Raw genomic sequence first — 52,785 nt, 5'->3', positions numbered from 1 at the left:
GGACGATGGCTGGTTCGGGCAAATCGTGGCCACGGCCGAAGGCGGTGACCGCGCATCCCAGTGAATTGAGCTCAAGAATAATGAAGGATGGGAACATGCATAAATTGATCTTGCCTCTACTTGCATCAGCGGCCTTGGCAATCGCCGCACCCGCTCTTGGCCAGGACGCCAAGCCGCTTGCCGGTCAGTCGATCACGGTGCTCATGCCATCGCCGCAGGGACCGAACATCGCCTCTGACTTCGAGGCCGAAACCGGCATTCACGTCGACCTGCAGACCCTGTCTTGGGACGACATCCGCCCGAAGCTGGTGACAGCCTTGGTTGCCGGGACAGCGCCAGCTGACGTGACCGAGTTCGATTGGTCCTGGACCGGTCAGTTCAGCGCGGCCGGCTGGTATATGCCGCTTGACGACGTCATCGACGCCGACACGGTGAAAGATATCGGCGTTGCCAAGATCTTCACGGTCGACGGCAAGTTATTGGGAATTCCCTACACCAACGACTTCCGGGTGATGCTCGTCAACAAGAAGCATTTCGCGGATGCAGGCATCACCGAGATGCCGAAAACATTGGACGGCCTGGTCGCTGCCGCCAAGAAAATCAAGGAAAAGGGCATTGTCGAGTATCCGATCGGCCTGCCGGTTTCGGCAACCGAAGGCGCGTCAACGAGCTGGTATTTGCTKACCAAGGCGTTTGGTGGCGAACTCTTCGACAAGGACTTCAATCCGCTGTTCACCTCGCCGGATTCGGCTGGTTACAAGGCGCTTGCTTTCGAGCTGATGCTCCTCAAGGAAGGGCTGGTCGATCCGGCGTCTACCGGCCTGAAAGACAGCCAGATCAATGAGAGCATGTTCGGGCAGGGCATCACCAGCATCATGATCTCCGGAGAGCCCGGTCGTCTCGGCCAGATGAACGACCCCAAGCAGTCGAAAGTCGCCGGCCAGGTAGAAGCGATCCTTGTGCCGACGGCGAGCGGTGAAACGCGCAGCTTCGGCCTTCCGGAAGCGCTGGCTATTCCAAATGTCTCTCCCAACAAGGAGGCGGCGATCGCTTTCGTCAAATGGTTCACCAGCAAGGACTTCCAGAAGAAGAATGCCGTGAACGGCTTCCTGCCGACACGCACGTCGGCGCTTTCCGAACTCAACGAGTCCGGAAAGCTGAACAGCGGCGACGCTCTGGTGGCGCAGTCCAAAACCGTTGAGCCGCTGTTCCCGCAAGGCACGCCGCCTTGGTATCCGCAATTTTCCAGCGGCGTAAACACAGCAATCAATAGCGCTGCCAAGGGACAGATGAGCGTCGACCAGGCGATGGAGGCTATCGCTGCCGCCGCCAAGCAGGCAATGGCGCAATGACTGCTTTGGTGTCCGAAGGGGCCAGGAGCAAGCGTGGGGTCGGCTTCAACGCCGACGCTACGCTCGGCTTGCTGTTGGTGTCGCCCATCGTTATCACGATGGCAGCTTTGGTCTTCTACCCGATGGGAAGAACCGTCTGGGACAGCCTGCACAGGGTCAACCCCATGCAGGCCGGCACTCCATTCGTCGGTCTGGAGAACTACAGCCGAATGCTATCGGATGGCCAGCTCGCGACGACCTGGAGCAACACGCTCATGTATGTTGTTCTGGCCGTCGTCGCCGAAACCGTGTTCGGCGTTCTTGCCGCCGCTCTCATCAATCAGATCAAGGTCGGGCGGCAGTGGGTCCTCGCAGCAGTGATCTTGCCCTGGGCGCTGCCCGGCGTTGTGAACTCGGTCATTTGGCTTTGGATTTATCAACCTGGCGCGGGTCTGTTGAACGGCATTCTTTCGGCGCTCGGGCTGCCCTTCGAAAATCACGTCTGGTTCAACGATCGCACCAGCGCCATCGTCGCCGTAACAATTGTCCACGTCTGGCGCATGATGCCTTTGACGATCGTCATCGTCCTTGCCGCGATGCAGAGTATCCCTGCCCATCTCTATGAGGCTGCGCGGATCGATGGAGCCACGCGCGTTCAGATGTTCACATTGGTAACCCTTCCGCTGGTTCGCAGTGCGATCGCTGTCGCCATGACCAACGCAACCGTGAATGCTTTCAATCTTTTCGACGAGGCCTGGGTTCTGGCGGGTGCCAGCCTCGAGACCCGACCGGTGCTCGTCCAGATCTACCTCGAAACTTTCCAGAATCTCCGCTTCTCGTATGGCATGGCGCTGTCGGTCGTGATCACTCTCGTGTCTTTGCTGATTTCGCTGGTCTACGTCCTTCGTGTCTACCGCAACACACGGTTCGACTGATGAAATCCACTATTGCCTATCGAATGATGATTTGGGCCGGTGTCGTCGTCCTGTTGATCTGGTCTTTAGGGCCGATCTACTGGACCATCGCGAGTTCGGTTACTCCAAGCGACGACTTCTCGACCCGACCGATCAACTTCTTCCCGCAGCACTTTACGCTGGACCACTACTCGCGGCTGCTTGGCATCAATATTGCGCGGATCGGAGGTGTGGAGGTGTTCAAACAGTTCCGGGCCGCGTTGCTCAACAGCGTGGTGACATCGATCGCTGCCACGCTGCTTTGCGTCGCGATATCGTCTCTTGGAGCTTACGCGTTCACCAGGCTTCAATTCCCTGGCCGGAAAGTGCTTTTTATCGCCGTTGTCGCGACCCTGGCCATTCCTGCCTACGCAGTCTTGATCCCGCTCTATCAGATCATGATCAAGCTGCATCTCGTCGACACCTATGTGGGCGTCTCGCTGATCTATGTCTCGGCCTTCCTGCCTCTGTCGCTATGGCTGCTGCGGAGCGTGTTCGAAGCTCTTCCGATCGCACTGGAAGAGGCAGCGCAACTCGACGGAGCGGGCCGGCTCTACATCTTCTTCAATATCGTCCTGCCGCTGGCCGGACCCGGTCTGACGGCAGCGGCGATCCTCACCTTCCTTGGCGCCTGGGGACAGTATCTCGTGCCGCTCATTTTTTCGCCGCAGGCGACGAAGCCCCTAACGGTTCTGATCCCGGAATTCGTAACGAAGAACTTCATCGACTACGGGCTCATCACCGCGAGCGGCTCGATCGCCATCGTCATCCCCGCTCTCGTCGTCATTTTCCTCAACCGTTACCTCGTCAGCGGCCTGTTGGCTGGTTCAGTCAAATAATCGGAGACTTCATGAACACGACCGAAAAAGTCATTTTCGAGCAATTTCCCTACTGGGAGAAGGCGATCGGCTCGAATTCAGCTATCGATAGCGCGGAGCTGCTCGTCTTCGTCGGCTGCGGCACCTCCTTCAATCTGGCGCTTGCGCTAGCATCCTATTCGAATATGGCCGGTCGCAAGGCAATCGCGGTTCCCGGTGCCGAATGGCAAAACCGGCCGTCGGCCTTCTGGCCGGAGTGGCGTAACACGCACGTCGTCGCGCTTTCCCGCAGCGGCGAGACGACGGAGACAGTTGCCGCGGCAAAGGCAAGCCGGGCCGCCGGCGCTTTCGTGACGGCGATAACCGTCGAACCGGAAAGCTCTCTCGCGAAAAATTGCGATCGGATGATCGCTGCCGAAACCCATCCGGACGAAGGTATCGTCATGACGGTATCGGCGAGCCTCATGGTCCTTCTCGGTTTGCAGATGATCGGGCAGAAGGTTCCTGCCTCGGTCGTGAATTCGGCCCGCAAGCTCGCGAGCGCTCTTGATGCCGCGCTTCCTGGAATTATCGCGGACCGGTCGCACTTCGTCTTCCTCGGTGGCGGGCCGCTCTTCGGCGTTGCCCTGGAGGGAGCGCTGAAGCTCATGGAAATGAGCCAGATCATGACCCAGGCCTTCCACCCGCTGGAATACCGGCATGGGCCGATCAGCCTCGTTGACGGGAAGACGGTTGCGGTCATGCTGTACAGCTCCGACCAGAGGGAAGCGGAGACGAAACTGGTGGGAGAACTGAGAGAAAAAGGCGCGGTCGTCATCGGTGTAGGTGGTCCAGGCGATCTCGAACTCGCCGTCGATGTCGATCTGTCGCTTGCGGGTCTCGTTGTCCTTCCGGCGCTGCAGGTCCTCGGCGAACGGGCCGCGCAGGCTCGGCAAATCGATACGGTCTCTCCCCGTCACCTGACGAAGGTTGTGACGCTCGCATGACGAGGATCGAAGAGAACCGGCAGATCGCGCTGCGAAAGCTTTTCGGTGCCCGAAACCTGCCTTTTCCCCATGGCGTCACTTCGGTCTGCTCGGCTCATCCGCTGGTCATTGAGGCAGCCCTTCTGCGTGCCGGCATGGAGCACCGGGCGGTTTTCATCGAAGCCACCTGCAATCAGGTCAATCAGGAGGGCGGCTATACCGCGATGACGCCGGTCGACTTTCGCCGGTTTATCGAGGACGTCGCCGCAGCGACTGGTTTTCCAGCCGAACGCATCATCCTGGGAGGCGATCACCTCGGCCCCAACCCATGGAGGACGTTGGCGGCCGAGGAGGCAATGCTGCGCGCCATGGCTATGGTGACGGCCTATGTCGAGGCAGGGTTCGAAAAGATTCACCTGGACACGTCGATGGGCTGTGCCGGTGAACCAATGGCGCTCGATGACGAATTGACCGCGTCGCGGGCCGCTCGATTGGCAAAGGCCGCGGAAGAGGCCGCTCTTCGTTCAGGCCGTCGTCCGCCGGTCTATATCATCGGAACCGAGGTGCCGCCTCCGGGTGGCGCAACGCACGCACTCGAAGAAATCGAAATCACCCGGGCCGATGCGGCGATGAAAACCCTGGCGGTTCACCGGGCGTCGTTTGCCAAAGCAGGTTTGGCGTCGGCGATGGAGCGGGTCATTGGAATCGTGGTTCAGCCGGGTGTGGAATTTGGCAACACGGACGTGGCGCTTTACAAGCCTGAACGGGCCAAGAGCCTTATTCGTTCGCTGGACGACATGCCGGGTTTGGTTTTCGAAGCACATTCTACCGACTACCAACCGGCCGAAGCCTTGTCTGCTCTCGTTGACGACGGCTTTGCAATCCTCAAGGTCGGACCAGGACTGACTTTCGCGCTGCGCGAAGCGCTGTACGGTCTCGATGCGATCGCTGATGTGCTTGCAGGCAGGACACCGCGAACCGGACTGGTGACGACCATGGAAAAGATCATGGTCGAGCAACCGGCAAGCTGGGCGGCCCACTATGGCGGCAGTCCGGATGAGGAGCGACTGCAACGGCATTTCAGCTATAGTGATCGAATTCGCTATTACTGGCCGGATCCTCGCGCATCCGCCGCGGTCGGCGAATTGTTCCGCCGGCTTCCCGATGAAATTCCCGAAACTCTGATCAGCCAATATCTCGGCCGACTATATTCTGACGTGGTGTCAAAGCGGGTCGCTCCGAAGGCCCGCGAGCTCTGCCTTGCTGCGATCGACACGGCATTGGCACCTTATTCAGGCGCCACGGCAAACCGATGAGCAATCGACAGCCGTGTCAGACGAGCGGCTGCATCCCGAAGATATCAACATTCAGCCGGAGAAAGTTATGGCGTCAGTAAGTGTGGCGAATGCCCGCAAGAGCTACGGTCACTTCGAGGTTCTGCATGGGGTGGATATTGATATCCAAGACGGCGAATTCGTGATCCTGGTCGGTCCGTCCGGCTGCGGGAAGTCGACATTGTTGCGGATGATCGCCGGCCTCGAAGAGATTTCAGCTGGCCGGATATCGATCGGCAGCAAGGTCGTGAACAATGTCGCGCCAAAAGAACGCGATATCGCGATGGTTTTCCAGTCCTATGCGCTCTACCCCCATCTGACCGTCGAGGCGAATATGGGTTTTTCGCTGAAGCTGGCGAAAGCACCCAAAGCACAGACCAAGCAGCGTGTTCGAGAGGCCGCTGAAATTCTGGGGCTCGAGCATCTGCTCGACAGATATCCGAGAAATCTGTCCGGTGGCCAACGGCAACGCGTGGCGATGGGCCGTGCCATCGTCAGAAATCCGCAGGTCTTCCTGTTTGACGAACCATTGTCGAACCTGGACGCGAAGCTGCGTGTCCAGATGCGTTCGGAAATCAAGCAACTGCATCAGCGACTGAAGACAACGACCATTTACGTCACCCACGATCAGATCGAGGCCATGACGATGGCCGATCGGATTGTTGTGATGCGGGATGGCTTCGTCGAGCAGATAGGCTCGCCGCTCGATCTCTACGACCGGCCGGCAAACCTTTTCGTGGCGGGCTTCATCGGTTCGCCGGCGATGAACCTTATTCGAGGGCAGGTCAGCACGTCGGGACCGCTGGAGTTGATCACGGACGGCGGAGATAGATTACCGCTGCCCGAAGTAGCGTCATTGGACCGCGGCGCACGGCTCATTTACGGCATTCGCCCTGAGCATCTTACAATCGGACAAGGACCTGTTGCCGCTGAGGTCGTCCTCGTCGAGCCTACTGGTGCCGAGATCTGCAGGTCAGCGTCCAAGGCTGCCAGCAGCGGCGATGATCTCCGCCGCGGTCGGGAAGATGGAGAGGCTGTTCGGTCCGTCGAGCGCCTCGATTTGTGCCCAGCCGATGGTGCCGTTCGCATTGACCAGGAAGTGCCCGACGAGCTGGGTAGCGTGGTTCGCGAAGATCGCATTATCGGCTTCGTCAAGCTCGAAGCCGTCCTTGGCGTTGAGGACCGTGTTGGCTTCCATGGGGTGCAGCGGTTCCGGCAGCTCGCCAGTGGGGTTGATACGTGCCGCCTGAAACTGCGCCATCGTTGCACCATAGGGCCATTCGGGCTGCTCGCAGCTCCCTTCGGGCAGGAACTCGCCATGCGGCACACCGTAAGCCTGATGCGTGCGGCAGTCCGGGTCACACAGAAGCGTTATCGGCGTCGGCCGGTGGCGGAAATACAGGCGCGCACGTTCCACCGGCGTGTTGATAACAGCCACGGTCTCCACCCCGGCGGCACGCAGGGTCGGCTGTACGCTGGCAAGCTGTTCTAACTGGCGCCGGCAGAACGGACAGTGCAGCCCGCGAAAGAACCCGATCACGAACGGGCGACCGCTCAAGTCGGCGAAAGAGACCGTTCCCTCGAAGTTGGCCGTGGGTAGTGCGAATGCGKGGGCGGTTTCTCCTGGTTGCAGCGGGCGTTTCTGGTCTCCCATGGAATAATTCCTTTGTCGTATCGTCTAGGGGGACGACCGAAATTTAACTATAACACTTGTCGCAAGAAGGCCCAGCGTTGGATGTTGAGATCGCCGAACGTGGTTCGGCATGCCACTTGCCGCTCTGACCGGCGTCGAAGTGACCCTTTCATTGAACCGCCTGACGTCGTCGAGAGCTTGCCGGTATCGATCGCCGCTCCTATCTTATTTAGAACAGACTAATGGAGCAGCGAGATGGCGGAACTTGTGGCCGACACTCTATTCGACAAGACGATCGAAATCATTCCACCGGAAGACACAAAAGAACAGCCCGACAGTCGTGCTTGCCTTTGCTGCAAGCGCCGGCGGCGGTGGATGGACGATGACGGCTGCGGCATCTGTGAGGAATGCCTGGCCTCGTGATCGACGCAAGAAGGGCACAATGCGATGGTAGTCCGTAGCGCCGGACTTCTGATATATCGGCGCCTTTGCAAGGACATCGAAGTCCTTCTCGTCCATCCGGGCGGTCCTTTCTGGGCTAGGAAAGACGAGGCTGCCTGGTCGATCCCGAAGGGGTTGATCGAGCCTGGAGAAGATGAGCTCGCGGCGGCAATCAGGGAGACTGCCGAAGAGCTGGGTGTAGCGGTCGATGGCAGGTTCACCCCGTTGGGCGAATACGGGCAACCTGGCGGAAAGATAGTTGTCGCGTGGTCGATCGAAGCTGATCCGGTACTGGACGTGAATGTGATACAGAGTTCCGAATTTCAAATGGAATGGCCGCCACGGTCCGGCCAAGTAAAAAGCTTTCCGGAGGTCGATCGCGCCGGGTGGTTTTCCCTAGCCGACGCAGCCATAAAGCTCTTGAAAGGCCAGCGACCAATACTTGCCGGTCTCCTGAAGCATCTGGAATGATCGGCCGAAGTTCGTTGAGCCGTCCCCATCTCGCTGCACTTATGCATGAGGTGCGCGGCAGCCATGAGTTGCTTCTGAAGACAGCAATCCTATCTGACAGTCACCGCCATGTGACTGAAATGGAGAAATTGGCGCAGCGATCCGCCTTGGGCACGCGCGAGGAGATAATCATGAACGGCATTTCCAAAACCCTGAACGACATGACGCTTATCGAACGCTCGAGCCTGCTCGACACCGTCGCCGACGCTTTGGAAGCAACGGCCGAGGAAGCAGAAGGTGAGGGCGATACCCGCTTCGTCGCCAACTCCATCTGCGTCGCAAATACGATTCGCGGACTATCCGGCGATCTCACGCCGCGCGATCTGCAGGCGGCCGAGTTGCTGCTTGAGCAGGGCATCATGCTCGTCCACCAGTTCTCGAACAGGACGAAGCCAAGGGAAGTGATCCACTAAAGCGCGCCGCAATCTTCCGAATTCGCTCCTCGCACTTTAGGTCTTCATTTCCAACACATGTCATTATCGCAAGACGGCTGCGCAGTTTGTGCGGCATGCTTCAGCTTGGCAGTCGTCCTTTCCGCGTGAAAGCGTTTTCAGTCTTGCGAATTGACGCCAGTGGGCAAGGGCGGTCCGGCAAGCAATTCGCTCCGTCAGTGTGGACGGTGACTGATGGATTGAGATAAAGCCGTTATTCGCGTCACGGATAATGGATGCTGCCGGCCCTTAGTGGGACGCGGTCTACGGCGCGGCAAACGCTGGGCGCCCGGAGATTGGCAAACACGCCAGGAAGGCTCTTGTTTCTCATGGATTGCCGGTTCAACGCGCAGCTGTATCGAATGGCCGATATAGCAGGGTTTGCGTTTGTTCGATCGGGAGAAGCGTGATGCAGCCCGGTCGCACAGGCCTTGCCGTATGCATGATGGTGGCCGCCGCCTTTTTAAATAGTCTCGACGCAGTCATCGTACGTTTGCTGGCTGGCGACGTGCATCCATTGATGATCGGCTTTTTCCGGTCGTTTTTCGGACTTCTTGTCGTCACGCCCTGGATCGTGTCACGGGTCGACCTGAAAGCCTCACCCTATCGTGTTCTGCATGTCCTGCGTGCGGGGCTTAAGCTTGCCTCATTGGTTGCTTTGTTCGTCGCCTTTGCACACGCGCCACTCGCCGATGCCACGGCGATCAATTTCACCATGCCCATGTTTCTCGTTCTCGGTGCGTGGCTTGTGCTCAAGGAACGTGTCGGCCTGTCCAGCGTAATTGGCATTGTCGCGGGCTTCGTCGGCGTCATGATCATCATTCGCCCCGGAGCGTCCGGTTTCGATCAGTGGCTGCTTTTTGCACTGGCAGGGGCGGTCCTGACGGCGGCCAGCCAATTGATGCTGCGGCKGATGGCATTGAGGGATAGTGCCGACCGGCTGGTTGCATGGAATCTGATAACGACGGTGCCGCTTGGCGTGATCGTCATGCTGCCGGTCTGGTCAATGCCGACCTGGAGCCAACTTGGGCTGCTTGCTGTGCAAGGAGCCCTCGGCGCACTCAACATGACGCTGATCACACGTGCCTTCGGTATGGCGCCTGCGAGCGTTCTGGCGCCGCTCGATTTTCTCCGGCTGCCTGTGGTGGCCCTCATGGCCCTCTCATTTTTCTCGGAAGTTCCTGCTGCACAAATGTGGATCGGTGCGGCGATCATCATTGGCGCAGCCATTATTGGAACCCGCGGCATGACATGGCGACACAAGCCACCCGTCGATAAACCTTGATCATTTTCGGGGTTCACAAAAATTTTAGATACACTAATATTTCAGTTATAGCGACTGGTCGTCGCGCTATGCCTGCTRCCGGAGGGGTATGACAGGCGGCTGCGGCACGAGCGAAGACGAAACCGGACATCAGGGCCCGTAAGGGTTTCACGCGGGAGGAGTGGCATGAAGAGTTTCATCGGTAAACGCGCGATCGCCAGTGGCGTGTCGCTCGTGGTGCTTATCGTCATCGTGTTCTTCCTCTCCCGACTGACGGGCGATCCGACCGACCTCTATCTGCCGATTGATGCGACCACGGAAATGCGCCAGCAATTCCGTGAGATGAACGGTTTCAACGATCCGCTGATCATGCAGTTCGGCCGTTATGTCTCGGATCTTGCCCAAGGCAATTTCGGTCAGTCACTGCGACAGGCCCGTCCTGCCATGGATGTCGTGCTGGAGGCATTCGTCTGGACCTTCTGGCTGGCTGTCATCACCATGGTGCTGGTCACGATCGCCGCGATCGTCATCGGTTCGCTCGCGGCGTTTCGCGTCGGCGGCGTCTTCGACCGGCTTGCCACCTTCTTCTCGCTGATCGGCGCTGCGGCGCCGGATTTCTGGCTGGCCATCGTGGCAATCGTCATTTTCGCCGTCAAACTGCATGTCCTGCCGACATCGGGAACGGGAACGTTCTGGCACTGGATCCTGCCGGTCAGCGTGCTGTTCATCCGGCCCTTCGGCCTGATCCTGCAGGTGGTCCGCGGCTCGATGATCAGTGTTCTCTCTTCCGCCTATGTGAAGACGGCCCGCGCCAAGGGGGTCGGCTCGAACTCAATCATCTTCATTCATGGACTGCGCAGTGCCATGCTGCCGGTCATCACCGTCATCGGCGACCAGGCTGCCGCCATCTTGAACGGTGCGGTTGTCGTCGAGACGGTGTTTGGCTTTCCGGGCATCGGCAAGCTGATGATCGATTCCATCCTGCTTCGCGATTTTGCCGTCGTACTGGCCGTCATCATGGTCTCGGCGCTGGCGATCTTCATCATGAACCTGTTGATCGACCTCGCTTATGCGCTGCTCGATCCGCGTATCCGGTATTGAGCGATGACGATGACCGACACACAAATCCTCGCCGAGAAAAAACCGAGCGGCCCGACCGGGCGTTGGCTGACGATGCTGTGGGCGGACAAGCTCGCTTTCTTCGCGGCTCTGTTCTTGTTGATCGTTCTTCTCTGTGCGCTGTTTGGCCCGTTCCTGMTGGAGGGCATAGCCACCAAGCAGAACCTGCGGGGCCGAAATGCGCCACCGTTCGATATCACCCGCGGATTGCTTTATGTCCTCGGCGCCGATGCGCTGGGCAGGCCGCTTCTTGCCCGCGTCGTCGTGGCGGCGCAAAACACCATCCTGGTCGCCGCGGCAGCCGTGTTCGCATCATCTTTCGTCGGTACGGCGCTCGGTCTGGTCGCAGGTTACAGCCGCTCTTCCGCAGCTCAATGGATCATGCGCCTTGGCGATGTCATCATGTCCTTTCCGTCGCTGCTTCTGGCGGTGATCGTGCTCTACATGCTCGAACCCTCGGTCACCAATATCGTCCTCGTCCTGGCGATCACCCGCATTCCCATCTATCTGCGCACCACACGTGCCGAAGTGCTGGAAGTGCGCGAGCGGATGTTCGTGCAGGCGGCGAAGGTCATGGGAGCATCGTATTGGCGCATTGTCTTCCATCATATCCTGCCAGTGATCTTCCCCACGCTGGTGACCATCGCGACGCTGGATTTCGCCTTCGTCATGCTGGCGGAATCCTCGCTGTCGTTCCTTGGCATCGGCATTCAGGCGCCGGAGATCACCTGGGGTCTCATGGTTGCACAAGGACGACCCTATCTCACCAATGCCTGGTGGCTTTCCTTCTGGCCGGGCCTTGCAATCATTCTGACGACGCTGTCGCTGAACCTTCTGTCGAATTGGCTGCGCATCGCGCTCGATCCGACACAACGCTGGCGCCTTGAAATGAGGGGCAGGAAAAATGGCTGAACATCTTTTGGAAGTGCGTGACCTCTCGGTCGAGTTCCACACCGCCAGCGGGACCCTCAAGGCGGTGCAGGATGTCAGCTGGCATCTCGATCGCGGCGAGACACTGGCGATCCTCGGGGAAAGCGGTTCGGGCAAGTCCGTGTCGGCCTCGGCGATCATGAACCTGATCGACATGCCACCCGGCAAGATCACCAGCGGTACCATTCTCCTCAATGGGCGCGACATGCTGAAAATGACGCCCGAGGAGCGGCGCTCGATCAACGGCGCCAAGATCGCCATGATCTTTCAGGACCCGCTCGCCCATCTCAATCCGGTCTATCCGGTCGGCTGGCAAATCACCGAAATGATGACGACGCATGGTCAGTCGGCGGAGCGTGCCGGTGCGAGGGCGCTCGAATTGATCGGCCGTGTCGGCATAACCGATCCGCAGGCGGCGATGCGAAAATATCCGTTCCAGTTCTCCGGCGGACAGCGGCAGCGACTGATGATCGCCATGGCGATCGCCTGCAAGCCCGATATCCTGATTGCCGATGAACCCACCACCGCTCTTGATGTTACGGTGCAGGCGCAGGTGCTCGAACTTCTGCAGGAGCTGCAGCAGGAAACCGGAATGGGCCTGTTGCTGATCACCCACGATTTGGGCGTCGTTGCCGAGATCGCCGACCGGGTCGTGGTGATGAATTCCGGCTGCGTCGTCGAAACCGGCAATGCGGCCGAAGTCTATCGCAACCCGCAGAACGCCTATACCAAGAAGCTGATAGCCGCCGCACCCGGGAAGGGCGCGATGGCGCAGGAGCGTGACCGGCAGGGCGAACCGCTGCTGCGCGCCATCGGCTTGAAGAAGAGTTTTGGCGCATTCCAGGCGCTGAAGGGCGTGGACTTCGTCATCATGCCCGGCGAAACCGTTGCCGTTGTCGGCGAGAGCGGTTCCGGTAAGTCAACCCTTGCCCGGGCAATCGTTCGGCTCGATGATCCGCAGGAGGGACAGGTTCTCTACCGCGGCAACGATCTGCTTGCGATGACCCCGAGGGAAATATTCGGACTGCGTCGCGATTTGCAGATGGTCTTTCAGGACCCGACCCAGTCACTGAACCCGCGGATGAGCGTGTTCCGGTTGATTTCCGAGGCCTGGGTCATTCACCCGGATATCCTGCCGAAAGCGAGATGGAAGGAGAGAGTGGCCGAGTTGCTGGTCAAGGTTGGCCTGAAACCGGATATGGCCGACAGGTATCCACATCAGTTTTCCGGCGGCCAGCGCCAGCGCATCGCGATCGCCCGGGCGCTCGCGATGGAGCCGAAACTGATCATCTGCGACGAGGCGGTTTCAGCGCTCGACGTATCGATCCAGGCACAGGTGATTGCCTTGCTTGAGGGCCTGCGTCGCGAATTCGGCCTGTCCTACCTATTCATTGCACACGACCTGCCGGTGGTTCGCGATTTCGCCGATCGTGTCATCGTCATGAAGGCCGGCGAGATTGTCGAGGAGGGTCCGGTGGAACAGATCTTCAACGCACCCTCCCACCCCTACACGCAGGCGCTTCTTGCCGCGAGCCTCGATCCCGATCCGGAGGTCCAAGCCACCCGACGCGCTGCCCGCCACATACAGGAAGGACTCGTTTCCGCATGAAGCCCGATGTCATCGTCGCCTATCCGCTCCGGCCCCGTCAGATGGCGATGCTGGAGGAGACCTACACGCTGCACCGGCTGGATCTTGTCAAAGGCGAAGAGCGGGATGCTCTCCTGCGGAAAGCCGGCCCGATCTCTTCCGCGCTGGTCTGTAACGGCCATGTGACGATTGACGAAGCCCTGCTTTCGAAATTGCCGGCATTAAAGCTTGCCGCCTGTTCTTCGGCTGGCTACGACCAGATGGATGTCGAAGCGATGACACGGCGCGGCATCAAGCTCACCAACACATCCGAGGTGCTGTGCGACGACGTTGCCGACATGGCATTGCTTCTGATGCTGGCGGCACGCCGGCGCCTGCCGGAAGGCGACCGCTATGTGCGCTCCGGCGACTGGGCGCGGAAGGGCATGATGCCGTTGACGACATCGACCTCGGGCAAGAAGGCCGGGATCGTCGGCCTCGGCCGCATAGGGATGGCGATTGCCAAGCGATGCGAAGCTGTCGGGCTGACGGTCGGCTATTATGGGCGGATGAAGAAAGCCGGCAACGATTTTGCCTATTTCGACGCGCCGCTAAAACTGGCGGACTGGGCCGATATCCTGATCGTCGCGACGCCGGGCGGGGCCTCGACCGAAGGATTGATTTCGGCGGACGTGCTGAATGCGCTCGGACCGACGGGCAGCTTCATCAACATTGCCCGGGGCACCGTGGTCGACGAGCCGGCCTTGATTAAGGCCTTGCAGGAAAGGCGGATCGCGTCGGCCGGCATCGATGTCTACCTCGACGAACCCAATCCCGATCCGCGCTTCGCAGCGCTCGACAACGTTGTGCTCTATCCCCATCATGCCAGCGGGACCGAGGAAACGCGCGACAGGATGGCGCAATTGACGGTCGACAACCTTGCCGCCTTCTTCGCAGGCAGGCCGCTGCTGACGCCGGTCAATTGACTCCGGCAAACCCGCGGCGCTGCAGATCAGACGAAATAATCCGGGAACTCCTTCCTGAGGTCTTCCACTTTTGCGACGGTTTGGCTGAGATGCTCACGGATCGCGTCGACTGCACCCTGTTCGTTGCGAGCGGCAATCGCATCGATGATGGCGTGGTGCCCATCGAGAATGCTGACGATCTTGCCCTTCTCGGGCAGATGCAGGCGACGAATACGCTCGAGATGGCCGGACCGCTCGCGGATCAGCTGGTGGAGGCTGCTACGCTTGGCGCCTGCGAACAATGTCTGGTGAAAGAGCTCGTCGAGCTCCTGGAAGATCGCAATCTGATCGGCGTCGTCGGCAACTGCCGCCTGCATCTTGATGATCGACCGGGCGCGGGTGATGACGCTGGGATCCGGGTCCGGATCTGTTGCGAGGCGGCGGCAGACTTCCGTTTCCAGTGCCACGCGAAGGAAATGCGCCTCGTAAATTTGCAGAACGTCGATCCTGGTCACCACAGTGCGGGACTGCGGGTAAATGCGAACCAGACCCTCCTGCTTGAGAAGTTGCAATGCGTCACGGATGGGAGTCTGGCTGACTTCATAAGTCTCGGTGAGCTCGGTGCGCGACAGCGTGGTGTCCGGCGGCAGCTGAATGGTGATGATGCGCTTTCGCAGATCATCATAGACCCGCTGGACCGTACTGCCGGCAACGACCGGAAAGCCGGGCGCGGTCAGGCCGAATGTGGAGGCGAATTGGGAATTCATGTGAGGCATCCTTTTCAGTCCCATTCATAGCTTTGCACGACCTAATGCACAAGAACGCAAACTTTCCATTGATATATATGTCAAACTAAAATATCAGTTGCCAAGGCTGAGATAAACAAGCGAAAAGGTGGGAGAAAGCCGTGACCGCGAGGAAAACCTACGAGCAATTGCGGTCCGCCCGATGGATGCTGCCGGATGATCAGCGCTCGTTCGGCCACCGGTCGCGGACCATGCAGATGGGTTACGCGCCGGAGGATTGGCAGGGAAAGCCGATCATTGCTGTCATCAACACCTGGTCCGATGCCCAGCCGTGCCACATGCATTTCCGTGAACGCGCTGAATGGGTGAAGCGGGGAATTCTTCAGTCGGGCGGGTTCCCCATGGAGCTGCCCGCTCTTTCTCTTTCCGAAAACTTCGTCAAGCCGACCACGATGCTCTATCGCAATATGCTGGCGATGGAGACCGAGGAACTGCTGCGGAGCCATCCTGTTGATGGCGCCGTTCTGATGGGTGGCTGCGACAAGACGACACCAGGCCTTGTCATGGGCGCGGTCAGCATGGGCATTCCCTTCATTTATCTGCCCGCCGGCCCGATGCTGCGCGGCAACTATGCCGGCAAGACGCTGGGCTCCGGTACCGACGGCTTCAAATACTGGGATGAGCGCCGCGCCGGCACGATCACCCACGAGGAGTGGCAGGGCATCGAAGGCGGAATCGCCCGCAGCTATGGCCATTGCATGACCATGGGCACGGCGTCGACGATGACGGCGATCGCAGAGGCCATGGGGTTGACGCTGCCGGGCGCATCCTCGATTCCGGCAGCCGACGCCAACCACCAGCGCATGTCAGCGGCCTGCGGCCGCCGCATCGTCGATATGGTGTGGGAGGATCTGACGCCGGACCAGATCATCACTCCTGCGGCCGTCGACAACGCGGTCACGGTCGCCATGGCGACCGGCTGCTCCACCAATGCGATCATTCACCTGATCGCCATGGCGCGGCGCGCCGGCGTCCCGCTGGAGCTTGATGATCTCGATCGCATCGGTCGCACGACGCCGGTTCTCGCCAACATCCGGCCTTCCGGTTCGACCTACCTGATGGAGGATTTCTTTTATGCGGGTGGCCTGCGCGCCCTGATGAAGCAGCTCGGGGACAAGCTGGATCCCACCGCGATCACCGTGACGGGCAAACCCTTGGTGGATGGCCTCGACCAGGTGAAGATCTACAATGACGACGTTATCCGGCCATTGTCGAACCCGGTCTATCACGAAGGTTCGCTGGCCGTGCTCAAGGGGAACCTGTGTCCCGACGGCGCGGTCATCAAACCAGCGGCCTGCGACCCGAAATTCCACCGCCATTGCGGCCCGGCGCTGGTCGCCGACAGCTATGCGGAGATGAAGAAGATCATCGATGATCCCGACTACCCGCTGACGCCGGAGACGGTTCTCGTGCTCCGCAATGCCGGCCCCCAGGGCGGACCGGGCATGCCGGAATGGGGCATGATCCCGATGCCGAAGGCGCTGTTGAAGCTCGGCCTGCGCGACATGGTGCGCATCTCGGATGCCCGCATGTCCGGAACCAGTTTCGGCGCCTGCGTGCTGCATGTCGCACCGGAATCTTATGTTGGCGGGCCTCTGGCGCTGCTGAGAACGGGGGACATGGTCGAGCTCGATATTCCGGCACGCAGCCTCAATATGCTGGTTTCCGAAGAAGAGATCACAGCGCGGCGGGCCGCCTGGGTGGCGCCGACGCGGCATTACGAGCGCGGTTACGGCTTCATGTTCTCCAGCCATATCGAGCAGGCCGACAAAGGCTGCGACTTTGATTTCCTGACGACGGAATTCGGTGGCAAGACGCCGGAACCGGCCATCAACTGAGGCACCACGATGTTTGATCCCAATCGACGCACGATCCCGGAACAGCCTCCCAAGGCTGGCTTCGCTGCCGGTCCGTCCAAGCTGGACGCCATCCGATCGGTCACCCTGTCGCTCGTCTACCTGCCGTTGGCGCGGCCGATCAGCGATGCCAAGGTGTTGACGGGCCGACAGAAGCCGCTGACGAAGGTGGCCTTTCTGTTTTGCGAGATCGTCTCCGAGGCTGGCCATAGTGGGCTCGGTTTCAGTTACTCGAAGCGGGCAGGCGGACCTGCCCTTTATGCACATGCCTGCGAGCTTGCCGACGACCTGATCGGCGAAGATCCCAACGATACCGCGCGCATCTGGGACAAGCTCTGCTGGGCCGGGGCCTCGGTCGGCCGCTCCGGCATTGCGACCCAGGCAATCGCCGCCATCGACATCTGCCTCTGGGACCTGAAGGCGAAACGCGCCGGCCTGCCGCTTGCAAAACTGCTTGGCGCCCATCGCGACAGTGTCGCCTGCTACAACACCTCCGGTGGCTTCCTGTCATCGAGCGTCGAGGAAATCCGCGATGCCATCGACCACTCGATCGCCTCCGGCATCGGCGGCATCAAGATCAAGGTCGGACAGCCGGACCCGATGATCGACCTTCGCCGGCTTGATGCCGTGACCAGCCATATCGATGGCCGTGTTCCGCTGATGGTCGATGCAAACCAGCAATGGGACCGCACGACGGCGTTGCGCTTCGGCCGGCTGGTCGAACCGCTCAACCTCGAATGGATCGAAGAGCCGCTCGATGCCTATGATGCCGAGGGCCATGCGGCACTGGCACGCGAACTCGCCACGCCGATCGCCACCGGCGAAATGCTGGCCAGCGCCGACGAGCACATGGCGCTGATCCGGGCCGATGCGGTCGACTTCATTCAGCCGGATGCGCCGCGGGTCGGCGGCATCACGCCCTTTCTGCGCATCTGCACGCACGCCGAGGCGAAACGCATGCGCCTGGCGCCACATTTCGCCATGGAAATCCATCTGCACCTGGCAGCCGCCTATGCGCATGAGCCATGGGTAGAGCATTTCGATTGGCTGGCGCCGCTGTTCAACGAACAACTCGAGATCAAGGACGGCCGAATGATCGTGCCGGCCCGTCCGGGGCTTGGTTGCAGCCTGACGGGCAAAGCCCGTGACTGGACCGTGGAAACGTGCAGCTTCGGCGTCTGAATTGGAACGAGGAGAAGGAAATATGAACCCCGCAACCCGTGAAAAGCTGATGGGCGTCTCCGTCGCGACGCTCTGTTCGGCACTGTTCAAGCGCGGCCTGAGAAACCAGACGGTCCAGGATGTTCGGCCGGTGCAGCCGAAGGGCCGCAATATGGTGGGACCGGCCTTCACGCTGCGTTACATGCCGGCGCGCGAGGACCGCAATGCGATGAACGTCTTTCGGAACCCGAAACATCCGCAACGGCTTGCCATCGAGACTTGCCCGGAAGGCTCTGTTCTGGTGATGGACAGCCGCAAGGATCCGCGCGCGGCCTCTGCCGGCGACATCCTGATTACCCGCCTGATGATGCGCGGCGGCGCCGGCGTCGTCACCGATGGCGGCTTCCGGGACGCCATGACGATCGGTGGTCTCGATATTCCCGCCTATCACAATCGTCCCTCCAGCCCGACGAACCTGACGCTCCACGAGGCAATCGACATCAATGTGCCGATAGGCTGTGGCGATGTGGCGGTCTTCCCGGGCGACGTCCTTGTGGGCGACGATGACAGYGTGATCGTCATCCCTGCCGAGATCGCCGACGAGATCGCCGATGAAGCGGTAGAGATGACCGCTTACGAGGATTTCGTCACCGAGCGCGTCAAGCAAGGTCACACGATCATTGGCCTCTACCCGGCCACCGACGAAAGCAATCTGACGCTCTTTGCCGAATGGCGGGAGGTGAATGGCCGCTAGAGCATGATGCCGAAAAGTGTAAGCGGTTTTCGGACGACATGATGCTCTCACTATATAATTTATAACAGGATTCAGATTTTAGGCCGACCTGGCCTAAAATCATCCTGTTCTAAGGCGGCGCACCTTAGACAACACTTCACGCATCAGGACGGAGCGAGGCTCCGCCAAGGAGAATAACAATGAGCTGGACCCCTTCAGGCAGGCATTTCATCGCTGGCGAGTGGATCGCCGGAACGACGACATTTCGGTCCGAGCCGGCGCATGGGCAGGCACATGACTTTGCCGTCGGCACAACGGAACTCGTCGACCGCGCCTGCCGCGCCGCCGAAGCTGCTTTTGCAGCATTTTCGGCAACGACACGCGAGGAGCGGGCCATTTTCCTTGAGGCAATCGCCGAGGAGATCGACAAGCGCGGCGAGGCCGTCACCCTCATCGGAACGCAGGAAACCGGGCTTCCGGAGGGCCGGCTGAACGGCGAACGCGCTCGCACCACCGGCCAGCTCAGATTGTTTGCCGACCATATCCGCAAGGGGGCGCATCTCGACGCCCGCGTCGATGCGGCGCAACCCGATCGGCAACCGGCGCCGCGGCCCGAGATCCGTCTGGTCCAACGGCCGATCGGCCCCGTCGCCGTCTTCGGCGCCTCGAATTTTCCGCTGGCATTCTCGACGGCCGGCGGCGATACGGCAGCAGCACTTGCCGCGGGCTGCCCGGTCGTGGTGAAGGGACATTCAGCCCATCCCGGCACAGGTGAGATCATTGCCGAGGCGATCGCAGCCGCTATCGAGCGCACTGGAATGCCGGCCGGCGTCTTCAGCCTGATCCAGGGGGGGCGCCGTGATGTCGGAACGGCGCTGGTGACGCATCCGGCCATCAAAGCCGTTGGCTTTACCGGCTCGCTTGCCGGCGGTCGTGTGCTCTTCGACCTTTGCGCCCAGCGCCCTGAGCCGATCCCCTTTTTCGGGGAACTCGGCAGCGTTAATCCGATGTTCCTGCTGCCGGCCGCTACCGCCGCGAGGGCAGAGGCAATCGGTTCCGGCTGGGCCGGTTCACTGACGCTTGGTGCCGGCCAGTTCTGCACCAACCCCGGTATCGCCGTCGTCGTCGACGGGCCGGAGGCGGACAGGTTCACCAGTGCTGCCAAGTCGGCTCTTGAGAAGGTGGCGCCGCAGACCATGCTGACCAAAGGCATCGCAACGGCCTATCACGAAGGTGTCGACCGGATGCGGGCAAGCAATGCCGTCGCGCCGGTTCTCGCTGCAGAGAGTGCCGGCCGCGACGCAGCGCCGAGCCTGTTCGAGACCAACGGCGCGGCCTGGCTTGCCGATCACTCGCTCAGCGAGGAGGTGTTCGGGCCTCTCGGCCTCGTCGTACGCGTCGGCTCGCCTAAAGAGATGGTCGCCCTTGCCGAAAGCTTTCAAGGACAGCTGACCGCGACGATCCATATGGACGACGCCGATCTTGGCCTTGCCCGCGACCTGCTGCCGATCCTCGAAAGGAAGGCGGGCAGATTGCTGGTCAATGGCTTCCCAACCKGCGTCGAGGTTGTCGATTCCATGGTGCATGGCGGACCCTACCCGGCCTCGACCAATTTCGGCGCGACCAGCGTCGGGACCATGTCGATCCGCAGGTTTCTGCGCCCCGTCGCCTATCAGAATTTCCCCGCCGACCTGCTGCCGCAAGACCTGCGCAGCTGAAATCGAGGAGTGCCAAATTGATCGCCCCGACGGAACTTCGCGAGATCATTCGCAACGGCCTGCTGTCCTTTCCCGTCACTCCTTTCGATGCCGATGACCGGTTTGCCGCCAAGCCGTTTTCAGCGCATCTGGAATGGCTGTCATCCTATCCCGTTGCCGGCCTGATCGTTGCCGGCGGCACCGGTGAGCTGTTCTCGCTGACACCGGGTGAGGTGGTTGAGGTGGTAAAGGCCGCCCGCGCCGTATCCGGCGATGCGCCTGTTATTGCCGGATGCGGCTACGGCACGCGGATTGCCTGCGACATGGCGCGCGAGATCGAGGCGGCAGGTGGCGACGGCATTCTGCTGCTGCCGCATTACCTGACCGAGGCGCCGGCAGATGGCATTGCCGCGCGTGTACGGGCCGTCTGCAAGGCCACCAATATGGGCGTTATCGTTTATAATCGTGGCCAGGCGCGGGTTTCGGCCGAGCAGCTTGCTCAGCTTGCCGACGAATGCCCAAATCTGATCGGCTTCAAGGACGGTACCGGTGATATCGATACGGTGCGCCGCGTCACGATCGCGCTCGGGGACCGGCTTTCCTATATTGGTGGCATGCCGACGCATGAACTGTTTGCCCAGGCCTATCGCGGCGCCGGCATGCCGACCTATTCCTCGGCGGTCTTCAATTTCGTGCCCGAAACGGCACTGAAGTTCCACAAGGCATTCCTCGCCGGTGACGACGGGGCCTGTGAACAGATGCTGCGCGATTTCTACTATCCCTTTGCCCGTATTCGCGATCGCAAGGCCGGTTATGCGGTTTCCGCCGTCAAGGCAGGCGTGCGTTTGCGCGGCTTTGAGGCGGGACCGGTGCGGGCTCCGCTGACGGATCTCACCGACGAGGAAGTCGAGATGATGCGCGAACTGATTGCTTCGGTAAGGTAAAAATTCGCGTCCTAGCCAAGGTTGAAGGCTCCGCGCTTCGGAGCGCCAAGGTTGAATGCCAGCGTAGGCTAGTATATTAGTGCACTTGTGCTTTAGAGAACTACTGAGGAGATAGATGCCGGAGCACCGGAAACGGGACGCAGTTCACTGTGAGGAGCGCCAAAGGCGCATGGGAGGAGAACGAAATGAAATTGCATTTGTTAGCTGCCTGCTTTTCAACCACGGTGCTTGCGCTGAGCGCCGGCTCGGCTCACGCTGAGGATGCCAAGAGCAACGTCAGCGTTGTGCTTGCCGAAACCGTCGATGTCGTCGAGCCCTGTATGGCAGCGCGCCAGGACGTCGGCCGGGTCATTTCTGAAAACGTCAACGAGATGCTGGTGGAATTCGACTACGTCAATGGCGGCCTCAAACCCCGCCTGGCGACGGAATGGTCGAAGATCGACGACGACACCTGGGAGTTCAAGCTGCGCCCGAATGTCAAATGGCACGATGGCAAACCGTTCACCGCTAAAGATGTCCAGTTCACCATCGAGCGCAACAAGAACAAGAAGCTCAGCTGTGAGACCGGCGGCAAATATTTCGGCGGCACGGAGTTCAGCTTCGAGACGCCGGATGCCAACACGATCCGGATTACGACAAAGCCGGCGCAACCGATTCTTCCGCTTCTGATGTCGGTGATGGCTGTGGAACCGGCCGATGCGACGCCAGCAAACGAATTCACCCGCAAGCCGATTGGCACCGGCCCCTATACGTTCGACAAATGGGATATCGGCCAGTCGATCGTGCTGAAGCGTAACCCGGAATATTGGGGGGAAAAGCCGCAGGTGGAACAGGCGACCTATCTGTTCCGCTCCGACAGCGCCGTTGCTGCCGCCATGGTCGATGCCGGCGAAGCCGATATCGTTCCGGCCGTCTCCGTGCAGGATGCCACCAACAAGGAAACCGATTTCGCCTATCCCAATTCCGAAACGACATCGCTGCGCATCGATACGCGCGCAGCACCGCTTAATGATCGGCGCATCCGCGAAGCGATGAACCTCGCCATCGATCGTCAGGCAATGCTCGGAACGCTGTTCCCCGAACAGGCGAAGATCGCAACACAGCTCGTCGTGCCCACAACGATCGGCTACAATGCCGATATCCCCGCCTGGCCCTATGATCCCGAAAAAGCAAAGGAACTGGTGGCAGCAGCGAAAGCTGACGGCGTCCCGGTCGATCGCGAAATCCGCATCATCGGTCGCAACGGGCAATATCCCAACGCCACCGAAGCGATGGAAGCGATCATGGCGATGCTTCAGGACGTCGGCTTGAACGTAAAGCTCGACATGTATGACGTTTCCGTGTGGAACGGCTACTTCGTTGCACCCTTTGTCGCCGATTCCGGTCCGACGCTGACCCAGTCGCAGCACGACAATGCCACCGGCGATCCCGTCTTCACCGCATTCGTGAAATACGCGACCGACGGCTCGCACTCCATGGTTCGCGATCCCGCCGTCGACGCGCTGATCGCCAAGGCGACGTCTGCCACCGGCGACGAGCGCACAAAACTCTGGAAGGAGCTTTTCGCCAAGGTGAACACCGAAATCATCGCCGACATCCCGATGTTTCACATGGTCGGTTTCACCCGCGTCTCGCCGCGTCTCGACTTCAAGCCGACGATCGCGACGAATTCCGAACTGCAGCTGTCGCAGATCCGCTTCAAGTAAGCCGGTATGCCGCACTTAACCACGGGCCGCCGCGAACAGCGGCCCGTGCTTTCCATGACGTGAGGGAGAAATGCCGATGCCCCTGATTGACCGCATTGCCCTGACTCAATTCGCAAAGCAGATATTGACCCGCGCCGGCATGGAGGCCGACAAGGCCGAAACGACTGCCACCGTCCTGGTGGAAGGCGACATGATCGGCCACGATACCCATGGCGTCAGTCTTTTGAACTGGTATGTCGAGGCGTTGGAAGACGGCTCGCTGGCAAAGTCCGGCAGCTATGAGGTCGTCAATGACCGCGGCGCAGCCTTTGTTTGGGACGGCAAATCCCTGCCGGGCGCATGGCTGCTGACGAAGGCGATCGAGCAGGCCTGCGAACGGGTCGGCGATCATGGCGTCGTCACCGCCGCGATCCGCAACTGCCACCATACCTGCGCGCTTTCAGCCTTCATGCGGCAGGTGACCGAACGGGGCCTCATCGTACAGCTGTCGGTCTCGCATCCCGCGGCGAGCCGCGTTGCGCCCTATGGCGGCACGAAGCCGCTTCTGACGCCCAACCCGATGGCGGCCGGATTCCCGACATCTCAGGATCCGATCCTGATCGACGTCTCGGCCTCGATCACCACCACGACCATGACGCAAAACCTGGCGAAGGCCGGCAAGAAATTTCCTGAGGCCTGGGCTTTCACCGCCGCAGGCGAGCCGACCGATGATCCGCGCGAGGTGACCGAACGTGGTGGGACGATGATGCCTCTCGGCGGCCAGTTGAAGGGGCACAAGGGCTTTGGGCTCGGGCTGATCGTCGAATTGCTGGGGCAGGGGCTTTCCGGCAAGGGACGGGCGAACGCGCCGTCCGGCATCTTTTCGCAAAGCGCTTTCCTTCAGATCATCGACCCCGCCTTTTTCGCCGGGCTGGATGCCTTTACAATGCAGTCTGACTTTCTCGCCTCTGCATGCCGGAGCAATCCTCCCGCGCCTTGGAACAATGGCCCCGTCCGCATGCCGGGTGATAGCGCAGCGCGAAGGCGCCGCTCGGCGTTGGAAGAGGGCGTGCCGGTCGGCGACGTGGCTTGGGCGAAGCTCTGTAAACATGCCGAGATCGCAGGATTGCCAGTTCCAGACGTCGCTGCGTGAGGCGCTAGCCCCGCTTTCATAAGCGCGCTTTTCCCCCGAAGCTCGCCAGACAAACGCCCTGATGGAACTTCCAGCTGCCAGCCGGCATTTCGCTGTCGGGGCTGCTTTCGGGAACGACCATGGCCAGTGATAAACTATCGACCTATCGGTCGAAGCGCGACTTTCAAAAGACGGCGGAGCCGAGCGGCGATACGCAGCTCGCCCGTAGCAATCGCCGTCGCTTCGTCATCCAGAAACATGATGCCACCCGGCTGCACTACGACATGCGGCTCGAGCTCGATGGCGTCTTTAAATCCTGGGCTGTCACGAAAGGCCCATCCCTCGACCCGCACGACAAGCGGCTGGCAGTTGAGGTCGAGGATCATCCGCTCGATTATGGCGATTTCGAAGGCACCATTCCGAAAGGTCAGTACGGCGGCGGCACGGTCATGCTCTGGGATCGGGGCTATTGGGAACCGGAAGGAAATAAGAGCCCGGAGCAGGCGCTGGCAAAAGGTGACTTCAAGTTTACGCTGGAAGGCAAGCGCCTGCACGGCGGCTTCGTGCTGGTGCGCATGCGCAATGATCGCAACGGCGGCAAGCGGACAAATTGGCTGCTGATCAAACACCACGATGAGTTCTCTGTCGAAAACAATGGTGAAGCGATCCTGGAGGAGAATGACACCTCGGTTGCCTCCGGCCGTACCATGGAGATGATTGCCGCCGGCAAGGGCCGAAAGCCCAAGCCTTTCATGGTCGAGGGCGGCGATGTTCAGGCTGATGCGGTCTGGGATAGCAACCGCGGACTGGCTGCCGAAGAGCGAAAAGAGGACGCCAGAGCCGGCCGGAAATCGAAACCGGCCACCACGGTCGATCTGCCGGATTTCATTGCGCCGCAGCTCTGCCAGACCCTGGAGCGTCCGCCCGCCGGCACAGGTTGGATTCACGAGATCAAGTTCGACGGCTACCGGATCCAGTTGCGTGCGCTGGATGGCGAGGCGACGCTGAAGACGAGGAAGGGACTCGACTGGACGGGCAAATATCCCGAGATCGCCGAGGCGGCATCGACACTGCCCGATGCGATCATCGATGGCGAGATCTGCGCCCTCGGCGACAATGGCGCACCGGATTTCGCAGCCCTGCAGGCGGCCCTTTCGGAAGGCAAGACCGGCGAGCTCGTCTATTTCGCATTTGATCTACTCTATGAGGGAGGCGAGGATTTGCGATCTTTGCCGCTCGTCGAGCGCAAGGCGCGGCTTGAAAGCCTACTGTCCGACGCCGGCAATGATCTGCGCATCCGTTTCGTCGAGCATTTCGACACCGGCGGTGATGCAGTTCTCCGGTCTGCCTGCAAGCTCTCACTGGAAGGCATCGTCTCCAAACAGGCGGACGCACCTTATCAATCCGGCCGCACCGAAAGCTGGGCGAAGTCGAAATGCCGCGCCGGCCATGAGGTGGTGATCGGCGCCTATGCCAAGACCAACGGGAAATTCCGATCCCTGTTGGTCGGGGTCTACCGCGGCGATCATTTCGTCTATGTCGGCCGCGTCGGCACCGGCTATGGTGCGAACAAGGTGGAGGCCCTGCTTCCGAAGCTGCGGGCGCTGGAGACGACCAAGTCGCCTTTCACCGGCAACGGCGCGCCGAAGAAAGAGCCGGAGGTTACCTGGCTGAAGCCCGAGCTCGTGGCGGAAATCGAATTCGCGGGCTGGACCGCTGATGGTATTGTCCGGCAGGCCGCCTTCAAGGGACTGCGGGAAGACAAGCCGGCCAGGGAGGTCAGGGCCGAACGGCCGGCAAAGTCCGCACGGACTGACCTGCCGCAGCCGGCGGCGGAGGTGAAGGCCAGGGCGGTTCGCGGAAAAGGCGCCAAGGCCGAGGTCATGGGCGTGCTGATCTCCAATCCGGACAAGCCGCTATGGCCGGATGCCAATGACGGCAAACCCGTCACCAAGGAGGAACTGGCCCGCTACTACGAAGCCGTCGGTTCCTGGCTGATCGAGCACATCAAAGGACGTCCTTGTTCCATCATCCGGACGCCGGACGGGATCGGCGGCGAGCAATTTTTCCAGCGCCATGCGATGCCCGGCACCTCGAACCTTCTCGAACTGGTCAAGGTCTTTGGCGACAAAAAGCCCTATCTGCAGATCGACCGTGTCGAAGGCCTTGCTGCCGTCGCGCAGATCGGCGCCGTCGAGCTGCACCCCTGGAATTGCGAACCGCACAAGCCTGAGGTGCCGGGCCGGCTCGTCTTCGACCTTGATCCAGGTCCGGATGTGCCATTCTCCGCGGTCGTTTCAGCGGCCCGGGAAATGCGGGACCGTCTCGACGCGCTTGGCCTGATCAGCTTTTGCAAGACGACCGGCGGCAAGGGTCTGCACGTTGTCACTCCGCTTGCGATCAACAAGCGCAAGCCGCTTTCGTGGGCGGAAGCAAAGGGCTTTGCGCATGACGTCTGCCAGCAAATGGCGCGCGACAATCCCGAGCTTTATCTGATCAAGATGACGAAGAGCCTGAGGGATGGCCGGATCTTCCTCGACTACCTGCGCAATGACCGCATGGCGACGGCAGTAGCACCTTTGTCGCCGCGTGCCCGGCCCGGTGCCACGGTCTCGATGCCGCTGACCTGGGCACAGGTCAAATCGGATCTGGATCCCAAGCGGTTCACCATCCGCACCGTCCCGGCGCTGCTGTCGAAGTCCTCTGCCTGGGAAAATTACGGTGACGGCAAACGTCCGCTGGAACAGGCGATCAAGCGCCTCGGCAGAATATCCAAAGCGGCTTGAACTCGGTGCTGATGATATCGATTGACCAGGTTGCGGACATGAAGCGTTGACAACCTTCGTAAGCTCAGCTCTACTGGTCCACCAACCGGACCAGTAGAGCCATGGGCGAGGAGGGGAAAGCAATGGATGTCCGAGCGATGCTCGAAGACGACGTTGCAACGCTCGGCGGGGCGCCGAAGACCTCGACGAAAGACTTCGTCGTCCAGAAGATCACAACATTCATTGCAACAGGCATTCTCAAGGTGGGCGATCCGCTGCCAGGTGAGCGCGAACTGGCTTCCGCGCTCTCGGTCAGCCGCGAAACCGTCCGTGGCGCGATCCTCATCCTTTCCACCCGCGGAATCCTCTCCGTTGCGCATGGAATGCGAACCGTGGTGGCATCGGTGGACGTCGGCGAACTGGCTGTCCAAGCTGCGCGGTATCGCGACATTGCGGCCTACAATCTTGACGACGTTCATGAGGCGCGGCTTCTTATCGAAGCACAGGTCGCAAGGGCCGCAGCCGTCAAGATCGAGCCTTCAACGCTTGAGTATCTGCACAAGTCGATTGCAGCACAGGAGGCCGCGTGTGACGATCCTGTCCGTTTTTTGATTTGCGACCGGGAATTTCACACGGCTATCTACCGTTCCAGCGGCAACGCGGTGCTGGCTGATGTGGCCGCCGACCTTTACTCCTATCTGTTGAGCCATCGAAGGCGGGTCGTTTCGCAGCCCGGGAGCATCGCCTCGAGCATTGCCGATCACCGGATGATCCTCGCTGGCTTGGAGACGCGGGATCCTGACGCCGCATCCGCCGCCTTCGCGATCCACGAAACCCGTATTTATACGACGACCAAACTGCTCTTTTCGTAGCGCGCAGCCAGGCGAAGCGCGATCTGCTTTGCATGAAGAAACGCTCCGGCCGCTGAGCCGGAGACGTCCAAGACAGGAACGGAACACAATGCATATTCTCATCATCGGGGCGGGAGGAATGATCGGCCGCAAGCTCGCTGCCACACTGGGGCGCAGCGGGTCCCTCGGCGGCCATGCGATCACGCGCATGACGCTCGCCGATGTCACGCCGCCGCCGGTACCGACAGGCGTCTCCTGGCCGGTGGAAGCGCTGGCTGCCGATATTTCCGAAAGCAGTATGGCGGAAGCCCTGGCGGCTCGCCGGGCCGATGTGATCTTCCATCTCGCGGCGATCGTTTCCGGCGAAGCCGAGCGCAATTTCGAACTCGGCTACCGGGTCAATCTCGATGGCACGCGATCGCTGTTGGAGGCGATCCGCCGGGAAGGAACCCGCCAAGCCTATATTCCCCGGTTCGTATTCTCCTCGTCGATCGCGGTGTATGGCTCGCCGTTTCCGGATCCGATTCCCGACGACTACGTGCTCGCACCTCTCACCAGCTACGGCGTACAGAAGGCAATATCCGAGCTTCTGCTGGCCGACTATTCGCGGCGCGGCTTCATTGACGGCGTCGGAATTCGGCTGCCGACCATCGTGATCCGGCCGGGTGCGCCGAACGCTGCCGCATCAGGTTTCTTTTCTGGGATCCTGCGTGAGCCGCTCGCGGGCCAGCGGGCTGTTCTTCCGGTCGAAGAGACCGTCAAGCACTGGCTGGCAAGCCCGCGTTCCGCCATCAAATTCCTGGTCCATGCTGCGACGCTCGACACGGCGGCGCTGGGTGTTCGGCGCACGCTCACCATGCCAGGAGTCGCCGCCACCGTTGCCGACCAGATTGCCGCCTTGCGCCGTGCTGCTGGTCCCGAGGCGGCGGACTTGATCGATCGCCGCCGCGACGAGGTCATCGAAGGGATCGTCGCCGGATGGCCGAAATCCTTTGTGCCGGAACGCGCGGTGCAACTGGGTTTCGTCGCCGAAACCACCGTCGATGAGTTGATTGAGGTGTACCTCGCCGAAGACGCTCCGGGTGCGCCCGGATGAGATCAAGCTGGGCCACACCGTCGCATGGGAGGAGGATCCCGGGCACGCCCACAGATGCGGGATTGCAGCGGCCGAGGGACCTGAGGAGATGACGGCCGCGGCCGAGATATACGAAAATACGAATACATAGCATGTAGCGCTCGATTTCTGGGAGGAGTGAATATGGCAGGCGTTCAATTCGCGGATGTGCGGAAATCATTCGGYGCATTTCCGGTCATCAAAGGCGTGGATATCGACATTGCCGACGGGGAATTCGTGATCCTGGTCGGCCCGTCGGGTTGCGGCAAATCCACTCTTCTGCGGATGCTGGCGGGACTTGAGAACATTTCCGGCGGTGAGATCAAGATCGGTGGGCGTGTCGTCAACACGCTGCCGCCCAAGGACCGCGACATCGCCATGGTGTTCCAGAACTATGCGCTCTATCCGCATATGACGGTGCAGCAGAACATGGGTTTCTCGCTGATGCTAAACAAGGCGCCGAAGGCGGAAGCCGAGAAGCGGGTGAAATATGCCGCCGGCATCCTCGGTCTCGACAAATTGCTCGACCGTTATCCGCGCCAGCTTTCCGGCGGCCAGCGCCAGCGTGTCGCCATGGGGCGGGCGATCGTGCGCGATCCGGAAGTCTTCCTGTTCGACGAACCGCTGTCCAACCTCGATGCAAAGCTGCGCGTTGCCATGCGCGCCGAGATCAAGGAACTGCACCAGCGGCTGAAAACGACGACGGTCTACGTCACCCACGACCAGATCGAGGCCATGACCATGKCCGACAAGATCGTCGTCATGCATGACGGCGTCGTCGAGCAGATCGGCACGCCGCTCGAGCTTTACGACAAGCCCGCCAATCTCTTCGTTGGCGGTTTCATCGGTTCACCGGCGATGAACATGATCAAGGGCCGGCTCGACCCTGAAAACCCGACAAGTTTCAAGGCGCCGGACGGCACGGCGCTCCCGGTTTCCAATCCACCTGCCGGCGCCATCGGCCGCGACCTCGTCTATGGGCTTCGCCCGGAATACATCCTGCTCGATGCCAATGGTCTGCCGGGTGAAATCGTGGTGATCGAGCCGACCGGCTATGAGACGCATCTCATCCTCAAGCTCGGCGGCAGCGACCTCAGCTGCGTCTTCCGCGAACGCGTCAGCGCGCGGCCGGGCGAGACCCTGCGCGTTGCGATCGACGCCGCGCATGTTCATCTCTTCGATGCCGAGAGCGGCCGGAGATTGACCGACTGACGCCGACCGGCGGCTGCATGGGGCGGAGGAGCCCCAGTGACCCGCAGGTTGGCAGCACCCCGGTTCAGGGATGCAAGGACCGTCGTTCACCAAGCGGGAGGTGAATGCCGGGGAGTTCGCACCCGCTTTTTTGAAGAGGAGGAATATCATGAGGTTTAAGAGACGTGACTTTCTTGCCGCCTCGGCTGCCGTTGCCGGCGCCGCCGGCCTCGGCATCCGGCCGACCTTCGCGCAGGCCGAACCGACCTACACACCGGAAAGCGGTGCTAGCCTGCGGCTGCTGCGCTGGACCCCTTTCGTCAAGGGCGACGAGGAGGCCTGGCTTGCAAACACCAAGAAATTCATAGACGCGACCGGCGTCCAGGTACGCATCGACAAGGAAAGCTGGGAAGATATCCGCCCAAAGGCGGCCGTCGCGGCCAATGTCGGCTCCGGCCCGGACCTCATCATGTGCTGGTTCGACGACGCTCACCAGTATCCCGACAAGCTGGTCGATCTGACCGAGCTCGCCAACTATCTCGGCAACAAATATGGCGGCTGGTATGACGGTGTGAAGGGCTATGCGGCGCGCGGCGACACCTTCATCGCCATGCCGCTGACGGCAATCGGCAATGCGGTGGTCTATCGCGACACTCACGTGAAGGCGGCCGGTTTCAGCGAGTTCCCGAAGGATACGGCAGGCTTCCTCGAGCTTTGCAAGGCGATGAAAGCCAAGGGCACGCCGGCCGGCTTCCCGCATGGCAAGGCCGTCGGTGACGGCAACAACTACGCCCATTGGCTGCTTTGGAGCCATGGCGGCAAGATGGTCGACGAAGGCGGCAAGGTAACGATCAACAGCCCGGAAACGCTGGCGTCTATCAACTACGCCAAGGAGCTCTATGCGACCTTCATTCCGGGCACGGAAAGCTGGCAGGACGTCAACAACAACCGCGCCTTCCTCGCCGGCCAGGTTTCGCTGATCGCCAACGGCGTGTCGGTCTATTACACGGCCAAGAACGACCCGAAGCTCGCCGAGATCGCCAAGGACATCCGCACGACGAATTTCCCGGTCGGCCCGGTTGGCCAGAGCGTCGAGCTTTTCCAGACGAGCTCACTGCTTCTCTTCAAGCATACGAAGTATCCGGAAGCGGCGAAGGCCTACATCAAGTTMATGATGGAAGCCGACCAGATGAATGCCTGGATCCAGGGCTCCAGCGCCTATTGCTGCCAGCCGCTCAAGGCCTTCGCCAAGAACCCGATCTGGACATCCGACCCGATCCACGCGCCTTATGCGCGTGCCTCGGAAAAGCTGCGACCGAACGGCTATGCCGGACCCCTCGGTTATGCCTCGGCAGCGACCATGGCCGACTACGTCCTGGTCGACATGTATGCGGCCGCCGTCACCGGCCAGATGTCACCCGAGGATGCGATGAAGGAAGCTGAACGCCGGGCAAACCGCTACTATCGGGTCTGACCCACGCCTCAAAACAAGCGGCATGCCGGCCCCTCGGCATGCCGCAAGTCCTCTGCGAGTTCAAACGCAATCTGGGAGATAGGCAATGTCGATGGTGAATTCGGAGGACAGGCGCGGGCCGATCTCTTCGCTCCTGCAGAACAACAATGTGCTCGGCTTCCTGTTCATGCTACCGGCGGCCGTCTTCCTCGTCTGCTTTCTCACCTATCCGCTGGGGCTTGGCGTCTGGCTCGGCTTCACCGATACGAGGATCGGCCGCGACGGCGTCTTCATCGGGCTGGAGAACTACCAGTTCCTGATGGACGACAGCGTCTTTTGGCTGTCGGTCTTCAACACCATTCTTTACACCTCCGTCGCCTCGGTGCTGAAATTCGCGCTCGGCCTTTGGCTGGCGATGCTGCTCAACCAGCACCTGCCGTTCAAATCCTTCTTCCGGGCAATCGTGCTGCTTCCCTGGGTGGTGCCGACGGTGCTTTCGGCGCTGGCCTTCTGGTGGATCTACGATTCCCAATTCTCGATCATCTCCTGGTCGCTAATGCAGCTGGGACTGATCAGCGGGCCGATCAACTTCCTCGGCGATCCGATCAATGCGCGCATATCCGTCATCGTCGCCAACGTCTGGCGCGGCATTCCCTTTGTGGCGATCTCGCTGCTTGCCGGCCTGCAGACGATTCCGGCATCGCTGCAGGAGGCAGCCTCGCTCGACGGCGCCACGAGCTGGCAGCGTTTTCGCTATGTGACGCTGCCGATGCTGACGCCGATCATCGCCGTCGTCATGACCTTCTCGGTGCTCTTCACCTTTACCGATTTCCAGCTCATCTACGTGCTGACCAAAGGTGGCCCCGTCAACGCGACGCATCTGATGGCGACGCTATCCTTCCAGCGCGGCATTCCCGGCGGGCAGCTCGGCGAGGGTGCGGCCATCGCGGTCGCCATGGTGCCCTTCCTGCTCGGCGCGATCATGTTCAGCTTCTTCGGCCTGCAGCGGCGCAAATGGCAACAGGGCGGCCAGGATTAAGGCCAGGGTTAGAGCCAAATTGGGGTTAGGGAGAGTGATGATGTCGATAAATTCAAACGCCGCCGATCAGGTCGTGACCGACAATGCCGACGGCATGAGTTATCTGAACCGCCTGCCGCGGCGGATCGTGATGCTCTACCTGCCGATGGCCGTCTTCGTCTTTGTGCTGCTCTTCCCGTTCTATTGGATGGCGATCACCGCGGTGAAGCCGAACGATCAACTGACCGACTATAGCAACTACAGCCCCTTCTGGGTGGTGGGGCCGACACTCGAGCACATCAAATACCTGTTCCTCGAGACATCCTATCCGGGTTGGCTGTGGAACACGATGCTGGTCGCGGTCTGCTCCACCTTTCTCTCGCTAGTGGCCTCAGTCTTCGGCGCCTATGCCATCGAGCGCGTCCGCTTCACCGGCTCCCGTTCGGTCGGCCTGGTGATCTTCCTTGCCTATCTCGTGCCTCCGTCGATCCTCTTCATCCCGCTTGCCTTCATTGTCTTCAAGCTTGGGATTTACGACTCGCGGTTGGCGCTGATCTTCACCTACCCGACCTTCCTCATTCCCTTCTGCACCTGGCTGCTGATGGGCTACTTCCGCTCGATCCCCTTCGAGCTGGAGGAAAGCGCGCTGGTGGATGGCGCCAACAGATGGCAGATTCTCACCAAGATCATCCTGCCGCTCGCTGTCCCCGGGCTGATTTCCGCCGGGATCTTCGCCTTCACGCTCTCCTGGAACGAATTCATCTATGCGCTGACTTTCATTCAGTCGTCGGAAAACAAAACCATTCCGGTCGGCGTGCTGACCGAACTGGTGCGCGGTGACGTCTTCGAATGGGGATCGCTAATGGCGGGCGCGCTGTTCGGCTCGCTTCCGGTGGTCATCCTCTACTCGTTCTTCGTGGACTACTACGTCTCATCGATGACCGGTGCGGTGAAGGAATAACAGGTGGCTGGATTTTGTTGACGGTCGGCGCGCTGCCCGCAGCATGGGCACGGCCACACCGCCTGCTCGCGCCGCTTGTTGACCGGCATTCCAGCACGGCAGCCTCGCTTACTGGAAACAAGCTGAATTTGGCTTCACAAAGTTTGCATTGCCGGCAGGTTCCGAATGCCAGACCTGCCGACAATCTGGCCGTCAATCAGCCTTTTTGCGATATAGCAACGTCATGAGTGCGAGCACGCATCCCAAGGCTCCTACCGATGCGAAGATGTAGAAGTTCCACTGCGGAGCCAGGCCCGCACCCAGAACCGCACCGCCGATAGCCGGTCCTATCATGCCTCCGATACGGCCGATGCCGAGCGAGAAGCCAAGGCCGGTTCCACGGATTTCGACAGGATAGAGATTTCCAACGAGAACGTTGGCGAGGATCTGCGTGCCGATCGTTCCCGTACCGGCAAGTGCGACGAGACCATAGACCTGGAGGCCCTGATCCACCTGCGTCAGCAACCAGATCGAGCAGGCTCCGAGAAGAAACATACCTGCCACGACAATTTTGACATTTCCGCGGTCGGCAATCCTTGCGCCGATCAGCAGTCCGACGGCGGCTCCGAGATTGAGCGTTACGGAGAAGAGGAGAGCAGAACCGAGGTCATAGCCCATCTTGTTCATGATGGTCGGAAGCCAGTTGACCATGCCGAATGTGAGCAGAAGCGAACAGAAATGGATGCCCCATGCGTTCAATGTCGGCAGCAGGCGACCTTCGGAAAACAGCGACCGGATGCCGACCTGGCGTTGCGCCGCAGGCCTGGCTAGGGGATCGGGCAGCCCGTACTGGTTTGCGATCTGATTGGCTTCGGTCTGGCGGTTCTTCGTTGCCAGCCATTCGGGGGATTCGGGGATGAGCCGGATGAAGAAAGGCAGAAGCAGGATCGGTGCGCCGCCGATGATCATCAGTGGGCGCCAGCCATATGTCTGTATCAGCAGCATTCCGAGGATACCCGAGATGATGCCGCCGGCCAGATAACCCAGAAGCGCAATCGAATAGGCTATCGCCTTCCGTTTCGGCGGAGAAAACTCGATGATCAAAGCGGTTACCGTGGGAAAAAGAGCTCCGAGGCCGAGACCGGCGAGAAAACGTGTTCCCTCGAAAACAAGAAAGTTCGGCGCAAGACCGCTCCCGATCATCATCACGGAAAAGCTCAGCAGACTGCCGATGATGACCTTGCGACGACCTATCCTGTCAGCGAGTGTTCCGGCAACGAGAGCGCCCAGCAACATCCCGAACAGGGTGATGGAGGCCGCGCGTCCGACCAGACCGGGCGTCAGGCCCCAGCTGGCTTCACCGAGCAATGCCGGCGCGACTGCGCCGTAGACGATCAGGTCATAGCCGTCGAACAGGATCAGCAGACCGCAAAGGGCGATGATGATATTCGGGCTGCGAACGTGTTCCTTGATAATAGCGAGATCTTGTATGGCCAATTTTCCCTCCCCATACATTTGCGTACAGGTAGTACGCTCCTGCCAGCGGCAGGTCCGCGTCGATCCATGTACAAATCCTCCTGGATCGTTGCCGGCGTGGTTCCTCCCAGCGCCAGACTCACCCGCAGGCGGGCGATGTCAAGACAACGATGACACGCTAATAAATACTTGCGAATAAAATATTTGCAACTGCAAACTTTTCAGCTGGCAACTTTTCCCTTTCCGGATATTGCCGGCAGGTTGCTGTGCATGCGGCGCAGCGCCTTCTTCAGGGCTGCGACCTCCTCGTCCGACATGTCTTGAACCGCGGTGCGTTCAAGCTCGACGGCAAGCGGCATAAGCCTTTCCGTCAGCGCCTCACCCTGCGGGGTCAGCCTGACGATGACGATACGGCCATTATCTTCCGGACGTGTTCGCGACACCAGCTTGCGCTTGGCCAGTGTGCCGACGAGGCGCGAAAGCGTCGAAATTTCGACAGAGACGACGTCGGCGAGATCCCCAAGGGTGCTCTCCCGGCGCTCCTTGAGCATGGCCAGAACCCGGTACATCGCCACGCTGAGATTGTCTTCGGCAATTCTCTGCGAGAACACCTCGGCTATCCGCACGCCGGCGCGATTGAGAAGATAGGGAACGGAATCGGTAAGTTTGTACATGTCTCTGTCTGCTGGCGGGATTCGGCTTGCTGAGGGCTCTCTCCGACATGCACCTAAATTACCGGGATGACAACACGATTGGCTTTCAGCCGCCGATAACGGCTGGGTAGATCAAGCATTTTCCCGTTGATTTTTAAATTTGCGTTGACAACAGTTGCAAATGCAATAATCTAGATACCAAGGAGACACGGGAGGAAATCATGTCTGCCACTACTGCCCTCGGCATAGCGCCGGCCCCCGCACCGATCAGGGATGCGTTTCGATCGACCATGCGCCGTTTCCCGGCGACGGTGACGGTCATTTCTGCTTGTCGCAACGGTGCGGATCATGGAATGACGGCCACCGCCGTCACATCACTTTCGATGGATCCGCCATCTCTCATCATCTGCCTGAACAATCGCACCTACCTGCATGACATGCTGCTTGAGGTGCCGGAATTCGCCGTCAGCGTTCTGACCGACAGGCAGGCCGCCGTGTCGGAAGGTTTCAGCGGCAAGATTGCGCCTGAGCGTCGCTTCGATGCTGCCGATTGGGTTCGCCATGAGCGCGGCATGATGGTGCTGGGTTCCGCTCATGCCGCGGTTGTCTGCCGCCGCATGGGCGCAGTTCCCTATGGGACGCACACGATCTTCATCGGGCAGGTGGTGGATACACGCCATTCCGACGACACGACCGCGCTGATGTACGAGAACTCGAAATATTGCGCGCCACAGCACGCGCTTCCTGCATCCCAGAACTGAAGGTAGTTCCATGAACAATACAGCTGCCCTGTTTCCCGCCTCGGCGCGGGTTGAGACCGCATGTCTTGCAGATCGTATCGCCCCGGTGCTCGACGAGATCCGGGCCGGCGCGCGTGATACCGAAAAATCCGGCCGCGTGCCGGCGCGCAATATCGATCTGCTGCGCTCCACCGGCTATTTCGATATCGTCAAGCCAGCCCGTTTCGGTGGCGACCAAGGATCGTTTGCCGAGCTTGTCGATGCAAATATCGAACTGTCGTCGGCCTGCGCCTCCACCGGCTGGGTTGCCGGCCTCCTTTCCGCGCATCAATGGCTGCTCGCCATGTTCGATGAAAGGGTTCAGCAGGAGGTGTGGGGCAGCAATCCGGATGCGCTGCTCTGCGGTTCCTATGCGCCGGTCCGTATGGCGGAATGCGTCAAGGGCGGTTTCCGGCTATCCGGCGATTGGGCCTTTGCGAGCGGATGCGAAAATGCCCAGTGGGCGCTCTGCGCGGCGATCATTCCGCCAGACGGCGAGCGGGAGCGTCCTGTACCGGCGTTCCTGCTGGTTCCCGCCAGCGATTATACCATTGCCGAGACCTGGGATGTGGTCGGCCTCGCGGGCACCGGCTCAAAAAGCCTGATCCTCAAGGATGTCTTCGTTCCGGAATACCGCATGCTGAGCTTTCCGGATGCGACCTCGGGCAGAACGCCGGGCGGACGTGGCTACAAAGGTATCGGCCTTTTCAATATTCCGCTGCTCATGGGGGTTCCTTTCTGCCTCGGCAGTGCAGCCGTCGGTGCGGCGAAGGGCGCCCTGGAGAGCTATATCGACCACATGGGGGCCCGTGTGACACGCGGTGCAGTGGCCGGCGGCAACAACAAGATTGCGGAATTTCCGACGATCCAGCTTCGCGTGGCGGAAGCCTCCGCATCCGTGGATGCCGCCCGCGAAATCATTCTGCGGGATATTGCCCGGGCGCAGCAACTGGCCCAGGCCCGCGAGGATGGCACCGGCGAGATCACCGAAGAAGATCGGATTCTCGCCCGTCGCAGCCAGTCTTTTGCGGTCAGCCTGGCCCTTCGGGCGGTGGAAGCACTCAATGCATCGACAGGCGGCCTCGGCCTCCAGATGTCCAACCCCGTCCAGCGGGCATGGCGCGATGCAAATGCCGTCGGGCGCCACATTTCCATGAACTGGGATGCCGTGGGCACCATGGTCGGCCAGCAGCTGCTCGGCCTTCCGCCCAAGGGACAATTCTGATCCGCCATCCGCATTACTTCGATTTAAGACAGGAAAGAGAGCATATCGTGCAAGGCAAGATCGCGCTTGAAGAACATTTCGCCATTCCCGAGACGCTGCAGGATTCGGCTGGATTCGTGCCGGGCGACTACTGGACCGAACTGTCCGCCCGTCTTCTGGATATCCAGGACAAGCGTCTGCGGCTGATGGATGCCCACGGCATCGAAAAAATGATCCTGTCGTTGAATGCTCCGGCCGTGCAGGCGATCCCGGATAAGGCAAAGGCCCTGGAGATTTCCCGGCGCGCCAACGACTTTCTAGCAGAGCAATGCGTCAAGAACCCGAACCGTTTCCTGGGATTTGCAGCTTTGCCCCTGCAGGATGCGGATGCGGCTGCGCAGGAATTGCAGCGCTGCGTGACAACGCTGGGTTTCGTCGGCGCACTGGTCAATGGCTTCTCGCAGGAAGGCGACGGAACGACGCCGCTTTACTACGACCTGCCGCAATATCGTCCGTTCTGGGCCGAAGTCGAAAAACTCAACGTTCCCTTCTATCTGCATCCGCGCAACCCGCTGCCGCAGGATAGCCGGATCTATGCTGGCCATTCCTGGCTGATGGGTCCGACATGGGCGTTCGCGCACGAGACCGCTGTTCACGCGCTGCGCTTGATGGGATCCGGCCTGTTTGACGAACATCCGGCTTTGCGGATCATCGTTGGTCACATGGGCGAGGGGCTACCCTACATGATGTGGCGCATCGACAACCGGAATGCGTGGGTCAAGGTGGAAAAGAACTATCCCGCCAAACGCCCGATTGCCGATTATTTCAACGAGAATTTCTATATCACGACGTCGGGGAACTTCCGCACGCAATCGCTTATCGATGCGATGCTGGAAATTGGCGCGGACCGAATTCTGTTCTCGACAGACTGGCCATTCGAGAACGTCGACCATGCTGCAAACTGGTTCGACAACACGACCATCTCCGAAGCCGACCGTCTGAAGATCGGTCGCACCAACGCAGTTTCACTCTTCAAACTCGATCGATAGCATGGTTGCACCTTTCAGATACACGGCCAGCGCGGCCCAGATCTTCTTCGGGAGCGGCTCGTTGAATCGTCTCGCCGAGGCGATTGCAGGGCAGGGCGGCAAGCGCGCCCTGATCCTTTCGACCCCGCACCAGAAAGCGGAGGCTGAACGGATCGCTGCTTCCCTCGGCCCGCTTGCGGCGCGACTGTTCCACGATGCGACGATGCATACGCCGGTCGATGTGACCGAGCGCGCGATGGCGGCATACCACGGAGCCGATGCCGATTGCGTCGTCGCGATCGGCGGCGGATCGACGATCGGTCTCGGCAAGGCGATCGCCTACCGCAACGACGCGCCACAAATCGTGGTGGCGACGACCTATGCAGGGTCGGAGGTTACACCGATCCTTGGCCAGACAGAAAACGGGCAGAAGACGACGGTCCGCGGGCCCGGCATCCTGCCCGAAGTGGTGATCTACGACCCTGAATTGACATTGGGATTGCCGGTCAACATCAGCGTCAGCAGTGGGCTCAATGCGATGGCGCACGCGGTCGAAGGTCTCTACGCACAGGATCGCAATCCCATTTCGTCGATGATGGCGGTCGAGGGCCTGCGCGCGCTGAAGCTGGCTTTACCTCACATCGTCAATGCACCTGGGGATGTCGAGCCGCGAAGCGAAGCGCTTTACGGCTCCTGGCTGTGCGGCACGGTGCTGGGAGCGGTTGGAATGGCCTTGCATCACAAGCTTTGCCATACGCTGGGCGGTAGCTTCGATCTGCCGCATGCGGAAACCCATGCGGTCATTCTTCCCCATTCTGCTGCCTACAACGCGCAGGCCGCAGCGGATGCGCTAAAGCCCGCTGCCGATCTTTTCGGCGGCTCGCTGGGCAGCGGTCTTTATGATTTTGCCGCTTCGATCGGCGCCCCCATGGCGCTGCGAGATCTGGGTATGAAGGAAGCCGATCTGGACCGTGCGGCGGAACTCGCCGCCCAGAACCCCTACTGGAACCCGCGCCCGATCGAACGGGAAGCGATCCGAGCTTTGTTGCAGAGCGCCTGGGAGGGCGCACGGCCGCGTTAATGCTTAGGAGGATGGCCACGTGCCTGAATATTTCAGCGAAGAGAGATCCGCGGAAGCCGTCAACTCGCGGATGGGGCAGGACATTAATCCACGCCTGGCCGAAATCATGGCGTCGCTTGTCAAGCACCTGCATGCCTTTGCCAAGGATATCAGCCTGACCCAGGAGGAATGGGAGCTGGCCATCGGCTTCCTGACCCGAACCGGCCATCTCTGTCATGACGAGCGACAGGAGTTCATCCTGCTCAGCGATACGCTGGGTTTGTCGATGCTGGTGGATGCGATCAACAACCGGCGCCCGCCAGGCGCTACGGAAAATACCGTGTTTGGACCGTTCCATGTCGAAGGCGCGCCCGTACGGCAGATGGGTGAAAACATCTCGCTCGACGGCAAGGGTGAGAGCTGTCTCTTCATCGGGCGCGTGCTGGATCTCAACGGCAATCCGATCGAGAGAGCCCGGATCGATGTATGGTCGGATAATTCCGATGGCTTCTACGACGTCCAGCAACCGGATATCCAGCCGAAGTGGAACAACCGGGGCATCTTCGTCACCGGCGCAGATGGCACCTATAGTTTCGTCGGCATAAAGCCGGTTTCCTATCCGATCCCGGATGATGGCCCGGTCGGCCAGATGCTGACGTCCCTCGGTCGCCATCCCTACCGTCCTTCCCATACCCATTACCTAATCAAGGCTTCAGGCTATCAGAAGCTCGTAACCCACACTTTTGTCGGCGACGATCCCTATCTGGAATCCGATACGGTGTTTGGTGTGAAAAGCAGCCTGGTCGCGCCTTTCGAGCGTATCGATCGTGCGACGGTCTGGCGCTCCGATTTCGATTTCGTGCTGACGCCAGTGGAGAATAGACAATGATCGTTGCCCGCTATGCGGTATCCGACCCCGGCAAGGCTGGCGAACGTTCCCGATTGCTCGAGGAGCACAAGGCCTATCTGCATGGCGCGGCGATCCGCATCTTGCTTTCCGGACCTTCTGCGCCGCCGGCAGAGGGCAAGGGTTCGACCGCCGTCGTGATCGCGGAAGTCGAAACGCTCGCCGAGTTCGAGGCGTTCAGCGCAGCAGATCCCTTCGTCCGCTCCGGTGTCTACCGCAGCATCGATCTATTCGAATGGCGGCCCACTTTGGGGCTTCTTCTAGAGGGGCTCTGATCCGCGTTTTGACCGTCGGTACTGATCAGAGCCAGCAGGATGCGCAGTTGGAAAGCTTGGCGCGACCGGCGCTGCAAGGGTGATATCCAGGACAAGCATACCCACGCCTTAGATCGTATACTCCGGTTCGGACAAGGTTTGGTCCATCGTGATGCCCGGGAGGTTGAAGTGGCGCTTGCCCACCTGCCTCGCCGGAATGCCGGCGACCGATGTGTAATCTGCAACAGCATTTATGACCACGCTGCCTGCACCCACCTTGGCGCCGACGCCAATTTCGATGTTGCCGAGAATCTTGGCTCCCGCTCCGATAAGAGCGCCGCGCCGTACCTTGGGGTGCCGGTCGCCGGCCTCCTTGCCCGTCCCTCCCAATGTGACATTCTGAAGTATGGATACGTCGTCTTCGACGACCGCCGTCTCGCCGATCACCAGGCCGCTCCCATGGTCGAGCATGATGCTCTTTCCCATCTTCGCGGCGGGATGAATGTCGACGCCGAAAACTTCAGAAATTCGGCTCTGGATGTGGCGTGCCAAATGGAGCCGGTCATGATGCCAAAGCCAGTGGGCGACCCGTTGTCCCTGCAAAGCCACAAAGCCCTTGAAATAAAGGAATGGCGTCAGGATTTCCGTGTTCGACGGATCACGTGCCTTGATCGCTGTCAGGTCGGCGGCGGCATCGGCGACAATATTGCGATTGCCGACGAACGCCTGCGCAATCACCGCCAGCAGCTCGTCATGGTCGAGATCGTGATTGGCCAGTTTGATCGCGACCCGCTGAGCGAGTGCCTGGGCGAAACTCGCATGATAAAGCACTGCTGAATTCATGGCGCGCGTGAGTGCTGCATCCTTGGCGGAAGCATTGACGGCCTCCGCGCAAAGAGCCGCCCATATCGCGGCAACCTGAGGCGAGGGGGATGGCTCGGTCGACAGATTGCTTAAGCTGACCAGTGGAACCGTCATGCTACCTTCCTTCTACAGGCGGACATCCGCGTCTTCCATGTCGATGAGCGCTACGCCTTGCCCTTGCGGACAACGTCCGCAATCGTCACCTCCTTGGGAATGAGCTTGAGTTTGAAAAAGGTGTCGGCGATGCTCTGCTGCTGCGCGACGACGGAGTCATCCAGGCTCTTGATCCCATAGGACTGACGTTCGAGCGCCTTGACGAGGACAGGTTCGGGGATGCCGACCGACGGTGATAGCTCTGCAGCCGCAGCCGCGGTGTCGGACTTGGTCCATTCGTCGATCTCGGAAATGGCGTCGATCAAGACATCGATCGCCTGGGCGTGGCCGTCAACCAGCGCACTCGTGCCGAGATAGAACTGGTGATTGGGAACGATGCCCTCGCCGTTTCTGAGCTCTCTCGCTTCGATCGCCACTTCCGCAGCAGCCTGGAAGGGATCCCAGATGACCCATGCATCCACCGCGCCCCTTTCGAAAGCTGCGCGGCCGTCGGCTGGGGCGAGGAAGGATGGCTCCACGTCCTCATAGGTCAAGCCGGCTTCTTCGAGCGCCTTAACGAGCAGGTAATGCACGTTCGAGCCCTTGTTGAAGGCGACCTTCTTGCCCTTCAGCTCTGCGACCGATTTTATGGGACTATCCCTAGGGACCAATATGGCTTCGCCGCGCGGGGCGGGCGGCTCATGTGCGATATAGACAAGCGGAGCTTTCGCGGCCTGGGCGAAGATCGGTGGCGTTTCGCCGGTCGATCCGAAATCGACAGCACCAGCGTTCAGGGCCTCGAGGAGCTGGGGGCCGCCCGGAAATTCGGTCCATTCAACCGTGTAGTCGATGGATTTAAGCTTCTTCTCCAGCAAGCCTTTGCCCTTGAGAAGCACCAGAGTTCCATATTTCTGGTAGCCGATACGCACGACCTTGTCAGCCGCGCCAGCCGGTCGAACATGCGTCAAAGGTGTCGCGATGGCACCTGCGACCAGTGCAGTGAAAGCGCGTCTTGTGATCTTCATCATACCCTCCGGAATAAGACGACGCCAAATTAAAGTGTCTCTACATTTTTACTAGATTATACGTACTCCTGAGCCCGCTTCTCCGGGATTCGCTTTTTTGTTCTGTCCCGGCAGCGAGCAAAAAGAAYTGCGCCTGGTGATTCAGTTCCCGACGCACGTCGTTTCCGCGTTTCAGGAGATCGGGGATTGAGTAGAGCTTTTCCAACCATCGGCTGCAGTCCGGCGATATTCACGGTATTYGCGGCACATATCGCTCCCCTGAGCGAATTAACCTAGGTCCATGCGGCCACACCGACGTGTCAGTCTTCGCCCACGAAGCGCTCAGGGAACGGCTCCGCTCGGCAAAACCGGAGATGAGGCGCATAAGGCGATCGATCAGATCGAAGAGCTACCTGAAAAATGCAAAAAATGGCAAAAGACGCCGCGACCATTCAAGTCGGTAGCAAATTCCGTCAACCTGGACGAACGACGACCAATCCTCCGAAACTACCTGGAGGTCAGCCTTTGATTGATGTGCTAAAAGCTGGGACTTATTGAAGTGAGGAAATATGCAGCCATTGCCCTGGCGAAGGACACCTTCTGCGTCGTGTTCAGCGGCAAGGACTACGAGGATATGCACTCGTATATCCTCGTTTACGAGGGGCGAAGGAACAACCTTGGTCTCGTTCCGACGTCCCACGCAAGATCGATGATCTTGCTGGCAAAATAGGGGCGGATGGACGACCGATCATTTACGCCCTCAGTGACGAAGGTGATGTTTATACCCTACCGATGGGGCAGAATTCCTCCCATCGAAAAATAGAGGGCGCAGGAGTCTATTCCGACGATTCGACCGACCCTGGATACGTCAACTCAATAGCGCTGATTGGTGATGCCTTGTTCGTAACGGGCTATCATTCGCAGCTTTACCGACTGACCGATACGACTTGGGCTGGTTTCATAAGGAAAAGCTGCCGCAGGCACCGGAAACCTACGATTATCTCGTCTTCGGTGATCTGAATGGCTCGACTGAGAGCAATCTTTACATGAACGTGACCTTTCGCCGACAAGCACGAAACGAGAATTGACCGAAGAGGAAGAGGAGCGCGCAGCGGAAAAGGGCTGCCGTCCAAGCCTCGATGACCGACGCTGTCGACGACGACGAAGATTTCGAGGAGCTCTACGGAGCATGGGAGGCGACGCTTCACGCTGCGGGTATGGCGGACGATCGGTACTTTGCGCTATTGATCGGCGGCCCGCGCTGGGGCGATCCCCATACCATCATCCTGACCCGCGACGCCGAAGCGCAGACATTCTCGCGCCTCGATGTGCGGCGGGAATTGCGGGGTGTCAGGGTCGTGCCCCGGGCCGATGATGCGCCCGAGGCATGGGTTCATCGCGTGACTGGGCCGTGAAAGGCGTTTCGCTTTTGGGTGTCCGCGCCGTGTTGGCACGAAGCTTCGAGCGAATTCACCGCTCCAACCTCATCGGTATGGGAATATTGCCGTTACGGCTTCCGCCCGAATATGGGCCTGAGCTATTGAAGCTGACTGGCGATGTCCTGGAGATCCGCGCGGACGATCATCTCGTCGCATCCCGTTGCCCCGTCAGCGTGACCATCAAGCCGACTGGCGGCGATGAAATCTCATTTGCGGCAACGGCCGCGATCGAGACGATGGCCGAGGTCGAAACACTGAAGGCCGGAGGGATTCTCCCGCTTATATTGCGGAACATCATGGCGTCTTTTGACGAACGGCGGCGATGACGCGCTCAGCCATGAAGGCGCAGCGGGCGCCATCGAACGGGAACAGGGCCGAGAATGCGCCGGAGAGCTGTTTTTCGATCGACTGGCRCATCATCTTGCGCGCCCGGTGCAGCCGGGTCTTGGCTGTTTCGGGTCTTATGCCGAGATAAGAGGCGGCCTCGTCCGTGCTCATGCCCTCGATATCCCGCAGCACGAACACGGCACGAAAATCGTCCGGGAGTTCGTCGACCGCATTTTCGAGGAGATGCCGCGCCTGGCTCCTGGCGAGCTCGGTTTCCGGATCGGTTGCGGACAGGAAGGACGGAAACTGTAACACTTCGCCACCCCGCGCCGTCGTCTGCATTTCGATTTCCTCGAGCCCGGTGGTGTTCTTTCGGCCCCGCACGCGGCTGAGCGCCTCGTTGAGCGTAATGCGGGTCAGCCATGTCGAAAGTTGTGCGTCGCCCCGGAACGTCGCCAGATTGGTGAAGGCCTTGACATAGGCGGCCTGGACGACGTCTTCCGCCTCCGCATCGTTGCGGATGATGGCGCGCGCCGTCCGGAACAGGCGCTGATTGTGACGCTGAACGATGGTGCGGATGGCGGGCTCGTCGCCCATTTTCGCCAGGGGCACGAGATCGGCGTCGGACAGTATCGACATCTGCTGCCGGTGTCGCTCGGCCGGAACCGGAATGGCTGCCATGGGAGTTCTCCGTCTGCTTGCCCGTCTGTCGATTGGAGCCCGGCCTACGGCCGGACGTCCAGTTTGCCCGTCATGGCGGGATGAAAACGACAATAAAAATCAATCGCTCCCGCCTGGGCGACAGTCAAGCGGCCTTCCGATTTCGGCGGCAGGTCGATATCGAAGCTCTTGTCGCGAGCGGTTGCCGTGTGCCTGAATATATCATCGTTTCTCCAGACGATCACATCGCCGACATGCAGCTCGGCAGGCGGCGAGCCGAATTTCATGCCGGTGATGGTGATCTGATAGTCCGCCGCCGAGGCAACCCCGTCGCCCGCCCAAAGCAGTGCAGACAGCAGCGGGAGCGATTTCAGTAGCGAGTCCATTCCTCAAGCCTATTTGATCGTGGAAGCCAGATGCTCGGCATGCATCTGATGTTCCTTGAACAGGGTCAGGCCCGTTTCCAGCAGCGACTTGAGATCTTTATTCTGAGCCGACGGGATCAAGATGTTGGCAAGCGCGTCGTTGACCGATCTGTGATAGGCGACTTCGTTTTCGACATAGGCCTTGTCGAACGCCGCGCCGTCGAGCGCCTCCAGCGTCGTCAGTTCCTTGGTCGCCTGTGTCGACAAGGACTGGCTGACGGGGTTGTCTTCGGGTGTCACTTTCAGCTTCTTGGCGAGAGCGAGCGCCTGATCGTTGACAGCCTTGTGGTCGCGCTCCATGGTTTTGGCGAATGCAATGACTTCGGTATTCTTGCTCTTCTTCAACGCCTGCTCTGCCGCGGTGACATCGATCTGTCCCGCCGTATAGGCGATGTGGGCGATCTGAGGATCGGTCGGCTTTGCATCGGCGGCGATCGAAGCCGTGCCGAGCGATGCCGCCATCAGGGTGGCGCCGAGAATTCGTTTCAACATCATCTGTCTCCCTTGTGTCGTGACCGAATGCCTTCCGGCGGCAACGGTGATGCGCCTTCGAAAGCGAGCATTGGATGCAGGTTTGTCGAAAAGGTTCCCGGAAATTTCGGACACGGAGAGAGCGTGTATCATCAGCGGCGGTCAGTCTTTGCCGAGAAAGCGCTGAAGTACGATGGCATGATTGTGCTGCAGGTCTTTCGCAGCGTAGAGAAGCGTCGCGTCCTCTTGCCGGATCTGACGTTTCAACTCCTCGACGGCGGATGGGTTCTTCTCCAGCTCGTCCCGATACCGCTGCTGAAACTCGGTCCACTTGGCGGGATCGTGGCCAAACCACCGGCGCAGCGCCGGGCTTGGTGCGACATCCTTCACCCAGATGTCGACTGCTGCATCCTGCTTGCTCAACCCGCGCGGCCATAGCCGGTCGACCAGGATGCGCAAGCCGTCCTTGTCGTCTTTCGACTCGTAGATTCGTTTGATGTGCAAGGCCATGTGTCTCACCCCATATGTGCGAAGCCAATTCGGCCGAATAGGTGTGACAAGGGTTTGGTTCCAGACTGGCGCCCGAGATACAGGTGCTAGAACCTCTTCAAACGGGCACCGAACTATTTTGCCGCCCACGGCATATCGAAGCGCTGAAGCATCTTCCTAGGGGCGGTGCGAAATCACTTTCGCCGGTCTGAGCATAGGCCGTGCCACGACCGCAATGGCGTCGTGGCACGGTGACGCCTGTCAAACCTGCTCAGAAGGGATAGTGCTGGGCGGAATCCTCTACCGTGATCCAGCGCAGGTCGGTGAATTCGGCGATCGCCGCCTTGCCGCCGAAGCGGCCGTAGCCGCTGCCCTTGACGCCGCCGAAGGGCATTTGCGCCTCGTCGTTCACGGTCGGGCCATTGATGTGGCAGATGCCGGATTCGATCCGCGCCGCAACCGCCATTGCCCGCTGGACATTCCGGCTGAAGACGGCGGATGAGAGGCCGTATTCGGTATCGTTGGCGATGCGGATTGCCTCTTCCTCGCCGGAGACGCGAATGATCGGCTTGACCGGGCCGAAGGATTCTTCTGCATAGACGCGCATCTCGGGCGTGACATGATCGAGCAGCGTCGCCTCGACCACGGTGCCGGAGCGCTTGCCGCCGGCCACGAGTTTTGCACCCTTGGCCGTCGCATCGGCGATCAGCCCCTCCATTTTCTTCGCTGCGTCGAGGCTGATCAGCGAGCCGAGAACGACGTGGCCACGCGGGTCGCCGGCCGGCAGCTGGCTGGCGCGGGCGGCCAGTTTGGCGACGAATTGATCGGCGATCGTCTCGTCGACGATGATCCGCTCCGTCGACATGCAGATCTGCCCCTGATGCATGAAGGCGCCGAAAATAGCGGCATTGACGGCACCGTCGATATCGGCGTCGTCGAGGACAACGAGCGGCGCCTTGCCGCCGAGCTCGAGAAGGGCGGGTTTGAGATGTCTGCCGCAGGTCTCGGCGATGATCTTGCCGACCTTGGTCGAGCCGGTGAAGTTCACGCGCTTGACGGCCGGATGGGCAATCAGCGCGGTAACGATCTCAGGCGCATCCTCCGGCGCGTTGGTGAGGACGTTGATGACGCCGGCCGGCAGGCCCGCTTCGGTCAGCACTGTGGCAATCAGCCGGTGCGTRCCGGGGCATTGTTCGGATGCCTTGAGGACGACGGTGTTGCCGCAGGCGAGCGGCGTGGCGATGGCGCGGGTGGCGAGGATGACGGGCGCGTTCCAGGGTGCGATCGCCAGGCAGACACCGGCAGCCTGGCGAACACCCATGGCGAGCGTGCCGGGTTTGTCGGAAGGGATGATTTCGCCTGATATCTGCGTCGTCATGGCGCCGGCCTCGCGCAGGATGTTGGCGGCGAGCATGACATTGAAGCCGGCCCAGGGTGCGGTTGAGCCGGTCTCCTCGATCATCAGTCGCGTAAACTCGCCGACTTTGGAATCCATGATATCGGCAGCCTTCATCAGGATGGCGCGGCGCTGGCCGGGGCCGGTCTTCGACCAGGCGCCGAAGGCAGCGGAGGCGGCATCAACGGCCGCGGCAACATCCTCCAGGCTTGCCGCGGCAGCGCGGCTTGCGAGCTTTTCGGTGAAGGGATCGAGACGATCATAAGTCCGGCCGCTGGAGGCTGCGCGGTCGGCGCCGTTTATGAGGAGGGAAATATTCATCGTGGGTCTCCTGGGGACAAGAACTAGAAGCCGAGGACTTCGGCGTTGATGGAAGCTTCGAGGCCGCCGTCGACGGCAATGTTGGCGCCGTTGATCCAGCGCCCGCCATCCGAGCAGAGGAAGAGCACGGCAGGCGCAATATCGGCGGAGGTGCCGGCCCGGCCGACGCGGGTGATGTCGCTATCGACTTTGGCGTCGCCGAGCACGGCGCGGAACTGCTTGAGGATCGGCGTTTCCACTGGCCCGGGGCTGACCGCATTCACCCGGATGCCGCGGTTTTTGAACAGCGGCTGATGGGCTGCCCGCATGGTCCAGAGCAGCAGCAGCTCCTTGGAGAGCGGGTAACCTTCCTCATCCTTGAGATGGTGCTCAGCGACGACCGCCGCCACCTCGGGAAAGCCTTCGATTCCGGCCAAGGATTTTGCCCGCTCGAGATTGGCGCGCCAGCCGTAGCCGGCAATCGAGGCGACGTTGACGATGGCGCCGCCTTCGCGAAGGCGGGGTGCCACGGCTTCGGACAGGGCGCGAAGCCCGTAGAAATTGACGGCGAGCGTCGAGACGACACCGGTGTTGCCGGAAAGGCCGGCGACATTGGCGAGTGCGTCGAGGCGCGCCGGAAGCTGCGCGACGATGTCGGCTACGCCTGATGCAGTCGAGAGATCCCCCTTGATGAAGGCGACACTTCCACCCAGCGGCTCGCGCACATCGACGCCGATGACCTCGGCGCCCATATGGCCGGCCAGTTCCGCCGTGCGGGCGCCGATGCCGGAAGCGACGCCGGTCACCAGGATTGTTTTACCAAAAAGCATGAACGTCACCTTTCGCAACAGAATCCGGATGCAAGCCGGCTCATTCTTCCCATTTGATTTTATGCGGGCCGGGCAATTTCAGCCGGTAGCCGACGGGCAGAAGTTGAAAATCGAAGCGGCGCTCGATTTCGCCCCAAAGGCCGCGCGGCAGGTAGAGCGAGAAAATCACGGCGGTGGCGCCGAGGCCGATCAGGTACCAGACGCCGGCTGCGCCGAAGACGGTCTCGATCACGAAGAATAGGATGGCGCCGAGGATGGCGCCTTCGAACTTGCCGATCCCGCCGACCAGCACCATGAAGATCATGTAGGCCGTCCATTGGACGCTGAAATAGGTCTTCGGCTGGAAGGTCGTGGCGGTCGCCAGCCACAGGCCTCCGGCGACCGCGATGCCGAAGGCGGCGAGCACGAAGAGCAGTCTCTTGGTCGCGATCACGCGCACGCCGACCGAGGTTGCCGCCTCCTCATTGTCGCGGATCGCCTGCATGGCCGCACCGGCGCGGCTGCGCATCAGCATGAAGAGAGCGCCGAGCAGTGCGGCCATGGCTATCAAGGCGAGCCAGTAGATCGTTGCCCGCCGCGTTGCGCCGTCATAGACATTGAGCGAGATCAGCGAGGTGCCCGTTTCCCCCTGGATCAGCCGGTCGAGGTTGACGAGCAGATGGGCGAGTTCGGCGACGACCCACATGCCGATCGCGAACTCGCCGCCCTTCAGGCGCAGCATGAACAGCGATAGCGGGATCGACAGCGCACCGGTCACGACCGCGGCGGCAAACAGCGCGACGAAGGGATTGAGCCCCGCATCCGCAAGCCGGATGGTGAAATAGGCGCCGAGGCCGAAAAACACCTGCTGGCCGACCGAGACGAGCCCGCCGAAACCGGCAAGCGCATTCCACATGGCGGCAAGGATCACGTAGATGAACAGGGCCGTCATCCGGTCGATCGCGCCGGCGCCGAGGACAGTGGGGGCAAACATCAAGAGGACGAGCACCGCGGCCATGCAGCCAAGCGCCACCCGCGACGATTTCGTCCAGCGTTCTATCGATATTCCATTGGAGGCAAGGGTCGCGTTGGGGCTCATGTCGGGCTCCGGAGACGGGTGCGCAGTTTGAGAGAGGCGCCAAGTTTGTCGAGAACCGGCATGCCGAACCGGGATAGCCTGACGAAAAGCACCAGCAGGAACACGGCATGGCCGCCGATCAGGAAGCCTTGCGGATGCAATTGCGCGCCGAGCGATTGGGCAAGGCCGAGAACGATGCCGCCGGCCAGCGTACCCCATAGCGATCCCGCTCCACCGATGACGGCGGCCTCGAAGGCGAAGAGAAGCTGCGGGCCGCCGGAATAAGCGCTGAAGGTTGCCCGCGTCCCGAGAAAAGCACCGGCGATCCCGACCGTGACCATGGTGATCGCGGTGGCGACGGCGTTGACCCTGCGGGCGTCGATACCGACCAGTCCTGCCGTGTCGGGATCTTCCGCCGTGGCGCGGATCGCGCGACCAAGGGCAAAACGGCTCAGGAAGAACTGCAGCCCGCCGAGAATGAGGACTGCCGTCACCATCATCAGGACGGCAAGCTTGCCGACGAAGATGTGGCCCGGCAGTTGCCAGGATGCATAGGACAAGTTGCCGATGAACGGCGCGAGCGACCGGGTGTCGGCGCCGAACTGCTCGAACAGCAGGTTGTCGATGACGATCGACAGGCCGAAGGTCGTCAGGATCGGCAAGAGCGTGCCGCCGCGGGCGCTACGTTCCAGAACGAAGCGCTGCAACAGCCAGCCGACCGCCGCCATGACCGGCAACACGATCAGCAGGCCAGCGAAGGGCGAAATGCCGAATTTGGCGGCCAGCAGCCACAGCCCGTAAGCGGCTGCGACCGCCAGGCTGCCATGCGCGAGATTGATGATCCGCATGACCGAGAACATGAAGGACAGGCCGCAGGCGATGACGGCGTAATAGCCGCCCAGCAGAATGCCCTGGAGCAGGGTGTTGATCACGGTGCGCTCCTTTCGCCGGCTGCCCGGTGCAATCCGAAATAGGCTTGGGTGACGTGCTCGCGCGTGACGACGGCGGCCGGCCGGTCGAGGACGATGCGTCCTTCCAGCATGCAGATGACACGGCTTGCCACGCTCATGGCGCGAGCGAGATCCTGCTCGACGAGCACGATGGTCGTTCCCGAGGTGAGCAGCGCCTGCAGCTGGGCGTAGACGCGATCGACGACCAGAGGCGAAAGTCCGAGCGAGACCTCGTCCAGGAGAAGAATATCGGGATTGCTCATCAGCGCCCGGCCGATCGCAGTCGCCTGCTGTTCCCCGCCCGAGAGATGTCCTGTTTTGGCGTAACGGCGGGGTTTCAGGTTCGGAAAGGCGTCGAGGACACGATCGATACTCCACTCGCCCTTGCGGCCGGAAGTCTTTCCAAGAAGCAGGTTCTCTTCCACCGTCATCTGCGAAAACAGGCGCCGGCCTTCCGGCACCAGGGCGATGCCCTTGGCGATCCGCTTGTTGGACGGGACGGCGGCCAGATCTTCGTCGTTGAGAAGGACGCGGCCGGAGGATGGCAGATGAGCGCCGGCAATCGAGCGCAGCAGCGTCGTCTTGCCCGCGCCATTTGCGCCGACCAGCGCCAGTACCTCGCCCTTGGCAAGATCGAAACTGACCCCGCGCACCGCCTGGAGCAGGCCGTGGCGGACATCGAGGTCGCGGATGGAGAGAAGGCTCATGCGGGTGTCCCTCCGAGATAGGCCTTGACCACCTCCGCATTGCTCATGACCGTTTTCGGTTCGCCATCGGCGATGATCCTGCCGGCGTCCATGCAGATCAGCCGCTCCGCCACCTGCAGGAGGATATGAACGATATGCTCGATCCAGACGATGCCGATGCCGCGGCGGCGCAATTCGAGGATGGTTTCGACGAGTTCGCTCGCCTCGCCATCGGTCAGGCCGCCGCCGATCTCGTCGAGCAGCATCAGCCTCGGCTGCGTGGCAAGCGCACGGGCAAGCTCCAGCCGTTTGCGATCCAGCAGGCCAAGCGTGTCGGCGGGGCGGTTGGCCACTCCGAGCATGCCGCAGAGCGAAAGCGAATCCACCACGCGCTCATAGGCCTCGTCGCGGCTTGCGGCATTGCCGTGCGATGCGGCGACGAAAACATTCTCAAAAGTCGTCATGCCGCCGAAGGGCTTGGGAATCTGATGGGTCCGGACGAGCCCGGACCGGCAGCGCTCCGCCGCCGTCCGGCGCGTGACGTCGACGCCGTCGAAGGTGATGCTTCCCTCACTCGGCGGGAAGGCGCCGGCAAGCACGCTGAGCAGGGTCGTCTTGCCCGCGCCGTTCGGCCCGACAATGCCGACCGCCTCGCCATCGCCCATGGAAAAATCCAGATTCTCCAGCACCACCAGCGCGCCGAACCGCTTGTGGATTCCCTTGGCCGAGAGAAAGGCTCCCCCCGGCCGATTATGAGCTTCCCGCTGCAGCACTGTGCGTTACCCGTTATAGGCGGTGAGCTTGGCGCCGACCGGGACATTGGGGT

49 protein-coding genes and 2 pseudogenes are annotated in these 52,785 nt (G+C 60.7%); 35 read left to right on the top strand and 16 right to left on the bottom strand.

Features of this window, described 5'->3' with window-relative positions:
- The first annotated feature begins 95 nt into the window (after positions 1–95).
- From AC1ECN_RS27260 to AC1ECN_RS27235, 6 genes and pseudogenes are all read left to right on the top strand, one after another.
- A complete protein-coding gene (locus AC1ECN_RS27260) occupies positions 96–1,352 on the top strand; it encodes an ABC transporter substrate-binding protein (protein WP_130676365.1) in 1,257 nt (418 codons plus the stop codon).
- Complete coding sequence (locus AC1ECN_RS27255; protein WP_018493585.1) at positions 1,349–2,266, top strand: carbohydrate ABC transporter permease; 918 nt, start codon at positions 1,349–1,351, stop codon at positions 2,264–2,266. The genes AC1ECN_RS27260 and AC1ECN_RS27255 overlap by 4 nt, the downstream gene beginning before the upstream one ends.
- A gap of 23 nt (positions 2,267–2,289) precedes the next feature.
- Positions 2,290–3,123, top strand: a complete 834-nt coding sequence (locus AC1ECN_RS27250; protein ID WP_024321462.1) for a carbohydrate ABC transporter permease — start codon at positions 2,290–2,292, stop codon at positions 3,121–3,123.
- Positions 3,124–3,134: 11 nt separating this feature from the next.
- Positions 3,135–4,088 carry an SIS domain-containing protein gene (locus tag AC1ECN_RS27245; protein WP_027688017.1) on the top strand — a complete coding sequence of 318 codons (954 nt, stop codon included), beginning with the start codon at positions 3,135–3,137 and terminating at the stop codon, positions 4,086–4,088.
- Entirely contained in the window at positions 4,085–5,383 is a 1,299-nt protein-coding gene (locus tag AC1ECN_RS27240) for a D-tagatose-bisphosphate aldolase, class II, non-catalytic subunit (RefSeq protein ID WP_130687355.1), read from the top strand. The genes AC1ECN_RS27245 and AC1ECN_RS27240 overlap by 4 nt, the downstream gene beginning before the upstream one ends.
- A gap of 67 nt (positions 5,384–5,450) precedes the next feature.
- Positions 5,451–6,368, top strand: a pseudogene (locus AC1ECN_RS27235) (ABC transporter ATP-binding protein); the annotation flags it as partial.
- Between the two features lie 6 nt (positions 6,369–6,374).
- On the opposite strand, the gene AC1ECN_RS27230 reads toward AC1ECN_RS27235, so the two are convergent.
- Positions 6,375–7,055 carry a redoxin domain-containing protein gene (locus AC1ECN_RS27230; RefSeq protein ID WP_477954671.1) on the bottom strand — a complete coding sequence of 227 codons (681 nt, stop codon included), beginning with the start codon at positions 7,053–7,055 and terminating at the stop codon, positions 6,375–6,377.
- A 426-nt stretch (positions 7,056–7,481) separates the two neighbouring features.
- Here AC1ECN_RS27230 and AC1ECN_RS27225 point away from each other — a divergent pair, with 426 nt between their 5' ends.
- The 7 genes from AC1ECN_RS27225 to AC1ECN_RS27195 all read left to right on the top strand — a co-directional run bounded on the left by AC1ECN_RS27225 (position 7,482) and on the right by AC1ECN_RS27195 (position 14,282).
- Complete coding sequence (locus AC1ECN_RS27225; protein ID WP_130665649.1) at positions 7,482–7,946, top strand: NUDIX hydrolase; 465 nt, start codon at positions 7,482–7,484, stop codon at positions 7,944–7,946.
- Between the two features lie 170 nt (positions 7,947–8,116).
- Positions 8,117–8,398 carry a hypothetical protein gene (locus tag AC1ECN_RS27220; protein WP_026238468.1) on the top strand — a complete coding sequence of 94 codons (282 nt, stop codon included), beginning with the start codon at positions 8,117–8,119 and terminating at the stop codon, positions 8,396–8,398.
- A 427-nt stretch (positions 8,399–8,825) separates the two neighbouring features.
- Positions 8,826–9,701 (top strand): DMT family transporter, encoded by an 876-nt coding sequence (locus tag AC1ECN_RS27215; RefSeq protein ID WP_477954667.1) that lies wholly within the window; start codon positions 8,826–8,828, stop codon positions 9,699–9,701.
- 165 nt (positions 9,702–9,866) lie between these two features.
- Complete coding sequence (locus tag AC1ECN_RS27210) at positions 9,867–10,781, top strand: ABC transporter permease (protein WP_130726013.1); 915 nt, start codon at positions 9,867–9,869, stop codon at positions 10,779–10,781.
- Between the two features lie 3 nt (positions 10,782–10,784).
- Positions 10,785–11,711, top strand: a complete 927-nt coding sequence (locus AC1ECN_RS27205; protein ID WP_477954665.1) for an ABC transporter permease — start codon at positions 10,785–10,787, stop codon at positions 11,709–11,711.
- Positions 11,704–13,338 carry an ABC transporter ATP-binding protein gene (locus AC1ECN_RS27200; RefSeq protein WP_130726011.1) on the top strand — a complete coding sequence of 545 codons (1,635 nt, stop codon included), beginning with the start codon at positions 11,704–11,706 and terminating at the stop codon, positions 13,336–13,338. Before AC1ECN_RS27205 ends, AC1ECN_RS27200 begins: the two co-directional genes overlap by 8 nt.
- Positions 13,335–14,282 (top strand): 2-hydroxyacid dehydrogenase, encoded by a 948-nt coding sequence (locus AC1ECN_RS27195; RefSeq protein ID WP_130726010.1) that lies wholly within the window; start codon positions 13,335–13,337, stop codon positions 14,280–14,282. The genes AC1ECN_RS27200 and AC1ECN_RS27195 overlap by 4 nt, the downstream gene beginning before the upstream one ends.
- Positions 14,283–14,308: 26 nt before the next feature.
- Here the strand turns inward: AC1ECN_RS27195 and AC1ECN_RS27190 are convergent, their stop codons facing one another.
- The gene (locus AC1ECN_RS27190; RefSeq protein ID WP_018480299.1) at positions 14,309–15,028 is read right to left on the bottom strand and encodes a GntR family transcriptional regulator; all 720 of its coding nucleotides are present in this window, start codon (positions 15,026–15,028) and stop codon (positions 14,309–14,311) included.
- Between the two features lie 140 nt (positions 15,029–15,168).
- Between AC1ECN_RS27190 and araD the strand changes: the two genes are divergently transcribed.
- The 14 genes from araD (at position 15,169) to AC1ECN_RS27120 (ending at position 33,628) form a co-directional block, all read left to right on the top strand.
- Positions 15,169–16,905 (top strand): L-arabinonate dehydratase, encoded by a 1,737-nt coding sequence (gene araD, locus AC1ECN_RS27185; RefSeq protein WP_130676374.1) that lies wholly within the window; start codon positions 15,169–15,171, stop codon positions 16,903–16,905.
- A 9-nt stretch (positions 16,906–16,914) separates the two neighbouring features.
- Positions 16,915–18,105: an L-talarate/galactarate dehydratase gene (locus AC1ECN_RS27180; protein ID WP_164582349.1), complete on the top strand. Its 1,191-nt coding sequence runs from the start codon at positions 16,915–16,917 to the stop codon at positions 18,103–18,105.
- 22 nt (positions 18,106–18,127) lie between these two features.
- Entirely contained in the window at positions 18,128–18,838 is a 711-nt protein-coding gene (locus AC1ECN_RS27175) for a ribonuclease activity regulator RraA (protein WP_130697446.1), read from the top strand.
- Positions 18,839–19,017: 179 nt separating this feature from the next.
- Positions 19,018–20,535: an aldehyde dehydrogenase (NADP(+)) gene (locus AC1ECN_RS27170; protein ID WP_477954662.1), complete on the top strand. Its 1,518-nt coding sequence runs from the start codon at positions 19,018–19,020 to the stop codon at positions 20,533–20,535.
- Positions 20,536–20,552: 17 nt separating this feature from the next.
- Complete coding sequence (locus AC1ECN_RS27165; RefSeq protein WP_164582348.1) at positions 20,553–21,458, top strand: 5-dehydro-4-deoxyglucarate dehydratase; 906 nt, start codon at positions 20,553–20,555, stop codon at positions 21,456–21,458.
- A gap of 185 nt (positions 21,459–21,643) precedes the next feature.
- A complete protein-coding gene (locus AC1ECN_RS27160; protein WP_130656448.1) occupies positions 21,644–23,164 on the top strand; it encodes an ABC transporter substrate-binding protein in 1,521 nt (506 codons plus the stop codon).
- A 70-nt stretch (positions 23,165–23,234) separates the two neighbouring features.
- A complete protein-coding gene (locus AC1ECN_RS27155) occupies positions 23,235–24,296 on the top strand; it encodes an Ldh family oxidoreductase (RefSeq protein WP_130690039.1) in 1,062 nt (353 codons plus the stop codon).
- 119 nt (positions 24,297–24,415) lie between these two features.
- Positions 24,416–27,061, top strand: a complete 2,646-nt coding sequence (gene ligD / locus AC1ECN_RS27150) for a DNA ligase D (protein WP_165586432.1) — start codon at positions 24,416–24,418, stop codon at positions 27,059–27,061.
- A gap of 122 nt (positions 27,062–27,183) precedes the next feature.
- Positions 27,184–27,912, top strand: a complete 729-nt coding sequence (locus AC1ECN_RS27145) for a FadR/GntR family transcriptional regulator (protein WP_130665637.1) — start codon at positions 27,184–27,186, stop codon at positions 27,910–27,912.
- 88 nt (positions 27,913–28,000) lie between these two features.
- A complete protein-coding gene (gene denD / locus AC1ECN_RS27140; protein WP_477954659.1) occupies positions 28,001–28,987 on the top strand; it encodes a D-erythronate dehydrogenase in 987 nt (328 codons plus the stop codon).
- A 162-nt stretch (positions 28,988–29,149) separates the two neighbouring features.
- Entirely contained in the window at positions 29,150–30,217 is a 1,068-nt protein-coding gene (locus AC1ECN_RS27135) for an ABC transporter ATP-binding protein (protein ID WP_477954658.1), read from the top strand.
- Between the two features lie 148 nt (positions 30,218–30,365).
- Complete coding sequence (locus tag AC1ECN_RS27130; RefSeq protein WP_477954657.1) at positions 30,366–31,670, top strand: ABC transporter substrate-binding protein; 1,305 nt, start codon at positions 30,366–30,368, stop codon at positions 31,668–31,670.
- A gap of 85 nt (positions 31,671–31,755) precedes the next feature.
- Positions 31,756–32,688, top strand: a complete 933-nt coding sequence (locus tag AC1ECN_RS27125) for a carbohydrate ABC transporter permease (RefSeq protein WP_018444784.1) — start codon at positions 31,756–31,758, stop codon at positions 32,686–32,688.
- Positions 32,689–32,728: 40 nt separating this feature from the next.
- On the top strand, positions 32,729–33,628 hold the full coding sequence (locus tag AC1ECN_RS27120; protein WP_130765699.1) for a carbohydrate ABC transporter permease: 900 nt from the start codon (positions 32,729–32,731) through the stop codon (positions 33,626–33,628).
- A 192-nt stretch (positions 33,629–33,820) separates the two neighbouring features.
- On the opposite strand, the gene AC1ECN_RS27115 is transcribed toward AC1ECN_RS27120, so the two are convergent.
- Entirely contained in the window at positions 33,821–35,122 is a 1,302-nt protein-coding gene (locus AC1ECN_RS27115) for an MFS transporter (RefSeq protein ID WP_018493609.1), read from the bottom strand.
- A 182-nt stretch (positions 35,123–35,304) separates the two neighbouring features.
- Positions 35,305–35,757 (bottom strand): MarR family winged helix-turn-helix transcriptional regulator, encoded by a 453-nt coding sequence (locus AC1ECN_RS27110; protein ID WP_018493610.1) that lies wholly within the window; start codon positions 35,755–35,757, stop codon positions 35,305–35,307.
- Positions 35,758–35,957: 200 nt separating this feature from the next.
- Here AC1ECN_RS27110 and AC1ECN_RS27105 point away from each other — a divergent pair, with 200 nt between their 5' ends.
- Genes AC1ECN_RS27105 through AC1ECN_RS27080 form a run of 6 tightly spaced genes read left to right on the top strand, consistent with a single transcriptional unit; the run spans position 35,958 to position 40,989 of the window.
- Positions 35,958–36,497: a flavin reductase family protein gene (locus AC1ECN_RS27105; RefSeq protein ID WP_130665634.1), complete on the top strand. Its 540-nt coding sequence runs from the start codon at positions 35,958–35,960 to the stop codon at positions 36,495–36,497.
- Positions 36,498–36,507: 10 nt separating this feature from the next.
- Complete coding sequence (locus tag AC1ECN_RS27100; protein ID WP_130697442.1) at positions 36,508–37,740, top strand: flavin-dependent monooxygenase; 1,233 nt, start codon at positions 36,508–36,510, stop codon at positions 37,738–37,740.
- Between the two features lie 47 nt (positions 37,741–37,787).
- Positions 37,788–38,768, top strand: a complete 981-nt coding sequence (gene tsdA / locus AC1ECN_RS27095) for a gamma-resorcylate decarboxylase (protein WP_164582600.1) — start codon at positions 37,788–37,790, stop codon at positions 38,766–38,768.
- A gap of 1 nt (position 38,769) precedes the next feature.
- Positions 38,770–39,828, top strand: a complete 1,059-nt coding sequence (locus tag AC1ECN_RS27090) for a maleylacetate reductase (RefSeq protein ID WP_130656458.1) — start codon at positions 38,770–38,772, stop codon at positions 39,826–39,828.
- A gap of 19 nt (positions 39,829–39,847) precedes the next feature.
- A complete protein-coding gene (locus tag AC1ECN_RS27085) occupies positions 39,848–40,696 on the top strand; it encodes a dioxygenase family protein (RefSeq protein WP_130697441.1) in 849 nt (282 codons plus the stop codon).
- Entirely contained in the window at positions 40,693–40,989 is a 297-nt protein-coding gene (locus AC1ECN_RS27080; protein ID WP_018071408.1) for a YciI family protein, read from the top strand. The genes AC1ECN_RS27085 and AC1ECN_RS27080 overlap by 4 nt, the downstream gene beginning before the upstream one ends.
- A gap of 108 nt (positions 40,990–41,097) precedes the next feature.
- Here AC1ECN_RS27080 and cysE read toward each other — a convergent pair whose 3' ends face one another.
- Together cysE and AC1ECN_RS27070 are read right to left on the bottom strand one after the other, a co-directional pair.
- Positions 41,098–41,946: a serine O-acetyltransferase gene (gene cysE, locus AC1ECN_RS27075; RefSeq protein ID WP_018493616.1), complete on the bottom strand. Its 849-nt coding sequence runs from the start codon at positions 41,944–41,946 to the stop codon at positions 41,098–41,100.
- A gap of 50 nt (positions 41,947–41,996) precedes the next feature.
- Positions 41,997–42,950, bottom strand: a complete 954-nt coding sequence (locus AC1ECN_RS27070; RefSeq protein WP_477954653.1) for a sulfonate ABC transporter substrate-binding protein — start codon at positions 42,948–42,950, stop codon at positions 41,997–41,999.
- A 1,118-nt stretch (positions 42,951–44,068) separates the two neighbouring features.
- On the opposite strand from AC1ECN_RS27070, the gene AC1ECN_RS27065 reads away from it, so the two are divergent.
- A complete protein-coding gene (locus tag AC1ECN_RS27065; protein ID WP_245002745.1) occupies positions 44,069–44,344 on the top strand; it encodes a hypothetical protein in 276 nt (91 codons plus the stop codon).
- Positions 44,314–44,694: pseudogene (locus AC1ECN_RS27060) on the top strand (aconitate hydratase AcnA); the annotation flags it as partial. The gene AC1ECN_RS27065 and the pseudogene AC1ECN_RS27060, both read left to right, overlap by 31 nt.
- Here the strand turns inward: AC1ECN_RS27060 and AC1ECN_RS27055 are convergent.
- From AC1ECN_RS27055 to AC1ECN_RS27010, 10 genes are all read right to left on the bottom strand, one after another.
- Positions 44,663–45,376 (bottom strand): RNA polymerase sigma factor, encoded by a 714-nt coding sequence (locus AC1ECN_RS27055; protein WP_477954651.1) that lies wholly within the window; start codon positions 45,374–45,376, stop codon positions 44,663–44,665. The pseudogene AC1ECN_RS27060 and the gene AC1ECN_RS27055 overlap by 32 nt on opposite strands.
- 44 nt (positions 45,377–45,420) lie before the next feature.
- Entirely contained in the window at positions 45,421–45,741 is a 321-nt protein-coding gene (locus AC1ECN_RS27050) for a cupredoxin domain-containing protein (RefSeq protein WP_164582598.1), read from the bottom strand.
- A 9-nt stretch (positions 45,742–45,750) separates the two neighbouring features.
- On the bottom strand, positions 45,751–46,272 hold the full coding sequence (locus AC1ECN_RS27045; RefSeq protein WP_024321427.1) for a DUF4142 domain-containing protein: 522 nt from the start codon (positions 46,270–46,272) through the stop codon (positions 45,751–45,753).
- A 141-nt stretch (positions 46,273–46,413) separates the two neighbouring features.
- The gene (locus tag AC1ECN_RS27040; RefSeq protein ID WP_024321426.1) at positions 46,414–46,761 is read right to left on the bottom strand and encodes a DUF488 domain-containing protein; all 348 of its coding nucleotides are present in this window, start codon (positions 46,759–46,761) and stop codon (positions 46,414–46,416) included.
- A gap of 250 nt (positions 46,762–47,011) precedes the next feature.
- On the bottom strand, positions 47,012–48,457 hold the full coding sequence (locus AC1ECN_RS27035; RefSeq protein ID WP_130697439.1) for an aldehyde dehydrogenase: 1,446 nt from the start codon (positions 48,455–48,457) through the stop codon (positions 47,012–47,014).
- Between the two features lie 23 nt (positions 48,458–48,480).
- On the bottom strand, positions 48,481–49,266 hold the full coding sequence (locus tag AC1ECN_RS27030; RefSeq protein WP_027687985.1) for a coniferyl-alcohol dehydrogenase: 786 nt from the start codon (positions 49,264–49,266) through the stop codon (positions 48,481–48,483).
- A 40-nt stretch (positions 49,267–49,306) separates the two neighbouring features.
- Positions 49,307–50,344 carry a branched-chain amino acid ABC transporter permease gene (locus tag AC1ECN_RS27025; RefSeq protein ID WP_130687336.1) on the bottom strand — a complete coding sequence of 346 codons (1,038 nt, stop codon included), beginning with the start codon at positions 50,342–50,344 and terminating at the stop codon, positions 49,307–49,309.
- Positions 50,341–51,255, bottom strand: coding sequence for a branched-chain amino acid ABC transporter permease (locus AC1ECN_RS27020; RefSeq protein WP_164582596.1), 915 nt, complete (start codon positions 51,253–51,255; stop codon positions 50,341–50,343). Before AC1ECN_RS27020 ends, AC1ECN_RS27025 begins: the two co-directional genes overlap by 4 nt.
- Entirely contained in the window at positions 51,252–51,980 is a 729-nt protein-coding gene (locus AC1ECN_RS27015) for an ABC transporter ATP-binding protein (protein WP_130665616.1), read from the bottom strand. The genes AC1ECN_RS27020 and AC1ECN_RS27015 overlap by 4 nt, the downstream gene beginning before the upstream one ends.
- A complete protein-coding gene (locus tag AC1ECN_RS27010) occupies positions 51,977–52,732 on the bottom strand; it encodes an ABC transporter ATP-binding protein (protein WP_024321421.1) in 756 nt (251 codons plus the stop codon). The genes AC1ECN_RS27015 and AC1ECN_RS27010 overlap by 4 nt, the downstream gene beginning before the upstream one ends.
- Positions 52,733–52,785 lie beyond the last annotated feature (53 nt).

The organism is Rhizobium sp. 01N447_2 (assembly GCF_056399245.1).
The sequence above is the reverse complement of the archived record's forward strand: the minus strand, read 5'-3'. Positions and strand labels throughout refer to the sequence as shown.

Bases quoted from the DNA above. Each gene is read 5' to 3' on its own strand.
- AC1ECN_RS27255 (WP_018493585.1), top strand. From the start codon at position 1,349: ATGACTGCTTTGGTGTCCGAAGGGGCCAGGAGCAAGCGTGGGGTCGGC.
- AC1ECN_RS27250 (WP_024321462.1), top strand. From the start codon at position 2,290: ATGATGATTTGGGCCGGTGTCGTCGTCCTGTTGATCTGGTCTTTAGGG.
- AC1ECN_RS27245 (WP_027688017.1), top strand. From the start codon at position 3,135: ATGAACACGACCGAAAAAGTCATTTTCGAGCAATTTCCCTACTGGGAG.
- AC1ECN_RS27240 (WP_130687355.1), top strand. From the start codon at position 4,085: ATGACGAGGATCGAAGAGAACCGGCAGATCGCGCTGCGAAAGCTTTTC.
- AC1ECN_RS27225 (WP_130665649.1), top strand. From the start codon at position 7,482: ATGGTAGTCCGTAGCGCCGGACTTCTGATATATCGGCGCCTTTGCAAG.
- AC1ECN_RS27220 (WP_026238468.1), top strand. From the start codon at position 8,117: ATGAACGGCATTTCCAAAACCCTGAACGACATGACGCTTATCGAACGC.
- AC1ECN_RS27210 (WP_130726013.1), top strand. From the start codon at position 9,867: ATGAAGAGTTTCATCGGTAAACGCGCGATCGCCAGTGGCGTGTCGCTC.
- AC1ECN_RS27200 (WP_130726011.1), top strand. From the start codon at position 11,704: ATGGCTGAACATCTTTTGGAAGTGCGTGACCTCTCGGTCGAGTTCCAC.
- AC1ECN_RS27195 (WP_130726010.1), top strand. From the start codon at position 13,335: ATGAAGCCCGATGTCATCGTCGCCTATCCGCTCCGGCCCCGTCAGATG.
- AC1ECN_RS27190 (WP_018480299.1), bottom strand. From the start codon at position 15,028: ATGAATTCCCAATTCGCCTCCACATTCGGCCTGACCGCGCCCGGCTTT.
- AC1ECN_RS27180 (WP_164582349.1), top strand. From the start codon at position 16,915: ATGTTTGATCCCAATCGACGCACGATCCCGGAACAGCCTCCCAAGGCT.
- AC1ECN_RS27160 (WP_130656448.1), top strand. From the start codon at position 21,644: ATGAAATTGCATTTGTTAGCTGCCTGCTTTTCAACCACGGTGCTTGCG.
- AC1ECN_RS27155 (WP_130690039.1), top strand. From the start codon at position 23,235: ATGCCGATGCCCCTGATTGACCGCATTGCCCTGACTCAATTCGCAAAG.
- ligD (WP_165586432.1), top strand. From the start codon at position 24,416: ATGGCCAGTGATAAACTATCGACCTATCGGTCGAAGCGCGACTTTCAA.
- AC1ECN_RS27145 (WP_130665637.1), top strand. From the start codon at position 27,184: ATGGATGTCCGAGCGATGCTCGAAGACGACGTTGCAACGCTCGGCGGG.
- denD (WP_477954659.1), top strand. From the start codon at position 28,001: ATGCATATTCTCATCATCGGGGCGGGAGGAATGATCGGCCGCAAGCTC.
- AC1ECN_RS27125 (WP_018444784.1), top strand. From the start codon at position 31,756: ATGTCGATGGTGAATTCGGAGGACAGGCGCGGGCCGATCTCTTCGCTC.
- AC1ECN_RS27120 (WP_130765699.1), top strand. From the start codon at position 32,729: ATGTCGATAAATTCAAACGCCGCCGATCAGGTCGTGACCGACAATGCC.
- AC1ECN_RS27115 (WP_018493609.1), bottom strand. From the start codon at position 35,122: ATGTATGGGGAGGGAAAATTGGCCATACAAGATCTCGCTATTATCAAG.
- AC1ECN_RS27110 (WP_018493610.1), bottom strand. From the start codon at position 35,757: ATGTACAAACTTACCGATTCCGTTCCCTATCTTCTCAATCGCGCCGGC.
- AC1ECN_RS27105 (WP_130665634.1), top strand. From the start codon at position 35,958: ATGTCTGCCACTACTGCCCTCGGCATAGCGCCGGCCCCCGCACCGATC.
- AC1ECN_RS27100 (WP_130697442.1), top strand. From the start codon at position 36,508: ATGAACAATACAGCTGCCCTGTTTCCCGCCTCGGCGCGGGTTGAGACC.
- AC1ECN_RS27090 (WP_130656458.1), top strand. From the start codon at position 38,770: ATGGTTGCACCTTTCAGATACACGGCCAGCGCGGCCCAGATCTTCTTC.
- AC1ECN_RS27080 (WP_018071408.1), top strand. From the start codon at position 40,693: ATGATCGTTGCCCGCTATGCGGTATCCGACCCCGGCAAGGCTGGCGAA.
- cysE (WP_018493616.1), bottom strand. From the start codon at position 41,946: ATGACGGTTCCACTGGTCAGCTTAAGCAATCTGTCGACCGAGCCATCC.
- AC1ECN_RS27070 (WP_477954653.1), bottom strand. From the start codon at position 42,950: ATGAAGATCACAAGACGCGCTTTCACTGCACTGGTCGCAGGTGCCATC.
- AC1ECN_RS27065 (WP_245002745.1), top strand. From the start codon at position 44,069: ATGACCGACGCTGTCGACGACGACGAAGATTTCGAGGAGCTCTACGGA.
- AC1ECN_RS27050 (WP_164582598.1), bottom strand. From the start codon at position 45,741: ATGGACTCGCTACTGAAATCGCTCCCGCTGCTGTCTGCACTGCTTTGG.
- AC1ECN_RS27045 (WP_024321427.1), bottom strand. From the start codon at position 46,272: ATGTTGAAACGAATTCTCGGCGCCACCCTGATGGCGGCATCGCTCGGC.
- AC1ECN_RS27040 (WP_024321426.1), bottom strand. From the start codon at position 46,761: ATGGCCTTGCACATCAAACGAATCTACGAGTCGAAAGACGACAAGGAC.
- AC1ECN_RS27030 (WP_027687985.1), bottom strand. From the start codon at position 49,266: ATGCTTTTTGGTAAAACAATCCTGGTGACCGGCGTCGCTTCCGGCATC.
- AC1ECN_RS27025 (WP_130687336.1), bottom strand. From the start codon at position 50,344: ATGAGCCCCAACGCGACCCTTGCCTCCAATGGAATATCGATAGAACGC.
- AC1ECN_RS27015 (WP_130665616.1), bottom strand. From the start codon at position 51,980: ATGAGCCTTCTCTCCATCCGCGACCTCGATGTCCGCCACGGCCTGCTC.